Below are 56,693 nucleotides of genomic sequence, written 5' to 3' on the forward strand. Positions count from 1 at the left end.
GATCCCGTTGACGGTGGAAACCATCTGGATCAGCTTACTGCTGACGTCGGCGATCTGCCGGCGCGATGAGACCTGTTGGCCAAAGCCCAAAGCTGCTTCCCGACATAGGACGTTATCGCTGCGCAGGATCGCTTCGCCGACGACAGATCCCGATCCCATCACGAGGTTGAAGACGCCGGCCGGAAGGCCGGCTCTGGCAAGGATGTCAGCCAGCGCATGCGCGGAGCCCGGCACCAGTTCGGCCGGTTTGAGGACGATGCAGTTGCCGTAGGCGAGGGCAGGCGCGATCTTCCAGGCAGGAATCGCGATCGGAAAGTTCCAGGGCGTGATCAGCCCGACGACGCCGACAGGCTCCCGGGTAATGTCGACCTCGACGCCGGGACGCATCGAGGCCAACCTGTCGCCTGCCAGGCGCAGGCACTCACCGGCAAAGAAGTGGAAGATCTGCCCGGCCCGCACGACCTCACCGATGCCGTCCGCCAGCACCTTGCCCTCCTCGCGGGAAAGCAGCATCCCGAGTTCGTCCTTGCGAGCGAGGATCTCGTCGCCAATACCCTTCAGGATATCGTGCCGGAGCTGGATCGATGAGCGCGACCAGGCCGGGAAGGCTGTCGCAGCTGCGTCGATGGCGTCCTGCACGTCGGCATGAGTGGCCTGCGCGTAATGGGCGACGATGTCATTGGTGTTCGACGGATTGATGTTGGCGATCGCTTCACTTGCGTGACGCCACTCTCCGCCGATGTAGTTCGGTTGGATCATTGCAGGGACTCGTGTGGCGGCGCGCCGGCACACGAATGCCGGCGTTGCGCGAGGGGAAGGCAATCGCCAAGGATCAATCGTTGATGATGGCGCGCAGGAAGCGCCGGGTGCGTTCCTCGGCCGGATTCTCGAAGAAGGCGCGGGCAGGGGCCTCCTCGACGATCTGTCCGGCGTCGAGCAGCATGGCCCGGCTGGCGACGCTCTTGGCGAACCCGATCTCGTGGGTCACCATGACCATGGTCATGTTGTGCTCCTGGTGCACCTTGCGGATGACCTGGAGAACCTCTTCGCGCATCTCGGGATCGAGCGCCGATGTCGGCTCGTCGAACAGCATCAGGGTGGGGTTCATCGCCAGTGCCCGGGCGATCGCCACGCGTTGACGCTGCCCACCGGAGAGCTGGAACGGATAGACACTCGCCTTCTCCGCCATGCCGACCTGTTCGAGCAGCTTTCTGCCCTGTTCTGTTGCCATGCGGGGCGGCGTCCCGAGGATCTTCATCGGCGCGATGGTGATGTTCTCGAGCGCCGTCATATGCGGGAACAGATTGAAGTTCTGGAAGACGAAGCCCGTCGACAGGCGAATTTTCTGCAACGTATCGGGGTTGGCCGTTTCGACATTGCGCCCGCCCACGGAGATGTCGCCGCGATTGATCGTCTCGAGGCCGTTGATGCAGCGCAGGAGCGTGCTCTTGCCGCAACCGCTGGGGCCGCAGAGCACCAGCACTTCGCCCTGTGCGACGTCGAGCGAAATGCCGTTGAGCACGCTGACGGCGCCATAGGATTTGTGAACGTCGCGAATACGGATGAAGGCCTGAGCCGAGGCTGCCGTCGCGCCCGTCATCAGATCGGTTGCCATTTTTGAAGCCTTTCGAGCATCCGCATGAGCAGGGCGTATCCCCAGATAAGCGCCACATACAGAACGGCTGCGCCAGTATAGAACTCAAGCGGGCGGAAGAATTGGACCGTCAGTTCCTGAGCCCGGAACATCACCTCGGGCACTGCGATCAGTACTGTTACGGTGACGTTCTTGATGACTGTGATGTGGACATTGGTGAGGGACGGCAGGGTCGCAAAGAAAGCCTGAGGCAGCGTGATGTAACGCATCACTTTCCAGCGTGAGAACCCAAGCGATTGTGCAGCCTGGGTTTGCGTGGCCGGGATCGCCTCAAGGCCGCCGCGAAACGCTTCACAGGCAAGCGCAGCCCCGTTCAGGGACAGTGCGATGATCGAGCTCACGGTCGGAGAAAACGAAACCCCTGTCAGGATCGGCATGACATAGTGGATCCAGATCAGCAGGACCACGACCGGAAGCGTGCGGAACAGGTCGACGAAAACCACCGAGGCGCCGCGCAGCAACCAGCGCCGCGACATGCTCATCGCCGCCAGTACGACGCCGAGAATGGTCGTGATGATGATGCTGGGAAAACTCGTCCACCACGCGTGCCAGAGTCCGCCCGCGAGATAGGGCCCGTATTCGGTCAGAACGCCGAATTGAAATGTGTAATTCATGATCTCATTCGACCAGCATTTTCCGGAGCAGAGACGTGACAGGGGGCGGATATGCGACGGGCGTCCGCCCCTTGCCTGGTTCGTCGGCTAGCGCGGCCCGACAGCCAGTTCAGGCGGCAGGTTCCACTTCTCGGCGAGAGTGCGGTACCAGCCCCGCAGCTTCATGGAGCGGACATAGGTGTCGAGGAAGACCAGAAGGTCGAGATCGGCATACCGGACAGCGTGGTTCATGCTGGTCCATTCCGTCTGATCGCTGGCGAACTTGATATTGCGCAGCTCGGTCGGGCGCTCCTGAGCGCGCAACTCATTCGAGACGGAATCGCCGATATAGGCCGTCGACCGCCCTTGCATGACCTCGAGCACCGCCGCTCCCGTATCGGAAAGGGGCGTGACCTTCGCCTTCTTGAAGGTGCGCTGGGCATATTGCTGGGCAGCGGTGCCCGAGACCACGGAGAGGACATTGCCCTCCTTGTCCAGGTCCGCGAAGGTCCGCACCGGGCTATCGGCGCGCACCATGGCGGTGGACGAGAGATAGCCGAAGGCCTCTCCAAACGCGACGGCCGTCGCACGCTCGGGTGTCGCTCCGAGCCCGCTCATGATGACGTCCCATTTGCCGGCCTGGAGCCCGGCCACGAGGCCGCTCCAGGTCGTGTTGACGAGCTCGACCTTGATCCCGGTCATCGCCTCGAGATTGCGAATGTCGTCGACGATGAGGCCTTCGTACTGGCTCGTCTTCGGATTCAGCAGAACGAACTTGTTCCAGGGGGCTACTCCGACGACCAGCTTCTTCTCGGAAATGATCCGATCGAGCGTGGGGCCTGCGGAGGCTCCGGATGCAGACAGCGCGACGACCGCCGCGACAGCGGCCGACGCAAGTGCGTTGGCGATGGTTCTCAGCATGCTCTTCCCCTTTTGTATGGCGCTGTTGAACAGATCGGCTCTCGTGAGGTGATCGACCGCATCAATGGACCGCGTCGCGGGCGAGAATGGTCTCGAAGCCGACGATCGGTGCCGTGGCGTTGGGATCGATGACGACGTCGATGACGAAGGGGCCGTCGGCAGCAACCCCCCCAGCCAGGGCCGCAGCGATCGCCTCCGGGGCCGTAACGCGCTCACCGCGGCACTTCAGGGCCCGACCGACTTCCGAATAGTCGATGTCGAGGAAGTCGCATTCGAGATAGCGGCCCATCACCTTCTGCTCCCAATGCCGCTGGAAGCCGAGGGTGCCGTTGTTGAACACGACGACGAGGATATCGACGCCGTAGCGGGCGGCTGTTTCGAGCTCATTGATGACGTAGCCAAAGGCGCCGTCGCCGGTCACGCAGACGACCTTGAGCGATGGGTCGGCCATCTTGGCGCCGATTGCGGCGGGCAGGCTCCAGCCGATTCCACCGGTTCCACGCGGCGAGAGGATGAAGCGCCCCGAGCCTGGCACATCGATATGGCTCATGGCCCAGCCGGTGATGTAGCTGGCATCCGTAACGATGAGGGTCCGTTCATCGACCTGTGCCGAGATTTCGGCCAGCAGGCGTTCGGGCCGGATCGGTGTCTGCGCCGACTCCGCGACCGGCCGGAACTCGGCCCTCCAGTTCTCCGTCAGCTGGTCGATCCGCGCCCTGGTCTCCGGGTTGGTTCGGGCCAGGCCGCGATCGGCGCAATAGGCCATCAGGTCGCGCAGGGTATCGCGGACATCGCCGACCATGGCGATGTCGGTTGCGAAATTGCGGCCGATCTCGGCCGGGTCGATATCGAGATGGATCAGCTTGGTTTCAGGCTTGGGCAGCGACCAGTCGCTGTAGCAGATCTGGCCGGTGCGCGAGCCGAGCACGAAGACGACGTCGGCCTCGGCGAACAGCGTGTTGGAGATCTGCCCGCGACCATAGCGTCCGCCCGTGGTGGAGCCGAGCGGGCCCGCGGCGAGCGGGTGCGCATCGGCAATGGCTCCGCGCCCGGTCATGGTTGTCGCGACGGGGATGTCGAACAGTTCCGCCAGCATCCGGATTTCCTCTTCGGCGCCGGAGATGATCGATCCGCCGCCCGCGATCAGGAGTGGCCGCTGGGCCGTCGCGAGGAGCTCTGCCGCCTTCTCGATGGATTCGCGGCTCGCCCGGACCCGGTTGGCCGGGAAATGCGTGTAGGGTTGGTCAGCCCAGGTCTGGGCTTCGGCTTCGGCGGCCATGACATCGCCAGGGCAAAGCAGGACCACAGGGCCCGGCCGCCCCGATGTCGCGATCCGGAAGGCCTTGCGCACTGCGTCGGCCGCCTGCTCCGGTGCATCGATGCGCGTCACGTCCTTCACATAGGGCGCAAGAGCAACCGCATGATCGAGCGCGCTGCTGGCGTTCTTGTTCTTGAGCCGCAGCGGGTGGTCCTGGACGAGCGCGATCACCGGCACGGAGGAGCGCTGCGCCTCCAGCAGGCCCGTGATCAGATTGGTCGCGCCCGGCCCGAAGGTGGCGGCGCACACGCCTGGCCGGCCGGTTACCTGGGCATAGCCATGCGCCATGATGGCCGCATGCTTCTCGTCGCGCACCGTGACGATCCGCGTGAATGCGCGGTCGACGGCGTGGAACACATGGATCGGATCCTCCATGCCGAACAGGCAGGTCACCCCGTAGCTCTTCAGGGTTTCGTAAAGTAGCGCGCCGCCGGTGCCCCGCATGGGTGTCTCCTCTTGACAGTCGGAAAAAGTGTTGCTTATTACGCAACATGTTGATTATTTATCGTACGCAGGACATCTGCGCGGCGTCAAGCCGCCAAGCGAGCGCTCATGAAGTCGATTGAAAAGGCCGTTAGTGCGCTGCAATTGCTCGTCAATTCGGGAGGCGAGCTGCGGGTTGGCGAAACCAGCCGCCACTTGAAAGTCACGCGCAGCAGCGCCTCGCGCCTGCTGGCTTCGCTAGCGAGCGGGGGGCTGATCGAGCAGGATCCCGCGACGCAGCGCTACAGGGCGGGGATCCTGGCTGTGCAGCTGGCTGCCAGCTTTCACCGGAATTTCGATCTGGTGGAACAGGCGCAGAAGGAAATGGAGGAGCTCGCCCGCCAGACCGAGCACACGGTATGGCTGGGCGTGCTCTCCGGCACCGAGGTCGTCGTCCTCAAGACGGCGCGGGGCTCGCAGCCGATCCAGTTCACGGTCGAGCCTGGCCACAGGCTGCCCGCGCATGCCGCCGCGATGGGGAAGGCGCTCCTCGCCGTCAAACCGGATGCCGAGATACGCAGTCTCTTTGCTGCAGCGCTCGATCCGGTGACGAAGCAGACCCTGGTTTCGATCGACGATCTGTTGCGCGAGGTCGCGATGTCGCGATTGCGCGGCTATGCGATCTCAAATCAGGAGCTTTTCGACGGCGTGAAAGCCATCTCCGTTGCTTTCGAGGACCCGCATAAGGGCATGAACATCGCCATCAGCGTTTCCTACCCGTTGTTTGCCTTCGAGGGCGGCGGCGACCAGTCGGTTGTCGATGCGCTGCTCCTGTTCGCCCATCACTTCGGTGCCCGGATCGGGGACAAGCGCTGGACGAAGTAAGGGGGGCTCGGGGCGCCGGCGCGGTCTGCCGGCCGCGGTGAGGCTCTTCGCCAGGGACGGTCTATCGTCGCTTCGGTCGGCTTTCGTTTTCGCGCCCCTGCGTGATCAGCCGCGAGCTTCTCTGGTCGCGCGCGTGAACCCACAGCCAGCTCAATGCCACGCTCACCCGATTGCGGACGCCGATCAGGAAATAGATATGAGCGAGGCCCCATAGCCACCAGGCCAGCGCGCCGCGCAGCTTGAAGAAGCCGAAATCGATCACCGCAAGCCGCTTCCCGATCGTCGCCAGACTGCCCGAATGCTTGTAGCGAAAGGCGGGTAGCACGCCCTCCCCGCGAAGCCTGAGGCGGATTGCCGTTGCGACGTATTTTCCCTGCTGCTTGGCTGCGGGCGCGATGCCGGGAACAGGGCTTCCATCGGGCGCAGCGACGCTTGCCGTGTCGCCAATGACGAAAATCTCGGGTCTGCCCGGTACCGTGAGATCGGCCTCGACCTTGACCCGTCCGGCTCTGTCAGCGGGAGCATCCAGCCAGCCGGCTGCGGGGGAGGCTTGTACGCCGGCAGCCCAGATGATCGTCGCCGCGGCAAGCGTCGTGTCGCCATAGACCACACCCTCGGCCGTGCATTGCGACACTGCCTGGCCGAGGAAGATCTCGACGCCGAGTCCTTCGAGGGCGCGATGGGCATAGGCGGACAGGTCGGGCGCGAAGCCGCCAAGCACGCGCGGAGCCGCTTCGATCAGCACCACGCGCGCCCTGCGGGTATCGATGTTGCGGAAATCTTCGGGAAGGGTGGAGCGCGCCAGTTCGGCGATCGTGCCCGCCAGCTCAACGCCGGTGGGGCCGGCTCCGATGATCACGAAGGTGAGCAGTGCGGCCTGTTTCAGCGCATCCGTTTCCCGTTCTGCCTTCTCGAAGGCGAGGAGAATGCGCCGCCTGATCGTCGTAGCGTCCTCGAGGGTCTTGAGTCCGGGCGCGAAGGGCTCCCAGTCGTCATGCCCGAAATAGGCATGCCGCGCGCCGGTCGCCACGATCAGGCTGTCATAGGCAAGCGTGGATCCGTCATCGAGGATAACGCGCCTGGCCTCGGGGTCGATGTCGTTGACGCCGGCCAGCAGCGTCGTGATTTCCGGGCGCTTGCGCAGGAGATGCCGGATCGGCCAGGCGATTTCCGATGTTGCAAGCGAGGCGGTGGCGACCTGGTATAGAAGCGGCTGAAACAGGTGGTGATTGCGCCGGTCAACGATGGTGATCCGAACAGGCGCACCGGCGAGGCGATGGACCGCCTCGAGCCCGCCGAACCCGGCGCCGATCACGACCACATGATGGCGGTCGGAGAATTCATCTAGCGTCGCCACAGGAGGATACCCGAAATGTCCGGCCAGTTTACTAGGAGTAGGCGGCTTTAGGGCGATGCGATAGGGCGAGACCGGCGCACGCAGCCTCTCAGCGAGCCTCGCGATCCGACACCGGCTCGGATCGAGGCCCGCTGAGTTCAGGTTCCGCAGAAGGTTGCGAGCACACGCTCATGAGCCGCCGGGGGGCGGGCGTAGTCCCCCCGACCTGGCTGCTCGTCATAGGGATTTGCCAGAACCGCCAGCAATTCCTCGAAGGGAGCGAGATCTTGCTGCTCCACGGCCGCCTCGATTGCGGCCTCGACGCGATGGTTGCGTGGGATGAACAGCGGATTGACGGCGCGCATCGCCTTCACCCGCTCCGCGGGCGATATGGCCTCGCGCGCCAGCCGTTGCCGCCACGTGCTCTCCCAGTCGTCGAACTCCGCGGGATTGCCGAACAGGTCGCGGCAAGCGCTCCCTTCGGCAGGGCCCGTTCCATCCGTGCTCAACCGCCGGAACACGAGTGTGAAATCGGCCTGGCCGCGCTGCATCGTGTCGAGCAGGGCCTTGATAAGCACGACATCATCCGCTTCATCGGCGAAGAGCCCAAGCTTGCGGCGGAAACCGTCGATCAATGCGGTCTGGAACAGCTCATCGAAGCGGTCCAGCACCTCCTGCGCGAGCTTGACCGCCTGGTCCTGGTCATCGGCCAGCAGCGGGAGCAGCGCTTCGGCGAACCGCGTCAGGTTCCAACGTGCGACGGGCGGCTGGTTGCCATAGGCGTAACGCCCGCGCTCGTCGATGGCGCTGAACACCGTACCCGAGTCGTAGGCATCCATGAAGGCGCACGGCCCATAATCCAGCGTCTCACCCGCAACCGACATGTTGTCGGTGTTCATCACGCCGTGGATGAACCCGATTTGCATCCAGCGGGCGACAAGCGCCGCCTGCACGGCAATGACAGCCTCCAGCAGGGCCAGATAGGGTGCTGCGCTGGCGCTGACGTCAGGATAGTGCCGGGCGATGACGTGGTCGGCGAGGAGGCGCAGGCCCTCGACATCACTGCGGGCCGCGAAGAACTGGAATGTCCCGATCCTGATATGGCTGGAGGCGACGCGGGTCAGCACAGCTCCGGGGAGCAGCGTCTCGCGCCTGACCGTTTCGCCTGTCGTCACGGCGGCGAGCGCCCGTGTCGTCGGAACGCCCAATGCAGCCATCGCCTCGCTGACGATGTATTCCCGCAGCACCGGCCCCAGTGCGGCCCGCCCATCGCCCCGACGCGAGAACAGTGTCAGCCCTGCACCCTTGAGCTGGATGTCGCGGCGCCTGCCCTCGCGATCGATCACCTCTCCGAGCAGGACGGCGCGTCCGTCGCCGAGCTGCGGGCTGAACCCGCCGAACTGGTGACCTGCATAGGCCGTGGCGATGGGCTCGGCCCCTTCGGCAACACGGTTGCCTACAAGCATCTCGGTGCCGTCGGGCCCCGCCAGCCAGACCGGATCGAGACCGAGCTGCTCGGCGAGCGCCGTGTTCAACCGCAGCAGACGCGGCGAACGGACCGCGCTGGGGGTTACCCGCGCGAAGAAGCGCTCGGGGAAGCGGACGTAGGAATTGTCGAAGGGGATGGCGGTCATGGGACGTAGATAAGCCTTGGCAGCAACACGGCAACTCCGGCCCTGGTCCTTACCCTCGCGGGTGAGGCTAAATGCGCCTGATCGGAGCGCCGAGCTGGATGAAATCCTTCTCTCGACAGGTCAGGATGAGGATCTGCAGGGAACCGGCAGCTTTGTTCAAGACGAGGTGCATCCGGTCGAGACGCTCTTCGTCGGTGTTCACCAGTGCGTCGTCGAGGATGACGATCGATGGCTGGCCAAAGCCTCGCAGGATGTCCGCCAGTGCCAGGCGCGTGATCACCGCTGTCTGCTCTCTGGCGCCCATGCTGAGCTGTCTGAAGGGCTCTTCGACACCAGCGCGGACGAAGTGCTCGATCTCGAGCGTGTCCTCGTTGAGCACGATCTGGCTGTCGGGATGGAGCAGGCGCAGATACGGAGCAACCCGTTCGCGTACCGGGCCGAGCCAGCGGTCCTTGGACTCGCGCTGCGCTTCCGCCAATGTCTCGTAGAGAAGCCGGGCGCCATCGGCCTGAGCCTTGGTCGTCGCGAGCTGCCTTTGCCTGAGCGCGATCTGGCCTTCGATCTCGGAGAGCTGCTCGCCCAATCCATCACGACCAAGCGCCCGAAGTTCGATCTCGAGATCACGAGCCTCGCGGGCCGTCCTCTCAAGATCGGCGCGGATATTCTCAGCTGCGTTCCCGGCCCTGGAGAGGGCCAGCGAGGCGGCTTCGGGGTTCGCCCGCTCCAGCGCGCGAATGGCGGCCTGCTCAGCCTCCTTGGCCGTCATATGGGCCGATTGGGCGGCATCAAAACTGGCCTGCAGCTCGGCATCCGCGATCTTCGAGCGGGCCTCGATGAGGTCACGCCCCTTCTCGCTGGCGCTCGTGATTGCGGCATTCAGGCGCTCGTTCCAGACCGCTGCGTCAAGCGTGGCCTTCTCATGCTGGGCGCGATGCTGCGCCGCGGCGTCTTCGGCGGCCTTCTCGTCGTGGAGGGCGATGCGTTGGGCCTCGACTGCCCCGGCGCGGCTCTCCTCTGACGCTTCCTTTGCGTCGATCTCCCGCGCAGCGGACTGGGCGGCGAGCGCGCGCTGGTTCTGGGTCTCCTGCCGAAGGACTTCGAGCCCCCTGGGAGCGGTGGCGCTGATCAGCTTCCTTTGCAGCTCTGCTTCGGCGATCGCTTCGCCCTTTTGCAGCACTTGCGATCTTGCCGCCTCGAAGCTGGCGCAGCCGGTCTTGCGCAGCTCGCTTTGGAAGGCGCGTTCGGCTTCACCAAAGGCTCGCGCGAGATCCCCGACGCCGCCCCCTGGATGGACGACCAACTGGCCGAACCCTTCGAGCTCGATCGTCGCGTCTCTTGCGAGGAGCAGGGGCTCACTGAGCAAGATTGCCTTGCCGTCTGACGAGACGTTCTGTTGCGCGTTCGGCTTGAATTCGATCCGGACGCTCGCCGCCTCGAGCCGGGCCCTGGCTTTCGCGAGCTGTTCGCCGGCGCGCTCCAGCGTGTCGACCTCGGGCTTCGTGACGGTGATGGCTGCAGCTGCGGCCAAAGCGGTCATGCGCTTGCCGTCAGCTTCTTCGGCACTCTTGAGATCTAGCTCCAAGCGGGCGAGGAGATGCAGCGCGCGGCCGTGGTCAATGGCCCGCTGGACCGCGGCGAGCGCTTCGTCCGCAACGCTCCGCGCAGCCCGCGCTTGTGCGAGCCTCGCAGAGGTCGTGGCGGTCGCTCGCTCGAGCCGGCTTACGACGCTCTTGGCATCCTCGGCATCGTGAGTGGCCTGGGCCAGCGACGCCCGTGCGGCATCCGACGATTTCACGAGCGCCTGCCGCGCGGCGAGCCGTTCTGTGGCTGCCTCGGTCTCAGCCTTGCAGCGTGTGGCGTCACGGCCGGCGTTAACAACGATCGTCTCTAGCATCTCGGCCTGTACCATCGCCTCCTGCGCAGAGGCGAGGGCGGACAAGGCTTTCTCGAGAGAGGCGTCGTTGTGATAGCGCGCGACAATCTCGCGCTTCCTTGCGAGGTCGCCGACCTTGCTGTCATGGGCCGCGAGGCGAGAGGACATCTCTTCGCGACGAGCGGAGAGGGCTTCGACATCGTCGAGCAGCGCCTTGTAGTCACCGCGCGGCTTGTAGCGTTTGTCCCAGTAGGTGCTGCGCCGCGCCTCGGCTGCTGCAATCAGGGCTCTTCCGCGTTCTCCGCCGATGACCTGGCCGACTTCGGATTCAAGTGCTGAGGAAAGCGAGTCCCGGCCGGCGCCGACACCAAGCGCCTGATGTGAGAGCCCTTGCTCGACCCAGAGAAGCCCGAATATGCCCTGGTGATCCTGCGGCTTGGAACCACCGCGGCCAGGCGGGGTAAACCCGAACAACTCCGCCAGGCGATCATCGGCTGCGTCGCCGATATGACGCTCGTTGGCTCCGATCAGCTCGGCCTCGGGCTTCTGGCAAAAGGCCTTGCGAAGCGACCAGGCCTGCCCATCGAGCTCGAAGTCGACTTTGACCTGGGGACGGACATTCTGGTTGTAGGGCAGCATCGCCTGCGCGGCTTCGCCTCCGACGCGGTGACGCTCGAAGAAGGCGGCTCGCAGTGCTGCGAGAATGGTCGACTTGCCAGCTTCGTTGTCACCCGAGATGACGTTGAGGCCATTCTGGAGATCGTCGATGACGACGGATCGGAGCTTCCGGAAATCCTCGATCTCCAGGCGGCGAAGGAACATGGCTCAAGCGCCCTTGGAGAAATGGTCGAGATACATCATGCGAAGCGCCATGCGCGCAGCGCCGGCCTCCGGATCACCGTCATTGGTTGCCTTCGCGCGCAGTCGCTCGACCGCGGCACGAACGAAACCGGATTTGTCGAGCGCATCGAGATCATCGGAGGTTGGCTCATCGACCAACGCGCTGTCATCGATCTCGAGATGGTGAAGGCGGGCCTCCCAGGAGCGAAGCTCGCTTTCGAGGCGCCGGCGCTCGGCAAAGCTGACACTGCCTGCCAGCGAGAGCGAGACCACCTGATGGCGATGGCTCGCGGCGAGATCACTGAGCGTTTCGATGGCGCGATCGCATGTGCCATCGATGAGTTCGACCGCGACCTTGTTCCAGCGAAAGTGCCCGACAGCGACGGTCTCGACGATCTCCGATGCTCGCGGTCCGGGGATGTCGACGATGTAGACCGACCCGGCGTCATTGGCCTTGTGGCGGTCAGGTTCAGGCGTCCCGGAATAATAGGTCCGCTGGGCGATCTTCAAAGCCCCATGCCAGTCGCCGAGTGCCAGATAGCAAAGGTTGGCGGTCTCTGATCGATCCTCGGGGATTTCGTTCGACGATTCCGCGGCGCCCGGCAGTCGATTGGCAACGCTGCCATGGGCCAGGCCAATGCGGCATGCGCCGTCCCCGGATGGCGCATCGACGAACCAGGTGGTCTGGTCGAGCGCCTCTCGTCGGCGGCGCAACGGGGCGGGCAGAACGACAGCCCGACCGCTCCAGAGATCGAGCGGTTCCGGCTTGTCGGCGATGATGACATTCGCCGCCGGGCCCATGGCCTGGATCCGTGTCCAGACACTGTGGGCCAAGGCCGCGTCATGGTTTCCGGGCAGGAATATCCATTGTCCCTTGAAGGCGGCGAGGGCTTCGAGCGTGCGCACGATGGTCCGGTCCGAGACCGAGTTGCTGTCGAAGGCATCGCCTGCAACCAGCACGGCGTCGACCTGTCGCTCATGCGCCAGGCTGGCAATCGTCTCGACGGTCTTGATCCGCTGTGATCGCAGTTCCGCCCCGGGATCGCCGACAATGTTGGAGAACGGCTTACCGATCTGCCAGTCGGCGGTATGAAGAAAGCGAAATGCCACTGCGTCCCCCAGCCAAGGCGCCACCATCGTCGCTGGGCGTGAAAATGCAAGCTTTGGCTGCCGATTTCTGGGGGACGGGTGGTTTCCGCCGCCGAGAATGCCGAGTGCTCGATGCTCGCAATGGTCTGCCGCCGAAGAGCCTAGCGCAGGAGCTTGACGAGTTCCTGCGCAGCGGCGGTCGACGAAGCGGGGTTCTGGCCGGTGATCAGGCGGCCATCGACGATCGCGAAGCTCTGCCAGTCGGCTGCTCTTTCATAGCGTCCCCCGAGGCGCTTCAGTTCATCCTCGACGAGGAATGGCACGACGTTGGCGAGCTGGACGGCCTCCTCCTCGGAGTTGGTGAAGCCCGTGACGCGCTTGCCCTTGACGATCGGCTGCCCCTGCGAGGTTACCCGGTGCAGTACGCCCGGCGCGTGACAGACGGCGGCTACGGGCTTGCCGGCATTGTAGAACGCCTCGATCAGCGCAATCGAAGCCGGATCCTCGGCAAGGTCCCATAACGGGCCATGACCACCGGGATAGAAGACGGCGTCGTAGCTGTCTGCCGTCACGTCGCTGAGCTTGACGGTGTTTGCCAGGACCCGCTGCGCAGCCGGATCCTTCTTGAACCGCGTCATTGCGTCGGCCTGGTTGCCGGGCTCATCGCTCTTGGGGTCGATCGGTGGCTGGCCGCCTTTCGGCGAGGCAAGTGTGATCTCGGCGCCAGCGTCCTTGAAGACGTAGTAGGGCGCCGCGAATTCCTCGAGCCAGAAGCCGGTCAGCTTGCCGGTATCGCCAAGCTGATCATGTGACGTCAGCACCATCAGGATCTTCATCTTCGCAACTCCCTCGGTTGAACAACTCGCGATTGAACGGGCTCAGACGGATGACCACCTGAGCGCGGGGCCTGAAGGCGAAGCCGGAACGCCTGCGGGCTCGTCCGCCAGCCGATACGCGATGAGGATCATGGCCGGGAGCGAGAGTCTCGCTCTCAACCCGACGTCGTCCGATCATAGCACGGATGGCCGGGATGGCTTCGGGCGCCGGGCTAGCCTGATGCGCGTGCATTGCGCCGGATGGCCTGTGGCGGCTGGCCATAGCTTCTCAGGAAGGCACGCCGCATCCGCTCCCGGTCGGCGAAACCGGTTTGCTCGGCGATGGCCTCGACGGGGTGGCCGGTCTGCTCCATCAACAGGCGTGCGGCTTCGACCCGCAGGTTCTCGACCGCCTTGGCCGGCGACTGGCCGGTCTCCGCGCGGAAGGCGCGGCTGAACTGGCGGGGGCTGAGCCTGGCGGCGTCAGCGAGATCCTCGACGCTCAAGCGCGACTGGAGATTGCTCCTGGCATAGTCGAGTGCCGACTGAACGCGGTCCGACTTGGCGTCCATGTCGAGCAAGGCGGAATGCTGCGACTGGCCTCCCGCGCGCCGGTGATAGACAACCAGTTTTCGTGCCGTCATGCGTGCAACTTCGGGGCCGAGGTCCTTCTCGATCATGCCGAGGGCGAGATCGATGCCGGCGCTTGCGCCAGCTGATGTCCAGATCGGACCATCGACGATGAAGATACGGTCGGGATCGACCTTGATCCGGGGATAGCGCGCGGCGAGATCCCGGGCGCTTCCCCAATGGGTTGTCGCCTGGCGTCCGTCGAGCAGGCCGGCCTGAGCCAGAACGAAGGCTCCGGTGCAGATCGAAGCGACCCGGCGTGCCTTGGTCGCCGCCCGGCGCACGAAATCGATCATCGCAGCCGACACCTCCGATCCCGCCAGATCGCCACCGAAGATCATCGTGTCATAGGGCGTATCGTCGAAGGGCTCGGTCTGCAGCATCAGGCCGAGTGAGCTCTTCACCGCTCCTCCGCTCTGCGACATCACCCGGACGTCATAGAAGGGGGTGGTGGGGACCGAGAGATTGGCGAACTCGAAAGCCGAGAGCGCAGCGAAACTCATCAGCTGGAAGCCTGGCGAAACGACGAAACCGATCCGATGCATGGCACGCTCCGATCAGGTCCTTGATGTCCTGAAAGGTGGTATATTTGACATTTGAGACATGGGCAAGCAGGCCTAGATTTCCTCGCCATGGAGCCCCGCCAGGGGCAATGGAGATGAAACAATGAGCCAGGGATTCAAGGGTTTCGCACTGGTGACCGGCGCCTCGTCCGGTATTGGCGCGATCTACGCCGAGCGTCTCGCACGACGTGGCCACGATCTCATTCTCGTGGCGCGCAATGCCGAACGGCTGCGCAAGCTGGCCGACAGGATTGCAGCCGAGACGGGCCGCAAGGTCGAGGTCATCGCTGCCGATCTCGGCAAGCGCGACGATCTCGCCAGGGTCGAGGCGGAACTGCGGGGCAATCGGCGGATCACCACGCTGGTCAATAATGCCGGTGTCGGTGCGACGGCTCCGCTCCTGCAGTCGGACATCGACAAGATGAGCGACATGATTGCTCTGAACGTCAACGCCTTGATGCGCCTGACTTACGCCGCGGTGCCCGGATTCGTCGAACGCGGCGGCGGAACGATCATCAATATCGCTTCGATCGTCGCTGTCGCGCCGGAGCGCCTGAACGGCGTCTACGGTGGCTCCAAGGCCTTCGTCCTGGCCTTCAGCCAGTCCTTGAAGCATGAACTGTCGGACAAGGGCGTGCGGGTTCACGTCGTGCTGCCGGGAGCGACGGCCACCGACTTCTGGGAGATCGCCGGAAAGCCGGTCGAGCACCTGCCGAGCGAGATCGTGATGACGGCTGCGGCGATGGTCGACGCGGCCTTGGCCGGCCTGGACCTGGGTGAGTTCGTGACCGTGCCGTCCCTGCCGGATGTGGCTGACTGGAATGCCTTTGAGGCAGGACGGCAGGCGCTGCTGCCCAATCTTTCCCGCACCGAACCTGCTGCTCGCTATGGCGTCCGGCCCGAAGCGGCGTAAGCTCCCCGGCGGGCGGTCGGTCGAAGTGCGAAACATGTTTCAATCGCCTGGATCTCCGTCATTTCAGGCGATTGGAGGTGTGTCGCAACTCTCACTCATCTGAATGGAAGGAGTTCGACATGAGCGATACTCAACTGCGCAGCGAGACTGCAAACCGGAGCCTCGGAGCCCTGGGGGCCGACCTGAAGCTTGAGGTCGTCAGCATCCCCGTTGCTGATGTCGATCGCGCCAAGCGCTTCTACGGTGGCTTGGGTTGGCGACTTGATGCCGACATTGCAGGCGACAATTTCCGGGTTATCCAGGTCACGCCTCCAGGCTCGCCCGCTTCTGTCATCTTCGGCAAGGGCAACACCGTGGCCCCCTATCTCATCGTCTCCGACATCGTGGCGGCGCGCGCTGCACTCGCCGCTCGCGGAGCCGAGGTTGGCGAGATCTACCATTACGGCGAGCAGGGAGACCGTCGCAGCGGGCCCGAGCCGACACGGCGCAGCTACGCGTCGTGGCTCTCGTTCAAGGACCCGGACGGCAATGAATGGCTGCTGCAGGAGGTCACCCAGCGTCTGCCCGGACGGGTCGAGGCGGGTGATACACGCTTCGCCTCATCCAGGGAGCTCGCGGCCGCGCTCCGGCGTGCGGCGGCCGCGCATGGCGAACACGAGAAGCGAAACGGCGGCCAGCATGATGAGAACTGGCCGGACTGGTATGCCGAGTACATCGTGCAGGAGCAGGCCGGCAAATCGCTGCCGACATAGGGTTTTGCTACGACCCCATCGGCCGCTCCTTGGGCCGGCGCTGCTCACAGGTCTGGTTGAAGCGAGCGGCCAGCGCGTGGCTCGCATCGCTTTCCCCTGACGGTTGAGCCGCGGCGCGCCCGTCAGGATCAGGGGTCCGCGTCCGGATTGGCGATGGCCCGCCGCGGTCACCTGTCGGCGGGCCGTTCGCGAGTGCGGAGGGTCATGCCGCGTAGGCGGCGGCTGCGCACCTTGCAAAGCCCAGCGCCGGATCGATGAAGTTCGCCGGCGGCGGCGAGCCCCAGAGATTGATCCAGCGGTCGGAAAGCGACGGTGAAATCGTCCAGCTGCGCGGTTCGTAGAGCAGGTCATTGTCGATGCGGTCCATCCCCACCGACATTTCGACGACGCAGCCATTGGGGTCGACGTAATACTGGAAGACGTTGCCACCGGCGCCGTGGCGCCCCGGCCCCCACAGCAGCGAGCGGTTCTTGAGGACAAGCCCGTCAGCGATGCCGGCGAGGTCCTCGAGGGCGTGGAAGTCGAAGGCGTAGTGATGGAGATCGCCATCGCCGGGGCAAAGCGCTACGGTGTGGTGATAGCCGTCGGCGGCCCGAAACCAGCGGAATTCGTCGCCGCCGGTGCGATCCGAGAGCTCCATGCCGAGCAGCTTGACCAACAGGTCACTGAAGGCGAGCCGGTCGGGAACCTTGAGATTGACGTGCTCGATGCGTTTGGCACGCGCCCCAGGCCCGATATGGCGCTGTGCCTGATCGCGTGCGATGGGCGTGTGGACCTCGAAGATCGGCCCCCATGGCGTCGCGAACCGTATGGCGCGCTCGATGCCGTCATGAAGCGGCCTGTCGTCCAGGATCTCCAGGCCTTCCGAGCGCACCCGCCGCCCGATCTCGTCGACCGCTGCGGCGTCGGATGCTTCGAGCCCGATCGCCAATGTGGCGCGGCTGCCGCCTCGCGTCAGCGCGACCTCCCAGCGCCGTTCATTCGAAGACAGGAACACTGTGTCGCCGCGCCGGCCCGTCACCTTGAGACCCACGAGTTCGGCGAGGTCCTGCGCGGACCCGTCCGGATCGGGCGTCGTGAAGGCGACGAAGCCCATCTGACGAATGAGGTGGCTCATGCTGCTACTCCTGAGACTGTATGTTGCCGGGTCGGGTGTGGAGAGTGTTGTCAGGCGTCAGCGCGCGTTGACGCTGAAGCCACCATCGATGTTCAGCTTGGCGCCGTTGATGTAGCGGGCACGATCGGACGCGATGAAGAGTGCCAGGTCGGCAACCTCGTCGACCTCGGCCCAACGCTCCATGAAGATGCCGCGCTCGCGGCAGAAATCGGCGAGGAACTGCTCGCGGGTCTTGCCTTGCTGCTTGGCCAGGCCGTCCGCCCATTCCTCCCGGAATTCGGTGCCGACCAATCCCGGCACGATGGCATTGACCGTGATGCGCTCGTTCCAGAGATCCTGGGCGAGATAGCCGGTCGTGTGGATCAGCGCGGAATTGTTCAAGCCGTGCAGCATGGCAGGGCGCCAGACCGCGATCCCCGATGAGCCGGTGATGTTGATGACGCGCCCGGTACCATCGCGAGCCATCATCGGCAGAAATTCGCGAATGACGCGCAGCGCGCCAAGCGTCTTGACCTCGATGAGCTCCCGCCACTCGTCATCGTTCCAGAGCACCTGCCTGTCGTTGCGCGTGACAGGAGCCCCTGCATTGTTGATCAGGATGTTGAGGGTCGAGAACCCGGGGACGGCTCGAAGCGTCTGCGCAGCGGATGCGACTGAATCCGCCTGGGTGATATCAGCCGAGACGGTGGTCACGGTCACCGACGTTTCCTTGCGGATCTCGTCGGCGGCTTCCTCCAGAGCCTCTCGTCCGCGCGCCAGCAGCGCCACGTTGACGCCTTCTCGCGCCAGCGCTCGTGCAATGCCCTTGCCAATGCCTTTACTGGCTCCGCACACCAAAGCGGTTCGCCCAGAAAGTCCCAGTTCCATGAGATGTTTCCTTGACTTGATGTCGTGAAGCTCTGCGGCGCATTCAGCCGTGCAGGTAGGCCTTGATGAGACTGTCGTCGGCGAGGACGCCCTGCCATTCGCCGCGCCTGATCTCCTGCGCGACCTTGCCGACGGAGAGCACATAGGCCCGGTCCGTCATTTCGGCGGCGATCGTGATGCTCTGTTCTACCAGCAGGATCGCCATGCCCTGGCTCCGCAGGTTGTTCAGGACGCCAAGGATCTCCTTGACGATCTTCGGGGCGAGCCCCGTCGTGAGTTCGTCGAGGATCAGGAGGTCTGGCTGCAGGAGAAGCGCGCGGGCAATGGCGACCATTTGCTGCTGCCCGCCCGAGAGCAGCCCGACTGACGAGTGATAGCGCTGCTGCACGGCAGGAAAGAGCGTCAGCACCTCCTCGAGGCTGAAGCGCGGGCTACCTCCGGAGGCCTTTCGGCCGGCGCTTTCAGCGAGGCGCAGATTGTCGCGAACGGTCAACTCGACGAAGAGATTTCTGTTTTCGAGCACAACCGCGATGCCGCGCTCGGCCCGGCGGTGCGGCGGCAGGTCGGTTAACTCGACGCCATCCTTGAGAACCCGACCAGCCATCGGTCTCACCAGACCGCACAAGGTTCGCACCAGCGTCGTCTTGCCGGCGCCMKTSGGGCCGACGATCGCGACAGCCTCGTTCCGGCTGACCGACATCTCGATTCCATGCAGCACGGGCAGGGCGCCGTAACCAGCCTGGAGTGATTGGATCTGCAGCATGGCTCAGCCTCCCAGATAGGCTTCGCGCACGCGGGGATCGGCCTGGATCGCAGCCATGGGCCCGGATGCGATGATCTCGCCGAAATAGAGAGCGTGCACGGTGTCGGCGATCGTCATCAGGCCCATGTCGTGGCTGACCAGCAGGATGGTCATGCCCTCGCTGTTGAGCATCGCGATCCAGCTGCGCAATTGCCCGATCTCCTCGGTGTTGAGGCCCGAGGAGGGCTCGTCGAGCAGCAGCAGTCGCGGCGCCCCGACATAGGCGCGGGCAAGCTCGACGACGCGGCGCTGGCCGGCTGGCAGGCGTCCGGTCTGCGCATCCAGGAATTTGCCGAGCGCGAACTTGCGACAGGCCTCTTCGGCGGTATTGCGTAGCCGATCGAACTCGCGTCGCGCTGTGGGCGTGCGCAGCATGCTCGCCAGAATGCCGCTGCGGCCGTCCTTGTGCAGACCCACCATCACATTTTCCAGCACCGACATGCGCTCGAATACTTTCGGCGTCTGGAAGGTACGCATCAGACCATGACGGGTGCGCGCCTGGATGCTGTCGGCAGCCATATCGCGCCCGGATAGCAGGACCCGCCCGGCCTTGGGGCGCAGGAATCCGGAGACGATATTGAAGCAGGTGCTCTTTCCCGACCCGTTCGGCCCGATCAGCCCGACGATCTGGCCCTGCGGGACCGCGAAATTGACATCGGACAGCACCTTGAAGCCGCCGAAACTATGGGCGATGCCCGATAATTCCAGGGTCGCTTGCAGGTCGATCGGCCGCGAGGGGAGGCGTTTCAGGTCGGCGACAGCAGTCATCACGCCATCCTCCGTTTCACGAGTTGCGCGAGGCGATCTGCGCCTCCGATCAGCCCGTCGGGCAAGAGGGTGACGACCAGCACCAGCGCCAGCCCGAACAGAACCTGGTGAATGTCGCCGAGACCGCTGAGCAGCTCGGGGATGAATGTGACGAACAGCGCGCCGGCGATGATCCCCCAGACCGATGTCGAGCCGGCGACGACCGGAATCAGGAGGAATGCGATCGAGCGTTCGACCGTGAAGCTCTGCACGCTGATATAGGAGACGTAGTGCGCGAAGAGCGATCCGGCGAGCGAGCCGAGCATGGCGCAGATGACGAACATCGCAGTCTTGAGACGGTGCATGTCGACGCCGAGGACCTCAGCGGCCGGGGCGGCATCGCGCATGGCGCGCATGCCAAGGCCCGGACGCCCGCGGACGAGGTTGTCGGCGAGGAGCAGCACGAGGATCGCGATTGGCCAGACGAGGTAGTAGACCCGCTCGGGCGTATCGAAGGCGAAGCCGACGATGCTGAGCTTGGGAATGCCGCCAATGCCGAGCGTGCCGCCGGTCAGCCAGTCCCATTCGAAGAACAGGACATTGCCGATGAGGCTGAGGGCAAGCGTGGCCAGGGCGAGAAAGAAGCCGGTCAGGCGCAGGACCGGCCAGCCCACGGCGAGGGCAATCAAGGCGCTTGCCACCATGCCGGCCAGGAACCCGGCCAGGGTCGGCAAGCCGAGCTGAACCGTGAGATAGGCCGAGCTGTATGCGCCGATGCCGTAGAACAGCGCCTGGGCCAGATTGACGATGCCGCATTGACCGAGCAGCAGTCCGACACCGAGCCCGCCGATGGTGAACAGGCCGGCGAACACGAAGAGATCGATCAGGTGCCGCGACAGCAGGAGCGGCGCGAGGGCCCAGGCCAGGGCAAGCAGGAGAAGCAGGAGAGGTCGGCGCAGGTTATCCATGGCGCTAGCCTCCGATCCGCCCGACACGGCCGAGCAGGCCGTTCGGCATGACGATCATGATGACGATCATCATCGCGAGCGCGATCACGTCCTTGTAGCCGGAGGGAAAGCCGACGACGGCGAGGGATTCGAGCAGCCCAAGCGTGACGCCGCCCAGCACCGCTCCGAGCGGGTTGCTCAGTCCTCCAAGGATGGCGGCTGCGAAGCCCTTGAGGGTCAGGGCGATGCCCATGTGGTAGTTCACCGCAACCAGGGGAGCGACAAGGATGCCCGCGATCGCGCCGACGGTGCCGCCGAGCAGGAAGGTCAGAGAGCGCATCCGGCGAACATTGATGCCGTTCGTGGCGGCGCCGTCGGGATCCATGGACGCCGCCATCATCGACAGCCCGAGCAGCGTCCTGCCGTAGAAGAGGCGCAGACCGACGACCACGATGATCGCCGTACCGATCAGCCAGAGAGCCTGGATCTGCAGGAAGGCATCGAGGATCTCGATGACGCCTTCTTCGCCCCAGCTCGGCAGGAGATAGGAGTTGCGGCCTGCGAGATAGAGCACTGCGGCAGACAGCGTGACCGCCAGGCCGATGGTGAGCAGCAAGAAGCTTTCCTCGCCCGCGCGCTGGCGCATCATCGGCTGCACGAACAGGCGATCAATGATGACACCGACGGCCGCACCGGAGATGACGCCCAGAAGGATCGACAAGCCATAGGGCAGGCCGACGGGCTCCAGTGCGAAGACGGTGACCATCGCGCCGATCACGGCGAATTCGCCCTGCATCGCGTTGATGATCTGGGTGCCCTTGAAGATCACGGCGAGGCCTATGCCGATCAGCGCATAGACGAAGCCGTTGGTGATCCCGGACAGGATCGCCTGCATGACGAGACTGGCTGACATGATGAGAGGTCCGGTAGGGAAGGCAGGCGCTCGGCACCTGCTCCTCCACGGTCACTTGGCGGCGGAGTAGTCGAGGCGCGTGAACTTGCCCTTGACCAGCTTCGAGTAGTTGAAGCTGGCGAGCGTCAGCCCGCCCATATCCGGGGCAGAAAAGTCGAATTTCGCCATGACGCCCTGGTAGGGACGGCGCATTGCGCTGCAGAGGGCTTCGTTCGTGGCATCGGGCCCGGCTGTCTTGAGCGCCTGCGCCAGCGACATCACGGCATCCCAGCCCGCGGCCTCGAAATGCTTCGGCAGCCGGCCGTGTTCCTTCTGGAACAGGTCCACGAACTCGCGCTGATGTGGCAGCGGGTCTTCGGCGATCAGGAACTCGGCGTGGATGATGTTGTCGGCCGCATCGCCCATGGCCTTGACGTAGTCATAGGTCGCGGTGCCGTGGACGGAGATGATCGGCGCCGTGAGCCTCACCTGCCGCGCATTGCGGAAGGGCATCGGAGACGTTGATATGACGATGACGGCATCCGGCGCGCTCGCCCTCACCTTGGCGGCCTGCGTCGTCAGATCGGTGGCAGCGATCTCGAATTTCTCGACCTGGGACCAGGTGACGCCGAACTCTCCGGCGAGGTCCTTCATGCTGTTCCAGACGACCTGACCGTAGCCGGAATCATGCAGGACGCCGACCTTGCTCGCCTTCATGTCGCGGACATAGGAGAGCAGCGCACGTGCGTTCAACTCCTGTGACGGCGTGATGTGGAACACGCAGGTCCGGTCGCGTTCGACGGCAGGTCCCAGCCCTGAAAAGGCGATCTGGGTCAGCTTCAGCGGCGCCGTGATGCCGCCGACTGCGACGGTCTGGGCGATGCCGGAGGTGCCGATCAGCGCCTTGATCTTGTGAGAGTGCACCAGCGCGTTGACCTTGCTGACGGCGACATCCGGGCTCGACGCGTCGTCCTCGATCAGAATCTCGATCGGCTGACCGTTCACGCCGCCGCGTGCGTTCAAGGTCTTCTGAGCAAGCAGAATGCCTTCCCGCTCAGGGAGGCCGACACCGGCAATGGCGCCCGTGGCTGAGATCACGGCGCCGATCCTGATCGGCGCTCCGCTGGCGGCCGTCTGGGCAAGAGCAGGCATTGGGGACAGCGACAACAGCGCGGTCGGCGCGAGTGCGATGAGCGAACGATAGGCTTGCAGAGCCATGGCTGATTTCTCCCTCCGGATTGGGCGCTGGCCGCGCTCCTTGATTGAGGGGGAGGCTACGAGATTTTCATGTCATGTCAAATATTTTCGAAAATAAAAGATATCATGCGATATTCCGGGGCTTATGTTACAACCCGCGGCACGATGTCGATGTCCAGGATGTGGAGGCAATCTTGAATCTGGTCCGCCCAACCCAGCGCGAGCTCGCTCGTCAGGCGAATGAAGAGCCGAAGGGGCGTACGCGGATGTCGGGCATCTACGAGTTGCTGCGGCGCGACATTCTGGAGTGCCGACTGAAGCCGGGCATGCGCCTCCGTTTCGAGGAGTTGCGGACGCTCTATGAGATCGGCCTCAGCCCGTTGCGCGAAGCTCTTATGAAGCTGGCATCCGATGGGCTGGTGGTTCTGGAGGAGCACAAGGGCTTCCGTGTCGCTCCGGTCTCGCGGTCCGATCTTCTCGATATCACCTACATGCGCAAGGAATTCGATGCCATGGGGGTGAGATTGTCGATCGAGAAGGGGGATGATGCCTGGGAAGCCAACATTCTCGCCTCCCTGCATGAGCTTAGCAAAAAGCCCAAGCTCGGACCGGACGGGCTTGTCGATGCGGAATGGGAGAGGCGCCACCGGGCCTTTCACCTGACCTTGGTCTCGGCCTGCGGCTCCCCGTGGCTGCTTCATTTTCGCGAGCAATTATACGACCAGGCCGATCGCTATCGGCGCTTGTCGGTGCAGTACTTGCGTGAGCCTCGCGACCATCTCGCCGAGCATCGAGAGATTGCGGACGCAGCGCTCGCCCGCGATTCGGATGCCGCTGTTTTCCTCGTTCGTCGCCACCTGGATCGGACCGTGCAGATCCTTCTCGCGGCAGACGGGGTGCTGTCGGTCGACCTGTAGACATTATCGACAGATAGAAAGATATTCGAAAATCTGTTGACGCCCGGATTTTGGCTGCTACCGTCTCGACATCCAATCAAGGAGATGGCGATGCGGTACGTGAGTTATGTCTCGGGTCAGCAGGCGGGTTTGGCCGTCCGTGATGGCGCTGAGCTTTTCGATCTCGGTTCCGTCGATCTCGGCAAGGTCCTTGCGGATGGACCCGGTGCCGTTGCCGCGCTGGCCCGCGCGCCGCGGGGCAAGCGACTGGACCAGGCCACCCTTCGCTTTCTCCCGCCGGTTGCCCGACCGCCCAAGATCGTTTGCGTCGGGTTGAACTATGTCGATCACGCGGCCGAGAGCCCCTACAAGGACGTCCCGAGCTATCCGGCCGTCTTCCCGCGCTTTGCGTCGAGCCTTATCGGCCATGGCGAAGCCATCGTCCGCCCAGCGGTATCGGCCCAGCTTGATTTCGAGGGCGAGCTCGTGGCCGTGATCGGGCGAGGCGGCCGGCATATCTCGCGTGAAGCGGCGCTCGACCACGTCGCGGGTTATTCGATCTTCAACGACGGCTCGATCAGGGACTACCAGTTCAAGTCACCGCAATGGACGGTCGGCAAGAACTTCGACGATACCGGCGCGTTTGGCCCCGAATTCGTCACGGCCGACGAGTTGCCGCCGGGCGGCAAGGGCTTGAAGATCGAGACGCGCCTCAATGGCGTGGTGGTCCAGTCCGCGAATACCAGCGATCTGGTTTTCCCGCTTGCCGACCTGATCTTCTATCTCAGCGAGGCGATCACGCTGGAGCCTGGCGACCTGATCATTACCGGAACGCCGGCTGGGGTCGGATTTGCCCGCAAGCCGCCGCTCTTCATGAAGGATGGCGACATTTGCGAGGTCGAGATCGAAGGGCTCGGCGTGCTCCGGAATCCGGTGCGCGACGAGGTCGCTGTGGCGAGCGCAGCCTAGCCGCGCCGCCGCGTCGCACTGAACCCAAGCAAGAACAAGAATAGCCCAAAAGAAATGGACTGAACGAGGGAGTTTACGCTCATGACGCCGCTGGTTACCCGCCAGAGCTACATGGCCTTGAATGTCGAGGATCTGGATGCATGCGTAAGGGATGCAGAAAGCGTCCTTGGGTTGCGCATCGTCGACTACCATGACGGGCGCGCCGTGTTGACGGCGACAGGCCGTCGCGCGGAGTTGATGTTGCATCAGGCTTCCGGCAACGCAGCGCGGACGGTGGGCCTCGAGGCACTGGATGGCGATGCCGTCGAGGCCGCGGCCTCGCGCGCCTCAGCGGTTGGACTTGCGGTCTTGTCCCGCGAGCCGTCGCTGCCATGCATCGAGCGCTCGGTCACCTTCACGACCAGCGATGGCCATGTCTTCGAAGTTCATACTCCGATGCCGGCGGACCAGCCACGGCGCTACGCCGGGGCCGGGATTCACCCGCGCGGCATTTGTCACGTCAATCTGACGTCTCCCGATCCCTGGCGGATCTACGGTGAATTGCACGAGACCCTTGGTCTCAAGATTTCGGAGCGCACCTCGGGATGTGAACTGGTCTGGCTTCGCGCTGCCGACGGACGGCATCACACGGTCGGGATCGTCAAGGGGGCTCGACCGGGCATCCATCATTACGCCTGGGAATTTGCCCAGTTCACCGATTTCATGCGGCTCGGCGACGTGCTCGACGCATTGGACCGCGTTGTAGTCTGGGGGCCCGGGCGTCACGGCGCGGGCGACAATCTCTTCGCCTATTATCTCGATCCGGCAGGTTTCATGGTGGAGTGTTCGTCGGAGATGGAAGTCATCGCGAACGATACCGGGTATGAGCCGAAGGTTGCCGATATCGATGCGGACCTGACCAATATCAAGGTCGTGAACCGTTGGGGCGCGCCGCCGCCGCGCCCATGGATCCAGCACCACACCGATTTCGCTGTCTTCGACGGGCACGGTTCCGCGCGCGGCTGAATCGTCCGGCGCTACTGCGGAGGTCAAGTCCGCAGCAGCGGCTCTCGGGAACATCCTGAGATGGGAGAGAGATGTGCTGCTTTCCGGAAAAGTCATCGTCGTCACCGGAGCGGAATCCGGCATCGGCCGGGCCATAGCAGAGGCCTGTGCAGAGCAGGGGGCGAGCCTCATCGTAGCGGGGCTCGACAAGAGCAAACTCGCGGACGTGGCGGCAGCGCTTGGGAGCGCGGGGCGTGATGCTCTGGCTGTCGCAACCGATATCAGAGAGGCGGTGGCCGTCAGCCGATTGTTTTCTGCGGCGGTCGAGCGCTTCGGGCGCATCGATGCTGCCGTGGCGAATGCCGGCATCATCGGCGCGCGAAAACCGGCTGCGGAACTCACGCTGGAGGACTGGCAGCAGGTTCTCGACGTCAATCTCACCGGAACCTTCCTGACGGTTCTGGAGGCCGCACGCGTGATGGTGAGGCAAGGCGGGGGCGGGTCCATCATTGCGACCGGATCGTCGACCGCCCTGCGGCCGGTGTCTGGCCTCTTGCCCTATGTTGCGAGCAAGGGCGGCGTTCACGCGCTGATGCAAGGCCTCGCGCTGGAACTGGCGCCGCACCGGATCCGGGTCAACACGCTCGTCCCGGGCACGACGGCGACGGATGCCACGCGTGCCATGCCCGGCTATCTCGATCAGGTGGCGAAGAGCCTGCCGATGGGCGAGGTCGTCGATGTGCAGGAACTCGGGCGCTATGTCGCCTTTGCCCTGAGCGATCAGCTTCCACATCTGACCGGAGCGCATCTCAAGATCGATGCCGGCCGGACGATCTGAAGGCCCGGACTCTGAGAATCCAAGTCTCTGAAGATCCAGACCGGCATTGCCCGAAACCATTCGAGGATACGTTCATGACCGACCCGACGATCCGCGCAATCGAGCAACTGGAGAAGCGGCGCTATGACGCCATGCTGCAGGCGGATCTCACCGTGCTTGGTGACATGCTCTCCGACAGCCTCGCCTATACGCATTCCAACGCAGCGCGCGACGACAAGGAAAGCTACCTGCAGAAGGTCGGCGCGAAGTTCTTCGACTATCACGCGATTTCCAACGAGGATCAGGAGATCAAGGTCTTTGGGGATGTCGCATTGGTGACCGGCGTCATGAAGGCGGAGGTCACGGTCAACGGCACCGCGAAATCTCTGAACAATCGCTACCTTGCCGTATGGCTCCGAGAAGCTGGAGAATGGCGCTTCGTGGCCTATGCACCGACGCCGGTTTCGTAGCTGGCGCTGGCCGTGTGGCTGAAACGGTGCCGAAGCCCTTTCGCTAAGGGGTGATGGTTCGCTATCATCGAACAATGGCTTGGCGTTTCGACGATGTGCTGACCTTCCTCAAGGTGGTGGAAGCCGGGGGAATTACGGCTGCGGCGAGTGAGCTGAAGCTGTCGAAATCCGTGGTCAGCAAACGCATCAGCGATCTCGAAGAGGCGCTCGGCGTCGCGCTCCTCCACCGCTCGACCCGCAGCGTCACGCCGACCGAACAGGGTTCCTTGTTCCACGACCATATGCGCGACGCGCTGCGCAGCATCGATGAAGCCGTGGAGGTGGTGACCGACCGTACGGGCCCGCTGAAGGGGCGCTTGCGGGTGACGGCACCGATGAGCTTTGCGACATTGCATCTTGGTCCGATGCTGGCTGATTTCGCGCGGCTCCACCCTGGCGTCGAATTCGCGATCGACCTTGACGATCGCATGCTGGATCTGGTTGCGGGCGGTTATGACCTCGCGATCCGCATCGGGCGGTTGCCGGATTCCTCACTTATCGCGCGAAAGCTGTGCCAGAGCCGGCGCATCGTCTGCTGCAGCCCCGCATATGCCCGGGAGACGGCGCTGCCGAGGTCCATCGACGAGATCTCGGCTCATAACTGCATCGACTACGCCAATGCCCATGCCAGCCGGCTCTGGCAGTTCCTCCCCATCGCTCCGGACATGCGCCCGCGCACAGTGGTGACACGCAGCCATCTCGTCAACAATAATGGCGAGGTCATGCGCGATCTGGCGATTGCTGGCCTCGGCCTTGCGGTCCTGCCCCTGTTCATTGCGGCCGATGCTGTTCGCGCGGGGCGGCTGATCCATGTCCTGCCCGATGACGAGCCGCTGCCGGATACGATCTACGCAGTCTATCCGCCGACGCGCCATCTGTCGCACCGCGTCCGGACACTTGTGGACTACCTGAGCAAGCGGCTGGCGAACGGTGTGCCCTGGACGATCCCAAGCGATCAGGGCTCGGCCAGCTGACGCCCTTAGATCATCGGACCGGATATCGTATCCGGTTCGATGATCTAACCCTTTGTGTTTGCATCGGCTTTCCCGAAGACCGCAATCCACTTTTCGGGCCGATGCTTTAGAATTCCCGGCCGAGCCAGCGATCGAGTGACAGCCGGCCACCGCCATGCACCGACATCAGGGCGAAGGTCCCGAGCCAGACCACGGTCAGGTGATAGCCGGTGCCGCGCGGGATCATGACCATCACGAGGATCACCACGAGCTGGATGAACAGCATGAAAGCGAGCGGTCTGGTGAGAAGGCCGATCGCGATGGCGAGACCTCCGAGCAATTCCAGACCGCTGGTGAAATATGCGAGCGGCACGGCCGGCTCCAGACCGAGCCGTTGAAACAGTTCGATGTCGCGGGTCATGCCGTCACCGAACAGCTTGGTCCAGCCGAATGTCGCCATGATCAGCCCGGACGTGGCGCGCATTGCCGCATAGGCCAGAGGTTCCAGAGCGGCGTAGAGGGGCGCCAATTTCGGGATGATAGCGCGCTGCTTATCCAGGTTTTCAGCCATGACGGGGATCCAGATTGCGGAACGTGGGTGATCGATCGGTCGAGTGGGGCGACGCATCGGCGATGCGGCGCAGCGGCCTGTTGCGTTCGGGGCGAGGAAGAGCGGAAGCGGCGCCGGGACGCGTCTTCGCCGGCCGTGTGAGCTGGAACGCAGCAAACGCGGCTAAGGCATCGTCCCGAGCTCTTCACGCGATGCGGTTCAGGAAGCAGGCGATCTCGGTGCGTTCAACATTGGCGGCGCCATGGTCCTGGAAGTGCCGGATATGGTCCCCTTCGTTGTGATGCTTGTCCCGGGCTTCGGTGCTCGCCCAGTGTTCAACGAAGACGAAGCGGCGCGGATCATTCTGGTCGACGAAGAGATCGTACCGCAGACTGCCTTCTTCCCGGCGTGAGGGCTCGACGACATTGGTCAGGTCGCGGCGTAGGTCCGCCTCCTTGCCGTCCTTCGCGTAGAGAGAAACAACGATGAAGAGCTCGCCCATTCTGCCGATCCTCCACGGTGGGCAGGTCAAATCAGAGAAGCGCCCTGCGGCTCCCGCCGGCGGGCCGTTGCCCTGATCGATCCCAGGTTCTCATCCGGATCGATGCAGCACGCTCCCGACGACAGGAGCCGGAACCTGCGTCATTCGAGCCCGAGTGAGACACTCCAGCCTGGATCACGTCACGGCGCCGGCGGCTTTGTCCCGACTTACTCGGTCCGATCGTAGGAGAACTGGATGCCGGCCGTGCCGCCGGTCTCGATGAACAGGTTGATGAAGGCTGGAACGGTCTCCTTGCGGGCCCAATCGCGCTGCAATTCGCAGAAGAGCTGCGGCACGCTGATCATCTTGCCGCCCGCCTGCTCGATCCGCCGCAAGCCCGCCTCATGCGCCGCAACCGAAGTGCCGCCGACAGCATCGGCGATGACATAGACCTCGTAGCCGGAGACGAGTGCGTCGATCGCCGGGAAGGTCAGGCAGGCCTCGGTCCAGAGCGCCGTCATGATCAGTTTCTTGCGCCCGGTCGCTTCGATCGCCTGGCGGAATTCGACATCCTCCCAGGAATTGATTGTGGTGCGATCGATGGTTGGAATGCCCTTCAGGGCCTTCTGGACCTGCGGGATCGGCGGCTTGTTGAGGCCGGTCTTCACATTCACCGTCGAGTGGACGATCGGCAGCCCATAAGCGACGGCCGCCTTCGCGGCACCGACGATGTTGTTGATCATCAACTGTCGGTCCATCGAGGCGATCGAGTTCACCTGAACCGGCTGATAGTCGATGATGATGAAGGCCGAATTCTGCGGCGTCAGCAGGTGATCCTTGCGCGGGTCGCGAATGGCTTCGCTTGTCATGACGTCATCCTCGCTGTTGCTTTGGCACGCTGACCGGTGCCTTGACGGTGGCGCAGCCGCGCCGGGCGCCCGCGACATCGTCGCCTCAGGGTCCGAACGGGCAGGTCAGCCTAGCACCGCGATTCAGCCCCGGAAGCGTACCGCTCCCGAACTCTGTGTTCTTTCTGGTCGAACAATGGTGCTGTGCATGACCTCGCCATCCCCCACGGTGAGGCTCATAATCGCTGCCCGGAAACTCAGGGCCGATGATACAGCGGCGATCGATCCCGATTCCGCTTGGTCCGTGCGCAAGGGAGACGCCGATGAGCTGGCTACCGACGGAAGACCCCATCACGGGCGATCGAAAATCCTGCGATGCACTCGAACTTGTCGTCGTTCCGCGCGTGCGCGACCTCGGCGGCTTCAATGTCCGGCGTGCGCTGCCACATGGAAGGCGCCAGATGGTCGGCCCTTTCATCTTCTTCGATCATTTCGGGCCGGTGCAGTTCATCGCCGGTCATGGCATGGATGTCAGGCCTCACCCTCATATCGGCCTCGCAACAGTGTCCTACCTGTTCGATGGACGCATCATGCACCGGGACAGCGAAGGCAATGTGCAGGAGATCAGCCCGGGCGCCATGAATCTGATGACGGCGGGACGGGGCATTTCCCATTCCGAGCGCACGCCTGAAACCGATCGCGACGGGACCCACACGATGCTCGGGCTGCAAAGCTGGATTGCGCTTCCTGTCGCGCAGGAGGAGATCGCTCCCTCCTTCCAACATTATGGCGCGACGGATCTGCCGACCATCCAGGACCAGGGCGTGAAGGCGCGGATCATCGCCGGTTCCGCCTTCGGCAAGGCGGCGCCCGTCAGCATGGCCTCTGAGTGGTTCTATGTCGAAGTATCGCTTGGCGCAGGCATGAGCGTTCCGCTCGACGCCGATCATGAGGAGCGTGCGATCTATGTCGTCAGCGGCGAGATCGATATCGCGGGCGACCTGTTCGAAGGCCCGCGCCTGTTGATCTTCAAGCCGGGCGACCGGATCACGGTCCGCGCGACCCAGCCGACGACAATGATGTTCCTGAGTGGCGCTGCGCTCGAAGGTCCCCGTTACATCTGGTGGAACTTCGTGTCATCGAGCAAGGAGCGCATCGAGCAGGCCAAGGAAGATTGGAAGCAGGGGCGTTTCGGGCATGTGCCCGATGAGAGCGAATTCATTCCTCTTCCGGAATAGCCAGGCAGTTCGCAGCGGGCGCGCGGGCGGTTCCCAGCCTGCTTTCAGCCGTCGATGATATCGTCATATTCGGGATGCCTGCTGGCCCAACCCGCCATGAAGGAGCAGCGGAGGACGATCTTTCGCCCACTGGCACGGATGAGATCGAAGGTCCCCTTCGCCAGCCTGGAGCCGATGCCCTGACCTGAAAGCTCCTGCGGTACTTCCGTGTGGGTCAGCACGACACGGTTTGCGTCGAGCCGATAATAGGCCAGGGCCAAGCCTCCATCGACCGCCAGTTCGAAGCGGTTCAGGTCCGGGCGGTCGATGACGATGCCATCCATGGCTTTCTTCCCTCCTTGTCGGTTCACGCAAGTTCGAGGCTGCTCCCTTCCCGGTCACCGGGAACGGAGCAATCCGAACAGGCTGCGGATTTGACGATGTCCGCCTCCCATTGCCAAGGCGAGGAGAAGCCCCCCGAACAGGCCGGCATTCTGGAGAAAGATCACGCTCTGGGGCAGGGGGATCGGGCCCGTATCATTCCAGGGGGCATGAGCAACCACGGTCGCCATCGCGGTAAATCCCGCGAGCAGTCCCGCACCGATCCAACTCGTCCGTGGCCAGACCAGCAGGGCTGATCCGCCCAGCTGCGTCACGATGACGGCGGCCGCCATGAGGGTCGGTAGCGGCAATCCATTATGGGCCATTTCCTGTACTGCGCCGCCAAAGTCGAACAGCTTGCTGAGACCGCTGAAGACGAAGCCTCCGGCCAGCAGCATGCGGGCGAGCAGATATCCGGAATGATGTGTCTCGACCTCGGGCGAAGCCCGGTCGCTGGACGAAGTCGGCACTCGAATAGACATGGGTGTTCTCTCCCTGGGGGATTACAAGAGCTTTCCGGGCAGCATGGTCTTGCGGAAGCCAAATGCGATCAGGATCGATGCGAGCATCAGGATGCCGAGCAGCAGGAACGCGTCGCGATAGGCCAGGACGAAGGCTTCCCGTTGCAGCGTGCGGGCGATGAGGGCGGTAGCTGCCCGCGTCGCTTCGATCTCGGGCAGGCGCGACGAGAACATCTGCGACAGCGTCTCGATCCGCTGCGTGGCCTGGATGCTTGCGGTCGTGACATGCTGGCCGAGCAGGTTCGAATGCACCTGTTCCTGAACCCGGACGAAGGTGCCAACGGCGGCCACGCCAACCGCCGAGCCGACCGTGCGCAGGATGTGAACAAGCGATGCGATCCAGGGAATTTCGCGCAGCGAGATGTCTTCGGTGATCAGGACCATGATCGGAATGGCCAGGAATGGCGCGGCGCTCGACTGCACGACAAGGGGAACGAGAACCTGGCTCGCGTTCCACTGGCTGGTCAGGCCTGCCATCATCAGGAGGCCGACGCCCTGCAGCGCGGCGCCGAAGACAAGCAGGCGGCGCGGATCGACCCTGTAGCAGAGGCTGGCGACGAGCGGCATAAGGAGCAGCTGCGGCAAGGCGGAGGCCAGGAACACGCTGCCGCTCTCGAGCGCCCTGTAGCCCTGCACCCGGGCGAAATATTGCGGCAGCACGAGAGCTGATGACATCACCGCGATGCGCGTCAGGAACATCATGAACAGGCCGAGCCCGGTGTTGCGCCGCCAGAGCAGGCGGGGATCGACCAGCGGATCGTGATGCAGGAGCGCGTGGACCAGGGCGCCGCCGAGGAGAAGCGTGGCCGAGGCCGCCAGTCCGGTAATAAGCCCCGAGGCGAACCAGTCGAGGCGGTTTCCCTGATCAAGCGCAGTGACAAGAGCCGCCAGCCCGAGTGAAAGCGCGATCAGGCTGAAACCGTCAGGCCTTCGAAAGCGCATGTACTTGATCGGATCGCGGGTCAGGCCATAGGACCCGGCGAACAGCGTCAATGTTCCCGGCAGCACGTTCAGCCAGAACAGGTACTGCCAGGTGAAGTGGTCCATCACCCAAGCTTCGATCGACACCGAGAGGCTCGGTGTGAAGGCTGAGATCAACGCATAGAAGGAGAGGCCATACAGGCGCATGGGCTGAGGCAGATGACGCATCGTCACCGCATAGGCCATCGGGATCAGGACGCCGGCACTGAGCCCGCGCAAGGCCTGGAACATCAGCAGGACAGTGAGTGACGGGCTGAACGGCGCGGCCAACGAGAAAAGCGTGAAGAGCAGGGAACCGAGGAGCACGCCGCGGGCCGGGGACAGGATCCCGCGTAGCCAGACCGCGGCTGGGATAGCGGCAACCTCCGCCGTAATGTAGGCGGTCGTGATCCAGGAGCCTTCATCGGCTCCGATCCCGAGCGCGCCCCGAATGTCGGCGAGGCCGATTTCAGTCAAGCGCGCATTCACGAGTGCGGTGAACGTGCCGAGCAAGACCGCCGCGACACCGACCAGTGCGCGCAGGCTCGGTGCGGCCGCGATTGGACGCGCAGGGGCTGCGGGATGGATTGCGGTCGCCATGATCGAGCCTCCCGAGGTTGCGGGTTCAGCGTTGAGCCTGTTCCGGCGCCAACCGGTCGGTGTGGATCGTCGTGACGACCGACATTCCGGGACGCAGCAGCCCCTCCAGTTCCGGAGTGGAGTCGAGCGCGATCCGAACTCCGATACGCTGGGCGACCTTGGTGAAATTGCCGGTTGCGTTATCCGCCGGCAGCAAGCTGAACTCCGCGCCGCTGGCGGGCGACAGACGCTCGACGCGGCCGGTCAGGGCGCGGCCAGGGAAGGCATCGATCGTCACGCTGACGGCTTGGCCTGGCCGGACCTGCGAAAGCTGGGTTTCCTTGTAATTGGCCACGACATGCACCCGTGGCAGCGGCACGATCGAGATGAGCTGCGACCCTGTGCGGACATATTGCCCTTCGCGGACCGAACTCGCGTTGGTGATGCCGTCGATCGGGGCAGAGATCCGCGTGTAGCCGAGATCGACGCGCGCAAGGTCGAGAGCCGCGCGCCGGCTTTGCAGTTCGGCTCGAGCCTGCTGATCCTGGGTTCCAAGCACCGCGAGCTGTTGCCGCTGAACTGCGATTTCAGCCCGCTTCTCCAATAGTCGCGCATCGAAGCGCTTCGTATCGGCTACGGCGAGTTCGAGCCGCTGTGCCGTCGTCCAGCCGTCGCGTGTCAACGCCTCCTGCCGACCGCGTTCCTGAACGGCACGGTCGCGATCAGCCAGGATGGCCGCGATGCCGGCTTCTGTCTGAGCGATGACATAATGCTGCAGCTCGGTCCGGCTTTCGGTATTGCGCAAGGCGGCATCGGCTGCTGCGACGCCGGCTTCTGCCTGTCTGACGCGCGCCGCGTGTTCCGTGTCTTCGATCTCGAACAGTGCGTCACCCGCCTTTACCGGCTGAAAGTCCGCGACCACGACCCGGGTGACCCGGCCCCCGGTTTGCACGCTGACCGGAACGGTGTCGGCTCGAAGATAAGCGTTGTCGGTCGTCTGGTCGGTAAGCCCCGCGATCCAGTGTCCCCATCCCAGCGGGATGACGATGGCAAGCCCGACGCCTCCCACCAGCACGGAGGTGCGGGCGAGGTTGATCAGCGCGCGGCGCGGCTTTCTCTTGTGCTGTGCCGGTTGTTCGCTTGTCTTTGCGGCGGGGCCTTCTGCCGGGCGAAGGCGGGCGACTGCAGCGCTCATGTCGATGTTCCTCACCGGCCAATCTGATCTGCCGGGTGCGGCCCGAATATGGGATCTCAGGGCTTATGATTGAAATGAAACTATGCCATTTGAAGAATGAGTGCTGCTCATATGGCTTCCCCTCGATGAGAGCGGGGCACCTCGTGAGACGAAGGGAGCTGCGGAGCGCTTCGGCTGCCGGCTGTGGTCGCAAGGCAGGCGGCCAGGCTGTCTGGCGAAGGGACGAAGATGAAACCTGCCATTCACAAGCTGCGTGCCGAGGCGGTTTCCCCTGGCGAGCTCGGTTCCGGGGGCAGCTGGCGGTCCGGTCGCGAAGGAGCGCGAGCAAGAGCTCCCCGGTTCTCAATTGGATAAAGCTCGGCCAATGAGCATCCTTCACAAGCTTGATTTGAATCTCATCCGCGTCTTCGATGCGGTCATGGAAGAGCGAGGCGCCTCCCGCGCCGCTGCTCGCCTGGGTTTGACCCAATCAGCCGTCAGTCATTCCCTGAACAAGCTGCGGCGGATCCTCGACGACGAATTGTTCGTACGCGGCCCCGGCAGAATGCACCCGACGCCGCGCGCTGAAGAGTTGGCACAGCCGATCAAGAGCGCACTTCGTCAGATCGAGGCGGCGTTTCACGGGCCTGTATTCGAACCGGGCTCATCTGAGACGCGCTTCGTCATTGCTACATCCGACTATGTCATCGGCGCCCTGATGCCGCCCGTTCTTTCAAAACTGGGACGGATCGGGCCTGGCCTGCGGTTCTGGCTGCGCCCGTTCAATGATCTCAACCTCGTGGAAGAACTCGATCGCGGAACCCTGCATCTCGTCATTGGAGCGTTCGGGCGCGTCCCGTCCCGCCTTGTCATGGAGCCTCTTTTCACAGGACCGAATGTCTGGGTCATGCGGAGAGGGCATCCTGCTGCGACCGGCACCTTTGGTGTGGAGGAACTGGCGGAATTCCCGCATCTCGACATTCTCATCGCCGGCCAAGGCGCAATGACTGCGGGCGGAACAATCGACCAGGAGGGCCTCGAACGGGCCTATGTCAGCAGCAATCCGCTCCAGCTCGAAGCGCTGATGGCGGAGCGTGGCCTGACACGCAAGGTCGGGGCGGTTGTGTCTCATATTCTCACGGTGCCCCCGATTATCGCTGCCACCGACATGATTGCGTTCGTCCCCAAGCAATTGGCGGAGCAGAATCCGGGGCTTGAATTCCGTGATCCGCCCTATCCAAGCCCGGCGCTTCAGATCTCGATGCTGTCCCACCGCACGATGGGAGCACACCCATCGGTTGCCTGGTTGCGGCAGGAATTGGTCCGGGAGCTTGCGAGCCTGTCGGGCTAGGCGTGCTCCGAACGCAATGATCCTGCGGGCCATGCGTGCGTTCGGGGCCTGTGCCGGGCGGCACAGGGGCAGGGGGCAGTCCTCTCCAAGACCGGCGGCCAATCTCCTCGGAAGGGTGAGTTCATTGCCGCGATGGCCCGGGCACAACATGCAGTGTCGTCCCTAGACGTCACTTCCACCCCGTTTCAATTCCCAGGTCAGTATCGCCAGTGCGAGCCGTTCGAGCTCGAGGTCCGTCATCGGATTATGGGCGGCTGCGGCGTGGATCTCACCGGCACGCGCACAAGCACGCAGGTAATCGGCCTCCGAATTCAGCACGATTGGGCGCCGGCCAGGGAACTCGGGAGCGCGGTTTCGGCGGCGCTCTGGTCGTTCGTCACGCATTCCTGATCATCGCGTTTTTGACCGCCATCGATCGCCATCCTCGAATGCCATCATGGTGCGGCGAGAGGTTAGGCTCATCGCTGCCGATGACAACCCTGCGTTGCGATCGTTGGATGGTTTCGTTAATCAAGCACTAACCGCTGGGAATGGCACCATGAACAGCCGCGGCCGTTCGACCTTGACCTTCGCCAGCAAAGCGGGAGCCGCCACGCTTCAGTCGCGCAGTCCCGACGCGATCGGGTTGGCGAACGAGGCGATCGCCGGCAGCAGGCTGAGAACGGTGCCGACGACGAACAGCAGGGCGATCTGCAGGAATTCAGGCTTGTCCAGTGCGATCGTGAGGCGAAGGCCGGTCTGCGCCTCGATCAGGCCTGACAGGACGCCGGCAGCAGCACCACCGAGCAACAGCCCGGCGATACAGCCGAGCGCCATCAGCAGGGCCATGCCGAGCCAGATCACGAGCAGGACGTAGAGCCGGGATGCGCCCATGGCACGCAATACGGCGTAGCGCCGCCGCCGCAGCCCGGTCACCGCAATCAGCAGCAGAAGGATCGAGGCCAGCACCAGCGTCGCATTCAGCGTGGAAGCGAAGACAAGCACACCACGCGCGTCGCCGAGCGAGCGATAGATCCCGACCAGGACTTCGGCGGGAAAGAACGCCATCGTCCCGCCCTGGCGATACTGGCTGCGCAGGGCATAGGCCCCGGCCACGCTGCGCGGCTTGACGACGATCGCGGGCACGCCGGGCACAGGCACGCCATCGAAGGGCGGCCCGATCGTCTCGGTGCCTGCGGCGTGTCCATTGCCGAGCCCGTGAACCTCCCAGACGCTCTCGATCGGTACCAGGATCGCGCGGTCCCAGGGCGATCCGAGCGGCGGCAGGCGGCCGACGATGGTGTAGTCGTGGCCGGCATGGCGGTGTCCGGCCTCGTCCTCATCCTCCTCGCCCGCTTTATGAGTCTGGCCGGCAACACCATGCGACGGCGTGATGCTCTCGCCGAGCCGATAGTCGACATCGGCGCCGATCAAGGCTTCGCGTTCCCTGGCGAAGAGGCGCCCCTCGCTCGGTGTGACGCGGCCCCAGCGCGTGGCAAAGGCCGCGGTCGTGCCGATGATCGGATAGCCACGTGTGACGTCGCCGAAGGCGATCGGCGCGAAGGCGGCGACACGCTCGTCCCGGGCCAGCGACTGCAGGACGCTTCCCTCCATCAGCGGGATCGCGTCGAGCTGCAGATAGACCGTCGACATCAGCAACTGGGTCTGGCTGCCGGGCGCACCGATGAGGAGGGCGAAGTCATCCGCCGCGGCGGCCGAACTCTGCCGCAGCGCCCGCTCCTGCGCGCCGATCGCCACGCCGACTGCAACCGCCAGCGCTATCAGGACGACAATCGCGGCCGCCGTCCAACGCAGGGCGCGAAGATCGGCGAGGATCATTGCGAAGGGGTTCATGCGGCCTGCTTCGCAATCGGAGACGCGGCCTTGATGTCGAGCCGATGCTTCATCCGCGCCAGGAGCGCGGCATCATGCGTGGCGCAAATCAAGGTGGCGCCGGCCTCAACGGCCGCATCGACCAGCAAGGCGCCCACCTCATCGGCATGGGCCGCATCCAGACTGGCCGTGGGTTCGTCGGCGAGGATCATGGCAGGCTGCCGGCAGACCGCGCGGGCAATCGCAACCCGCTGCTGCTCGCCACGTGAAAGTACTCCTGTCCGGCGGCGCAGATCAGTGAGACCCATGCGCGCGGCGACGGTCTTGGCATGCTCCCGCTCGGCCGGGCCAACCCTCCAGGATGAGAAGGTCGTGGGCAGCGTGATGTTGCCAAGGATGTCGAGTTCCGGGATCAGGTGGAAATCCTGGAAGACGGAGCCGAGCGTCGAGAGACGCCAGCGGTCGCGATTGCCGGGCGACAGGGAGGAGATCTCCGTCTCGCCCCATGAGACCCTGCCTGTGCTCGGCACGATCAGCCCGGCAATCAGGTGCAGAAGCGAGGTCTTGCCGGAGCCTGAGGGGCCGCGCAAACCGATATGAGCGCCGGAAGGCACTGTGAGTTCGGGAACGTCCAGCACGCGGAAAGGGCGCCCGTCGCCGCCGCGATGGTCGAGTGTCACGTTTGAAAGCCGCAATGTCCGAGCGGCGGATCGCTCAGGCGAGTGTGAAGCGGGCATCGACGAGTCTGATCTGGCTGACGAAGCCGGTTTCCTGATCCGTGGCCGAGCCTATCTCCAGCCGACCCGACACGACGACCTTGCGACCGGCGCTGACCATTGGCGTGATCTCCTTCATGAAGACGACGACGATGTCGACTGGCCAGTCGGCATCCGATTGGCAGAACGGGCAGATCGCCAGCGGCTCGCGCGTGAGCACGAAGAAGTGGCTTTCCGGCTTCAGCGGAGGCGCCATGTAGCCGGTCAGGCGTACCTCTTGTCCGCGCAGGGCCGTGACGCGGTCCGAAAACTGGAAGCCGAGCACGCCGAAGGATCTGTAGAGGCCGTCGAAGGCGATCGTGGCCGGCTCCGCCGCTCGGACATCCCTGCAAAGCAGGGCCACCGCGAGACCCGTGAGGGTCACGCGGCGGGTGGTCAGCATCTCATGGCGTTGCCGTTGCATCGCTCGTCCCTGTCGGCGGATGGCCGGCCTACTTGCCGCCTTACTTACTTGCCGCCCAGCGCCAGTGCTTCCGCCATGACGCGGAAGACATAGGTGTTGGGCTTATGGCCGCGGAACTTCTCGGCGCCCGGGCCCATCGCAGTCAGGATCACGTCGTCGGCGGAGTGGACGCCGCTATTGGCGTCGAAGGGCAGGTTGCCTGTCCGGCGCGCGGCCAGCGGGCCGGTGCAGTCCTTCTCGTTCGCGATATTGGTCTTGCCATCCGGGCCCTTGACCGCCGGCACGCGTTCGCCGGTCATGTCCGGGCGGCCGGTGTCGCAGGTGTCGGGATAGCTGCCATAGACCACTGCGAGGCGGCGCGAGGTGTCGACCTTGGTGGGGTAGCCGTCCACGTCGAGCGGGCCGTAGTTCGGCGGCACGGAGTCGGCGTAGACGCCGAGCTTGTCGCGCAGGAGCTGGCCCGGACGGTCGTCGTCATAGGTGCCGATGATCGAGATCGGATGGGCGTGATCGGGCACCACGATGATCAGGGTGTCGTTGCGGTCGCCGGCGAAGTCCTTCGCCACCTTCACCGCGTTGTCGAGCATGATCGTATCGAACACCGAACGCTCCCAGTCGAGCGAATGGCTGTACTTGTCGATGCGGGCCGACTCGACCATCAGGAAGAAACCGTCCTCGTTGCCCTTGAGCATGTCGAGCGCAGCCTTGGTTTGCTCTACCACGTCCGGCTGGTCGGGGAACTTCGAAACCGTGCCCTTCTTGGTCAGCCGCAGATCGAACGCGCCGTCGATGTTACCGGTGTTGTAGAGGCCGAGCAGCTTTTTCGAGCCGGCCGCGACAGCCGCGTTCATTTCCGTCTTGGTGGTCGCGAGCGTGTAGCCCGCCTCCTTGAACTTGGCGATGAAGTCGAGCTCATCGGTCCGCTTCGAACCGTGGGTCGCCTTGGACAGGAAGTTCGGGGAGCCGCCGCCCATGATCACGTCGGGCTGCACATCGTGGAACATCTTGACGATGTCGTTGAAATCCGAGCGGCGGCGGGTGTGGGCCACCATCGAAGCCGGGGTCGCGTCCTCGATTTCCGAGTTGGTGACGACGCCGATCGCCATCTTGCCGCGACGCTTGATCACCTCGGCGATGGTCTCGACCTTGGGATGGTCGAGCGTCAGGGCGTTCTTGGCGCAGTAGACGCCGAGTGCGTTGACGCAGGATTTATGGCCGGTGGTGTAGGCATGGGCGGCATTGGCGCTGTCGGTCACGATCGAGTCCGTGCCCGAGGTCGAGATCAGCGCCATGTTGGACATGTCGTCCATGGCGAGCTCGCCATTGTAGCGACCTTCGTCCCAGCCCTTGGAGAGAATGCGGGCCGCGGTGCGGTTGGCGACCGACATGCCGTCACCGATGAAGAGGATGACGTTCTTGGCGCGGCGCGGCTGGGTGGTGGCGAAGACCTCCCATTTGACCGTCGCCTTGTTGGTTCCCTGCTTCGCCTCGACGGTATAATTGCCCGCCGGAAGCGTCGCGCCACGCAGCCACAGCGCCGAATGCTTCTGGCCTTCCTCGTTCTGCATGAAGGTCGTGGCCTTGCCGAAGATTTCGGCGGCCGGCTTGCCGTTGATCGTGACCGCGACATCGGCCGAGGTCGGCGCGTTCGGGAACTCGACCTTGAAGTCGAAGCGCGAGCCCTCGAGGATTTCGGCACGGTTGATGGGATAGATCGTCTGCGCGGCGACAGGGGCCGCAGCGAAGGCGCTGCCAATTGCTACCGCATGCCAAAGCGTTCTCAGTTGCATCCCCAACCTCCGATAATCCGTGATCCCTTGGATGGGGTGAGCTAGTTGCAGCCGCACATGACAGGATGGCGACAGCCCTGCATGTTGTTGAATACCATCCGACCACGCCTGCCCCAACATCAACAGGGCATCCAGGGACGGCCTGCCCGACCGATGCGCGGTTGCACCATTCCGAAGACGGGCGACCTCGACGCCCGCGTCCCGGGCATGAGCGACGCGAGGGCGCGTCCCGAGCCGCCAGCGCGTGCCCCGATGGCCGGCCCGTGTGAGATTGCCAGGGGCCGATCGTGGCTCGACCTCAGGAGGCGCTGCGGTTTCGCCTAGCAGGCGAAGGACAACCTGGCGCCGCCGGATGCTTCGATGGACTGTCCGGTTACCCAGCGGAATTCGTCCGAGAGCACGGCTGCGATCACGGCGCCCACATCGCTGGCCTCTCCGAGACGCCCCAACCCCGTCTTCTCGACGATGGACTGAATGATCTCCGGATAGCGATCGAACGCATCGTCGCCGATCCGGGTCCTGGTGGCGCCCGGCGCAACGGCGTTCACGCGGATGCCGCGGCGGCCGAACTCCTTGGCCATGTAGCGGGTGAGTACGGTCAGGCCGCCCTTCATCGATGCATAGGCGGAATAGCCCGGCTCCATGCCGCTCTGCAGGGTCGAATTGCTCGTCACATTGACGATGGCACCGCCGTCAGCAAGCACTGGAAGCAGAGCCTGGGTCAGAAAATAGGGTCCCTTGAACAGCACCCGCATGAAGGAGTCGAAGAGCTCCTCGCTGGTGTCCTCGAACAGGGCCATCTGTCCGAAGCCCGCATTGTTGACGAGGTAGTCGAAGGAGCCTGCGTTCCATTCGCGCTGCAGCATTGCCGTTGCCTCATCCCGGAACGCCGCGAAGCTGTCGCTGCGCCCGACATCCAGGTGCAAGGGAACCGCCTTGGCGCCCCTTTGCCTCGCTGCCTCGACCACATCGCGCACGCGATCCTGGCGCTGCTGACGCCGACCGCGCGTCGTGTCGCGGTCGGTGTCAGTCGGCGTTCCGGCGCAACGGCCGGTTTGGCACGCCGCAGGGATCGAAGCTCTTCCTTCCCAGGTGAGGGATCGGCTCAGGCCTTGATCGTCGTCGACTCCTGGCTGGTCCGGCCGAACAGGTCCCGCGCCCCGACGCGATAATGCCCCTCTGATTGGGTCGCATGCAGGTAAACGCTCGACAGCAACCCGACCGGGTTGATGACCTGCCACGGCCCGTTTTCCGTCGCGCTCCAGAGCACGTCGAAGAGCTGCGCGCCGCCATGCGCCGCCGGCTCCCAGAACAGCACCGTGTTGCTGCGGCCGTTGAGGCCGCCGAAACGGCGCCTTCAGCCCTGTCGGCGCCTGAGGCACCTCGCCATCGCGCCGCACCAGGGCGACGAGCGCGGCCGAAGGCAGGGGCATGTCGAGCGGCAGCGTGCAGCTCGTCTGTGCCCCGCCAATCTGGAGATGCTCGATCGTCAGAGCTGGCTCCTGGGCGAGTCGCATCGCCTCCAACTCGACCGGGTTCGCCGGCCGCAACGCGCAGCAACGGATCATCATCGAGTCCGATGTGATGCTCCGCGCCACGACGCCGTCTGACTGCTAGAGGCAAGTTCCTCGCACGAGTCACCGTCATTTTTGCCGGTGCTGGCGTTCTCGCACGGGGCGCACGGATCAGGGCGAGGCCTGACGCTGCTGAAATGCAGCCGCTTGCAGGTATTCAGCCTTCCGACTCTGTCCGTGCTCGGGGAAGGCCAATCTCGCCATGCGGCCCATGCGCCGAGCAAGTGCGCCTCATCGGTTTGCGAAGGGGAAGAGCGTGAGCAAGCCATTGCAGTCGAATACGAATCTCATACAATTCTAGCGTGTGGCTATTTCCGGCTGCGCCGGTCATGCCAAGAGCCGTCTTACCCTACGGAAATGTCGATGGATCCCGATCAGGCGGCCAACAGGGCCGAGGACGCGCTTCTTGAGCTCGCACTTGAAAGTTGGCGTTTCCAGAAGCTCTTCGGGCGAGCGTTGTCCAAGCTGGACCCACTGGAAGCAACACGGTTCACGAACCAGCATCGATATTTCCTCGGAAAGGTCGAAAGCTGCCTGGGAGCATCGGGAATGCGCCTGGTGAACCTCGAAGGCCAGCAATTCGACACCGGGACCGCCGCCACGCCCCTCAATATTGCCGATTTTGGACCAGACGACACCTTGGTCGTCGCGGAAACGATCGATCCGATCGTGATGAATTCTGCCGGCCTGCTGCGCATGGGCACGGTCATGCTCAAGAAGGTTGGAAGATGAGCCACTACGTCGGCATTGATCTGGGCACCACCAACAGCGCAATCTGCTCCTATGACGGGGAGACCGTCCAGCTCTACAAGAGCCCCGAGCAGAACGACGTGACGCCGTCGGCGATCGCGATCGACCGGCGCGGCAACCGCTATATCGGGCAGCGGGCCTACGAGAACGCACCGCGAAATCCGGACAGCACTGCCATGCTGTTCAAGCGGCACATAGGTACCTCGACGCCAATCCGCTTGCCCTCCGTGGGCATTACCATGACACCCGAGGAATGCTCTTCCGAGATCCTTCGCACGCTGTTTGGCTATCTGCCGGAGCAGATCCGCAACGACGAGACCGTGGCCACCGTGATCACCGTGCCGGCGGCGTTCAACCAGATGCAGAAGGACGCCACGATCGAGGCTGCGCGCGCGGCGGGGCTCGGCAAGGTGGCCCTGATGCAGGAGCCCGTTGCGGCGGTGATGAGCGTCATGCGCAGTCGCCAGGGCGATGGGATCTTCCTGATCTACGACCTTGGCGGGGGAACCCTGGACATCGCCATCGCCCAGAGCATTGGCGGCCGCGTGAGCCTTCTCGGCCAGGGCGGCATCCAGATGTGCGGAGGACGGGATTTCGATCGCATGATCGTCGACAACCTCGTCATGCCCTGGCTTCAGCAGACCTTTGCGTTGCCCGAGGGGTTCTCGTCCCTGCCCGAATACAAGCTGCTGCGTCGTGTCGCGGAGCGGGCGGTGGAGAAGGCGAAGATCGAGCTTTCCAGCCGGGACAATGCGGTGATCGGGGCACAAGAGACGGAATGCGGATGCAAGGACCTGGCGGGTACCGAGATCTATCTCGACGTCAACATCACCCGGGATCAGCTGGGTGGGCTGATCGAGGGCAAGGTCAAGGAATCCGTCCAGGCGGCGCGTGACACGATCGAGCACGCAGGTCTCACTCCACACGACATCGAACGTATCGTCTTCGTCGGCGGTCCGACCCAATACAAGCCGCTGCGCGAGCGCGTCGCGTTCGAGCTTGGCATCGCGCCGTCAACGGACGTGAATCCGATGACGGCGGTTGCCACTGGCGCCGCCATCTTCGCCGAGGCCATCGACTGGAGCGCGCATAGCCGGGGCCGCAAGAGTTCCAGGGGGAGCGTGAGCGTCGGGTCGACACTGGACCTGACGGTGAATTACGCCGCACGAACTCCGGATCAGAAAGCGAAGATCGCGCTGAAGCTCGGATCACCCGCGGCCCCGGGCTCGTCCTTTCAGGTCGACAGTCTCGACACCGGGTGGTCTTCGGGCCGCGCCGAGATCAAGAACGGCACTGTCATCGAGGTGCCCCTTTCGAAGCGGGGCGAGAATACTTTCAAGATGTTCGTCTTCGATCCTGCCGGAGGGCCACTCTCCTTGGCGCAGGATCGCATCGTCATCACGCAGACGGCCGCTACCATCGACGCCATCCCTGCCTCCCACTCGATCGGCGTCGAGGTCCTGGATACCGTTGGCGACATCGCCAGGCTTCATTACCTGGGGAAGGCCGGAGACCAGCTGCCGGCTCGTGGTGTCCAGCCATTCAAGGCTGCCGAGGCACTTCGCGCGGGAGCCTCCGGGTCATTGAAATTCAAGCTCTGGGAGGGGGATATCGATCATCCCGTCTCGGACAATACGTTCATCGGCCTGTTCGAGATTACCGGCAATGACTTCGTCGATGGCGTCATCCCTGCGGGGGCGCCGCTCATCCTCACCTACGAGATCGGCGATGGAGGGAACATCGACCTGAAAGTCGAGATTCCGGCGATCGGTGGGTCGTTCCAGAGCGACAAGAACTTCTATTCCCGCGCTTCCGGAATGATCGACTACAGCAGTGCCGCGAGGCGCATCCTGGACGAGGCGTCGCAAGCGGCCGAACAGCTTGCGGAGGTCTCTGCCAAGGTCGACGACCCGGCGCTCTCCGAAGCGCGCGAGAGGCTGGAGCTGGCGGCTTCGATCAGTGAACAGGAGAGCGATCCCGAAGTCGCCAAGCAGGCCTCCGACAACGTCCAGAGGGCGAAGAGCCTGCTGGCCTCCGCTCGAAAGGCGAATTTCCGCGTCATTCGCCGCATGGAGTTGGATCAGGTCGTTGCGTTCTTCCACGACATGAGGGCCTTGGCAAAGCCGGCGGAGGTCAGCTCCTTCGAGGCCTTGCAGGCAGCCACGGAGCGTCTGATCGGTACGCCCGGCCATGGGTTCGAGGCCAATCTCCAGGAACTCCGCCGCAAGATCGGCACGATCCTTCGCCGCCAGGACTGGTTCATCGTGGACCGCTTCAAGGACTACGCCTCCGCGCCCCATCTCTTCACCGATCCGAAGATGTTCGAGCATCTCGTTGCCGAGGGGGAGCGCGCCATTGCGGCAGGCGATATCGAGGGATTACGGGCGGCGTTTCACGGCCTCGGTGGCATCCGGATCGTTTCCGCGGAGGCCGACGATCTGATCGCGATGACCAATATCGTGACCGCCTGACATGTCCACGGATCCCTGGCTTCCGATCGGTTTCCAAATCGCGCGCGGCGTAGGCGCTGGCCGCGTGATGCATTCCGGGCCGGGCTGGCAGATCGTCAAGGCGGATGGCGGCGGTCTTGTGCTGCTGATACGCGGCACGCTGCTTCACAGGTGGTTTCAGGATCGGCTGCTCGACGAGGCCGAGGTGTTGAAGGTCACGTTCGGCGAGAATCGGATGGGCGCGATCCTGAGCGAGCGATCGTTCGCGCTCGCGCCCCTGGATCGATGTGCTTCGCCGCGGGACAAGGTGGAGGCACTGTCCTTTGCCGCCGCTATGCGGCAGACGCGCGCTCGCTACCGCGATGGCTCGTTGGAGCGCGCGCTCTATGTGGAGAAGCTGTCGCGGATACTCCCGACCCATGCCGAAGATGCCCTCGCGGGCGACGCGCTCGTTCTGGGTTCGTGGCTGACCGGCGGCTTGCGCGTCTCGGTCGATCCCATGTCCAATGTGCAAAACCTGCTCTCTTGGATGTCGGTCGATCAACTCGCCGATGTGATCCGCGCAGCAGGATTGGAGCCCACCGGCGCCATGTTGATCCCGCGTGCGGAGGCTGAAGCCGCTGAATTCGCCCGAACCGCGGCTGCGAAGGCGAGCGATGGCCGCCTCCGCCTGCCGGGAAGGACGGCGCTCGAGGATTTCTTCAACGACCACGTCGTCGACATCGTCCAAAATCGGTCGCATTACACTGCGCTCGGCATCGGCAACCCCGGCGCGATCGTCCTGGAGGGCCCGCCAGGTTGCGGGAAGACCGTGGCTGTCGAGCGACTGATCGCCCATCTTGGCTGGCCCCATTTCGCCGTGGATGCGAGCAGCGTGGCCAGCCCATACATCCACGAGACCAGCCGGAAGGTGGGGCAGTTGTTCGAGGCCGCGATTGCCGCGGCTCCATCCCTGGTGGTCATCGACGAAATGGATGCGCTCCTGTCCGAGCGCGACGCGGGCGGCGGGCAACATAGGGTAGAAGAGATCGCCGAATTCCTGAGAGCGATCCCGGAAGCGATCAAGGCGGGCGTGCTGATTGTCGGGATGACCAACCGCGTCGACATGATCGATCCGGCGATCCTCCGTCGAGGACGCTTCGACCATGTCGTGAAGGTCGACCACGCTGATCAGACCGAGATGCTCGATTTGTTGCGGGCTCTTCTGGACGGCGTGCCGCTGGCGGATGGCGTGATTCTCGAAACCTATGCAATGCGCCTCGCCGGGCGGCCTCTCTCTGACACCGCCTTCGTCGTCCGTGAAGCTGCGCGACTTGCGGCTCGCGCCCGTATGAGCACCATCGACGATGCATCCTTCTCGAAGGCCGTTGATGCGCTCCCGCAAAGCGGGGCGCCCAAGCCACGCGTCGGCTTTGTCTAGGAGGGGGCGGTGAGTGACATCGACGAAAAGGTGCCTCGAGGGTTCGCGGGATTGACGGCGCTTGCCTCCACGATCTCCGCCGCGCCGACGATCGCGTTGCCGCCAGCTTCCAGCGCGCGCCCCTCTGATCCCGAGGCCCGCTCTCATCAGGGGCGTCGTTCGACTGGTCCTGGATTCTGGACCGGAAGCCGGAAGACGTGGGCGCTCGTCATAGCCGGCATCTGTGTCCTGGCATACCTAAGTGCAAGACCGCAGTCATCGAGCTATGTGCCTCCCTATACGGGTGGTTCGACAACGTCGGCCCTTCCACGAGCAACGCCGCTCCGTAGTTCAGAGTCGATGAAGATCCCGTCTGTCGGTCAGGGTTTGACGTTCTCAGTCGCAGAGATAAGGTATTGCCTTGCGGAGGTGATCAGGCTTGATCATATTGAAGCGATTTCTGACCTAAAGCGCGAGGTGCATATTCGGAATTTGAACTTGCGGATCAATGACTATAATTCTCGTTGTACACGCTATCGCCATCGCGCGTCCGATATGACAATTGCCAAGTCGGACGTTGAAGCGATGCGCGCCGCACTACGATCTGAAGCCGCTGAGCAGATGCTTGCCTGGCGCTGATCAGTTGAAGATCTCGGAAATCCTGTCCGTGCCTGTCTTGAAGAAGGTGCGGATAAGATGTTCCAAGACAGGTACGTTATCGTCGCACCTTCTTGTCGGCTCGCGAGCCCAGGACGAAATGCCCGTCCTCGGTCCAGATGTTGACTTGATGCCAGTCGAGCGCGACGGGCTCATTCGAGCCGAGTATTTTGTGACGTATCAATGTGACGCTGTCATCGCGCACGATGGCCTCACCGAAGCGCAGTGCCTCCCCAGACTGCAGCCTCCTGGCCGTTTCAAGTAGCAGTCGGAGGCCGACGGTCCGCCATATGCGATCGACGAGGTTCGCGTAGATATCGGCTTTGCGCGTGTTGATCGTGAAGGCCGATCGACCATCGCCCAGCATGATCGTATAGGCCGTGCCGGCCGGGAGTCCGCTGGCACCACCCCATCGCAGGCGCGTCACTGCTTCGAGGGTGATGTGATTGTTCTGCCAGGAGACGCCCGTGGACGAGATACTGACCTTGTCCTTGAACAGGGCTCCAATTCCGGCGCTATAGATGAGCCAGCGTTCGAACTCGGCACGGTCGGCTTCCGACTGCTTCTTTTCTTCCTCGGCCTCTTTGAGATAGGCGAGGTCCTGCGTTACTCGGTCGGTGACCGTGTCCAGAAGTCCGAAATGATCGTTCAGGAAGGCGGCGATGCGGGCGGGCGTGTCGACGAAGCCGTACTTATTGTGCAGTGCGATCGCGAGTTCGCGGATCGCGATGGCCAGGTTGTGGGTCGCCAGGTGGTCGATCCCGTTCGCCCTCGCCACGAGCTGGGCTGGCCCGACGATCTCGTTGAAGTTCGCGGCGACCTTCTTGATCTCGTCGATCACGGGGATGACGTGGGCTTCCCCATGGACTGCCACGGCATTGCCACGTGTCACGAGCCTCTCGACGGTTGAGGACTCGGCTTCGATGAACCCCCGCAGTCCAAACTCGTAGGACGCGACAATCTCCTGAATGAAGGCCGGGGCGTGCTCGCTGCCGTCCTTCGTGCCCTTCTGAACCACCATGTCCATGACCTTCACGAGGGTCCGACTCGGGAGCCGATCCAGAACGTCGTTGATGGCCTTTCGGTAATCCCGCTTTCGGGCCTCGAATTCCTCCAGGATGGCCCCCTCGTCGCGGACGGGAGGGAACCCGGCGACCGAGCGATCCTCGTTGATATCCCGCAATACGCCAGCCAGGTCGACGTCCTCCACCGCCAAGGCGAGACGATAGAAGATCGCGGCGGCTTCCTGTGGCGTCCTCGCCTCGGGCTTTGCCTGCGCAGATGCCGACAACAGGTTGGCGCGGGCAAGAGGAGGCAATTCCACCGTCGCTTCTAGCCCCGTCATGCTCGAGAGACCCTCGACGGCGGCAGTGGCCTTTCGCGGAGCGACGCCCGGAAGCCACCCCATTTCCGCAGCTAGCCGCGTCCGGATGTTCAACAGGGTGGATTGGGCCTTCTGGCCCTCGTCGCCATCGGCTACCAGAGCAACTTCATCGGCCAGTTCGATAAGGCGGCTTCGGTTGTCTCTCGTCGTCGCGCCCAAGATGGCGAATGGGTTTTTCTGGAGCGATGTCTTCGGCGACACGAGTTCCTCTGTGATGGTCATTGACCTAGGGGCTCCGAAGAGGCGCCAAGTACTGCGCCGACGATTGCAGCCAGGCTAGCGATTCGACCCGGCACATCCAGCGTATCCCGCAAGGTGGCCGTTGCACCATAGTCTCGCGTATGGCGGCTTTGCCGCGTTTCCTGCGATAGCCGATCTTCACGATGGCGCTTCTGATGCCCGGCCTGATCGCCACCCGCAGCCCATCCTACAATGATCGCAAGGGCTCAGTTGCGTCCAAGGGGAGGGGTCCGTTGCTCCGGAGCGCAGAGAGGGGCCTCTACCTTGGGCGACTGATGAACCTGACCAGCAGCGTTGCTTCACTGCCTTTGATTGTCGCATTCCGGCTCGCCTATGCGGGTAGGGCGCGCTGCCGGAGGGCCGTGCTCGTCCTCCGTGTCAGGCCGCACTCTCTTTGCTGCGCATGTCCTGTTCGCGCGCCAGAACACGCTGCACCGCGAGGAATGGGCACCTTGATGAGCCGTCTGAAGGTGGACGGCAGCGTGCGGCTGCCTCATCATCACCGGAAGGCGCGAACGGTGCAGGCGTCCCAACCTCTAAGTAGAGTCTTGCCTTCCCGTTGTGTCTTGCCGTCCGAGAGGCTGCACGTTTCCCGCAGCAGCTTCGTCGGTGGCCGGTCTCGGCCAGGTCGGCGGATGATTGAGGACCAGGGTTGTGCGATTTGCAGCATGGACAGCGGGTTTTCTCGTCGTTGCCGCTATTGCCGCCACGATCCATTTCTGGTCACCCCACGCGACCGTGCGGGTGACGACGGGAGCGCTTGGCACCGACGCGCAGCGTCTCGTTGGCGCCCTCATCACGGAGACGACCAGGGATCATCCCCGGATCAGACTTCAGCCGCTGCCGGTCAAAGATCTGGCTGCGAGCTCGAAGGCGATCGAAGCTGACGAGGCGGATCTCGCCGTGATCCGCAGCGACGTCTCGCCACCGACCAACGGACAGACGATTGCGATTCTCCGTCGCGATGTCGTCGCCTTCGTTCTGCCGCCGAAATCGCCCGTCGACAGTATCGGCAAGCTTTCCGGCAAGACGATCGCAATTCCGCAGGGGCGTCTGCAGGAGGTCAACGCCGCGCTACTCGATGTCATCCTGGGCTATTACAATGTCGCGCCTCATGATGTGAAGCGGGTCTTTCTCGCGCCTGACGACATGATTGCCGCGGTTCACCAACGGCATATCGCGGCGATCCTTGCCGTCGGGCCGGTTGGGCCGGGAGAGGTTATTGGCGCAGTAAACGCCATGGCGAAGGGTACCGCAGGGACACCGACGATCCTGGCGTTCTCCGACGCCGATGCCTTCAATCGACGCTTTCCGGCCTTCGAATCCTACGATGTTCCCGAAGGCGCGTTCAGATCGCACCCCGCGACCCCCGACGACACCGTGACGACACTCGCAGTGACCTACCGACTTGTCGCGCCCGACACGATGCTCAATCTCGTCGCAGGGGCGATAGGCCGGACCCTCTTCGTCTCCAAAACCAAGCTGATGGCGCTCACGCCCCTGGCGAGCCAGATCGAGGCCCCCGACCCGGATGACAAGAACCCGATCCTGCCCATCCATCCCGGCGTCGCCAACTATCTCAGCAACGGTGAACAGAGCTTCTTCGACGAGTTCCAAGGCTATTTCTATCTTGCCGCGGCTCTCCTCAGCGTCCTGGGTTCGCTGACGACGATCATCCTGGGGCGTGTGAAGATGTCCCGGATGCGCCAGGAGCAGAAGCGGATCGGGCAGTTCATTCAGATTGCGGACCAAGCGCGGGAGGCCGATGCCGAAGGGCTTGAGGCCCTGGACCGTTCCCTTCATCAACTGGTCGATGAAGCCGTCGCGTCCGGGGGGCGTTCAGGCGAGGATGCGACGATGGCCCTTGCCGTCAATCACGCCCGCTACTCCATCACGGCGCGCCGGGCGTCTCTGAGTCCCCAAAGCGGGAAGGCGTTAGCTCTCAAGGCGATGCCTTCGTAGGCGCGCTCGTGTCAGGTTCTACGCGGCGGGAGCCTGGTCGCCGGGGTCTCGTCGCGCGCATGCGCATGGCCTATCGCCGTGCCTGATGAAGAGATCGTGGCCATGTCCAGCGCGTGTTCGATGCACAGGTGGGCGTGGAGCGCACAACGGCCGGAGGTTGCCCGCCGTTGTCATCGCTTCGTCCGCGGCGCGCTTCATCCAATCGAGGCCGCGACGCTCAAGCCTCTTGGTCACCGCGCAGCTGATGCGTCACGCCCCGACAGCGTCACTGACGCACTTCTTAGTGAAGCTCGACTTCGCGGCGCCCGACAGTTTTCGTTCGGCGGCAGTCACGTCGCACGCTTTAGCAGCGTCGCTTTCGCATTTTTTCATGAAGCTCGTCAGTGCAGCATCGGCAAGCTTCTTGTCGGCGGCGGAAGCCTTGCAAGTATCCCTCCAGCGTGCGGCAGGTTTCGACAGCATCAAGACAGACATGTAAGAGGAGAGGGCTGGCCGAGTGCCGGAACTCGGCGAAGGTCGTTCCAGATGGCCAATGCATGTTCCGCCGGTATCGATACCGGATTCGCCGCGCTGGTGAGGTTGCCCCCCCCAATTTTTTATCCAGCGCTGAGTTCGTTTATGGCGGTTGTGGATACCGTTCTGGCTGGTGAAGCGCTATGCGACAAGCACAGCACCAGAGCCCATCACGACCGCGCAGCGGATGAGCCGTAGGTGTGGATGAGTCGGCGTTCGTGGCGGACCACGAGCGCTTTGGAAGTGCCTTGGCCAGAAATTCAGGCGCTCCCTGACGCTGTCTGCTTCCGGACCGCGTCGCAACGGCGGCACCTTTATGGCTCGCCCGTTTCAGATCCTGCCTGCTCAGGCCGTTCAGCCGTCCGCGAAAACCAAAAATGAACGACTGGGGGACCTCGGGAGCGCTCGGTTCTTCAAATGAAAGGCGCCCGGCCGGGACCGGGCGCCCTATCGCTGATTGCGGAACTCGACCTACTACAATCGCGGCAACACTATGCCCCGATTTTCAGCAGTATCAGTACTCTGCGTGCTACGAGCAGCCAGTTGTACTACCGCAGGTGTTGCACTTCAGGCAGGTGCCGTTGCGGACCAGCGTGAAGTTGCCGCATTCGCCGCAGGAATCGCCGACATAGCCCTTCATGATCGCTTCGGCGCGACGCTCCGAGGCTGTCGGCTGGCCGGCGGGAGCCGCGAAGCCGAGCTTGGCCAGTTCAGCTTCGCCCACGGCCTCTTCTTCGGCGTCCGGCTTCAGCGCAGTCGCGCCTGCGGTGGCGAAGGAGGTGACGTTGCTGCTGCTGCGGGCGACGGTCTCGTGGACGATTCCGCCCTGGATGGCGAGCAGGTTGATCGGCTTGCCACGGCGGAAGCCAGTCGAGGCCAGCGGGGTCGAGGTGATCGGACCGATTGCATCCGGCGCCTTGTCCTGGCCGACGCCGCCGCCGATCACGTCATGGCCGATCTCGCTCGGGTCGACATGGGCGAGGTCGTTGCGCGAGAGATAGCTGATCGCCAGCTCGCGGAAGACGTAGTCGAGGATCGAGGTGGCGTTCTTGATCGACTGGTTGCCCTGCACGAAGCCCGAGGGCTCGAAGCGCGTGAAGGTGAAGGCCTCGACATATTCCTCCAGCGGCACGCCGTATTGCAGGCCGAGCGAGACCGCGATCGCAAAGTTGTTCATCATCGCCCGGAAGGCCGCGCCCTCCTTGTGCATGTCGATGAAGATCTCGCCGAGGCGTCCGTCCGAGTATTCGCCGGTGTGCAGGTAGACCTTGTGCCCGCCGACGACGGCTTTCTGGATATAGCCGGTGCGACGGTCCGGCATCTTCTCGCGTTCGCGCTTGCGTTCGATCCGTTCGACGATGCGCTCGACGATCTTCTCGGCGACATGGGTGGCGCGTGCCGCCATCGGCTGCTGGTGCAGCAACTCGACGGCGTCGTCGGCGTCGTCATCCTCGTCCGAGATCAGGGCCGAGTTCAGCGGCTGCGACAGCTTCGAACCGTCGCGGTAGAGGGCGTTCGCCTTCAGGGCCAGCTTCCAGGAGAGCAGATAGGCGCTCTTGCAGTCCTCGACGGTGGCGTCGTTCGGCATGTTGATGGTCTTCGAGATCGCGCCCGAGATGAAGGGCTGCGCCGCCGCCATCATGCGGATGTGGCTCTCGACGGAGAGATAGCGCTTGCCGATGCGTCCGCACGGGTTCGCACAGTCGAAGACGTTGTAATGCTCAAGCTTGAGGTGCGGCGCGCCTTCCAGCGTCATCGCTCCGCAGACGTGGACATTCGCGGCCTCAATCTCGGCCTTCGAGAAGCCGAGGAAGGGCAGGAGCTCGAACGACATGTCATTCAGCTTCTCGGCCGGGACCTTGAGCTCATTGACGAGGAAGTCCTCGCCCAGCGTCCACTTGTTGAAGACGAACTTGATGTCGAAAGCGGCCTTCAGGTCCTTCTCGACCGCGTCGATCTTGGCCTGGGGGAAGCCCTTGGCCCGGAGCGAGCCGTGATTGATGCCAGGAGCCTGGGCTAGCGAGCCATGGCCGACGGCATAGGCCTCGATCTCGGCGATCTCGGCCTCGCGGTAGCCGAGCGAGCGCAGCGCGTCGGGAACGGCGCGGTTGATGATCTTGAAGTAGCCGCCGCCGGCCAGCTTCTTGAACTTCACCAGCGCGAAATCGGGCTCGATGCCGGTGGTGTCGCAATCCATGACGAGGCCGATCGTGCCGGTCGGCGCGATCACCGTCGTCTGAGCATTGCGATAGCCATACATCTTGCCGAGCGAGAGGGCCTCGTCCCAGACGGCGCGGGCGCGTTCCGACATGGTGGCGCTCGAGCCGCCGAGACGGGCGAGCGTGCCATGGTCGAGCGGCACCGGCGTAACCTGCAGGCCTTCATAGCCCGAGGCCTGCCCATGAGCGGCGGTGCGGTGGTTGCGAATGACGCGCAGCATGTGGCTGGCGTTCTTCTTGTATCCGGGGAAGGGGCCAAGCTCGCCCGCCATTTCGGCCGAGGTCGCATAGGAGACGCCGGTCATGATCGCGGTGAGGGCGCCGGCAAGCGCGCGGCCTTCCTCGGAATCATAGCCGAGGCCCATGGTCATCAGCAGGCCGCCGATATTGGCATAACCCAGGCCGAGTGTGCGGAACTCATAGGACAGCTCGGCGATCTCGCGGCTCGGGAACTGCGCCATCGTCACCGAGATCTCGAGTACGACGGTCCAGAGCCGGCAGAGATGCTCATAGGCGGCGACGTCGAAGCTCTTGGTCTCGCGGTCGTAGAACTGCAGCAGGTTGGCGGAGGCCAGGTTGCAGGCGGTATCGTCGAGGAACATGTACTCCGAGCACGGGTTCGAGGCGCGGATGCGTCCCGAGGCCGGGCAGGTGTGCCAGTCGTTCATCGTGGTGTTGAAGTGCAGGCCGGGATCGGCGCTCGCCCAGGCGGCATAGCCGATCTTCTCCCAGAGATCGCGGGCCTTCAGCGTCTTCAGGACCTTGCCGGTGGTGCGGGCGGTGAGGTTCCAGTCCGCATCCGCTTCCACTGCGCGCAGGAAGTCGTCGGTCAGCGAGACCGAGTTGTTCGAGTTCTGGCCGGAGACAGTCAGATAGGCTTCCGAATCCCAGTCGGTGTCGTAGATGTCGAACTGGATGTCGGTATAGCCCTGGCGGGCGAACTGGATGACGCGCTTGATATAGTTGTCCGGCACCATCGCCTTGCGGGCGAGCTTGACCTCGCGCTTCAGGGCCGGGTTCTTCTCGGGGTCGAAGCAGGAATCGCCGTCGCCTTCGCAGTTCACGCAGGCCTTCATCACGGCCTTCATGTGCTTCTGGACGATCTTCGAGCCGGTGACGAGCGCAGCGACCTTCTGCTCCTCGCGGACCTTCCAGTCGATATAGGTCTCGATATCGGGGTGGTCGACATCGACCACGACCATCTTGGCGGCACGGCGCGTCGTTCCGCCCGACTTGATGGCCCCGGCGGCGCGATCGCCGATCTTGAGGAAGGACATCAGCCCGGAGGAACGGCCACCGCCGGCGAGCTTCTCGCCTTCGCCGCGCAGCATCGAGAAGTTCGAGCCGGTGCCGGAGCCGTATTTGAACAGGCGCGCCTCGCGCACCCAGAGGTCCATGATGCCGCCTTCGTTGACGAGATCGTCGGCCACGCCCTGGATGAAGCAGGCATGCGGCTGCGGATGCTCGTAGCTCGACTTCGACTTCACCAGCTTGCCGGTCTTGAAGTCGACGTAGAAATGGCCCTGGCCGGGGCCATCGATGCCATAGGCCCAGTGCAGGCCGGTATTGAACCATTGCGGCGAGTTCGGCGCGACGCGCTGGGTGGCGAGCATGAAGCGCAGCTCGTCATGGAAGGCGGCGGCATCCTCTTCCGAGGAGAAATAGCCGCCCTTCCAGCCCCAATAGGTCCAGCAGCCGGCGAGGCGGTCAAAGACCTGCTTGGAGGAAATCTCGGAGACGTAGCGCTCGCTCTCGGGGAGTTCGGCAAGCTTGGCCTCGTCGGGAACCGAGCGCCAGAGGAAGGAGGGAACCTCGTTCTCCTCGACGCGCTTCAGCGCTGCGGGCACGCCCGCCTTGCGGAAGTACTTCTGCGCGAGCACATCGCTCGCCACCTGGGACCAGGCGTCGGGAACCTCGATGCCTTCGAGGCGGAAGACGATCGAGCCGTCAGGGTTGCGGATCTCGCTGACAGCCGAACGGAAGGGAATCGCGGCGTAGGGCGACTGTCCGGTGGTGGTGTAGCGGCGCTCGATGCGCATGATCTTGGTCCCCAATGCATGCCGCGGGCGAAAATGCCCCGCGCGGCCGGTTGATCACCGGCTCCTGATGTCAGCCCAACTCGGTTTGATGCCCCTGGATTCCGCGGCGGTGTTTCCCGCCGTCGGCACTCCGGACGCCACCAGACAGACCGCACGCCACCGTTCGCCGCTGCCAGGGATGGCATGCCACGCGGTGATCACCTCGACCCGTCCGGGAACTCTCTCGCGGGTGTCGAAGGCGTCTCCGCCAGCCGTCACGCGACTGACAAAAACTAGTCCCGACTGGGGTGGTCCGTCAAGGATTAGTGCGCCGCAAACCCTGTGGACACGACATCTTGTGTGTATCTGTGTGTTCTGGGGATAAGTTTCAAGCTGCCAGCTAAGCACCCGGAATCACGGGCGGAATCGGTGCGCTTGAGCGAAGGGTGGACGATCCCGCGGGCGGCGGAAAGCATAAAATTCGCGGCAGTCATAGTTGACCATAGGTGAATGGGCCAGCCGCGCCTGACCATCGCAAGCGCCATCTACACAGCCTGCGCCAAGTGTCTGGAGACAGGAGATCTTCGCGTTTCGAACCGTGCCTGGGGCGTGTTCGCAAGGTGGCCGAATCATGGCGGCCTGCATTCCGGAAACGCGCGCTCCCGACGAATCTGCCGTGAATCTTCCTGCGGGCTGGACAGGGCGGGATGCTCTCGCCATAAGTCGCGCGACGCGGACCACGGCGGAC

Annotated in this window: 51 protein-coding genes; 17 read left to right on the forward strand and 34 right to left on the reverse strand. The window is 63.9% G+C overall.

The window, feature by feature from the left end:
• From AC1DW9_RS17660 to AC1DW9_RS17680, 5 genes are all read right to left on the reverse strand, one after another.
• A partial coding sequence (locus AC1DW9_RS17660) for an aldehyde dehydrogenase family protein (protein WP_476855141.1) occupies positions 1-759 on the reverse strand: 759 nt, incomplete at its 3' end.
• A gap of 73 nt (positions 760-832) precedes the next feature.
• Entirely contained in the window at positions 833-1,600 is a 768-nt protein-coding gene (locus tag AC1DW9_RS17665) for an amino acid ABC transporter ATP-binding protein (RefSeq protein ID WP_441508072.1), read from the reverse strand.
• Complete coding sequence (locus tag AC1DW9_RS17670) at positions 1,600-2,268, reverse strand: amino acid ABC transporter permease (RefSeq protein WP_043235261.1); 669 nt, start codon at positions 2,266-2,268, stop codon at positions 1,600-1,602. The genes AC1DW9_RS17665 and AC1DW9_RS17670 overlap by 1 nt, the downstream gene beginning before the upstream one ends.
• Before the next feature lie 87 nt (positions 2,269-2,355).
• On the reverse strand, positions 2,356-3,168 hold the full coding sequence (locus AC1DW9_RS17675; RefSeq protein ID WP_113511165.1) for a transporter substrate-binding domain-containing protein: 813 nt from the start codon (positions 3,166-3,168) through the stop codon (positions 2,356-2,358).
• A gap of 61 nt (positions 3,169-3,229) precedes the next feature.
• The gene (locus AC1DW9_RS17680; RefSeq protein WP_441508038.1) at positions 3,230-4,930 is read right to left on the reverse strand and encodes a thiamine pyrophosphate-binding protein; all 1,701 of its coding nucleotides are present in this window, start codon (positions 4,928-4,930) and stop codon (positions 3,230-3,232) included.
• A gap of 108 nt (positions 4,931-5,038) precedes the next feature.
• On the opposite strand from AC1DW9_RS17680, the gene AC1DW9_RS17685 reads away from it, so the two are divergent.
• Positions 5,039-5,794, forward strand: coding sequence for an IclR family transcriptional regulator (locus tag AC1DW9_RS17685; RefSeq protein WP_441508039.1), 756 nt, complete (start codon positions 5,039-5,041; stop codon positions 5,792-5,794).
• 61 nt (positions 5,795-5,855) lie between these two features.
• Here the strand turns inward: AC1DW9_RS17685 and AC1DW9_RS17690 are convergent, their stop codons facing one another.
• The 6 genes from AC1DW9_RS17690 to AC1DW9_RS17715 all read right to left on the reverse strand — a co-directional run bounded on the left by AC1DW9_RS17690 (position 5,856) and on the right by AC1DW9_RS17715 (position 14,556).
• Positions 5,856-7,151, reverse strand: coding sequence for an NAD(P)/FAD-dependent oxidoreductase (locus AC1DW9_RS17690; RefSeq protein ID WP_441508040.1), 1,296 nt, complete (start codon positions 7,149-7,151; stop codon positions 5,856-5,858).
• 137 nt (positions 7,152-7,288) lie between these two features.
• Positions 7,289-8,764 carry a protein adenylyltransferase SelO gene (locus tag AC1DW9_RS17695; RefSeq protein ID WP_476775445.1) on the reverse strand — a complete coding sequence of 492 codons (1,476 nt, stop codon included), beginning with the start codon at positions 8,762-8,764 and terminating at the stop codon, positions 7,289-7,291.
• Between the two features lie 67 nt (positions 8,765-8,831).
• Complete coding sequence (locus AC1DW9_RS17700) at positions 8,832-11,459, reverse strand: AAA family ATPase (protein ID WP_476855142.1); 2,628 nt, start codon at positions 11,457-11,459, stop codon at positions 8,832-8,834.
• A 3-nt stretch (positions 11,460-11,462) separates the two neighbouring features.
• Positions 11,463-12,587, reverse strand: a complete 1,125-nt coding sequence (locus tag AC1DW9_RS17705) for a metallophosphoesterase family protein (RefSeq protein WP_441508043.1) — start codon at positions 12,585-12,587, stop codon at positions 11,463-11,465.
• A 140-nt stretch (positions 12,588-12,727) separates the two neighbouring features.
• Positions 12,728-13,402 (reverse strand): type 1 glutamine amidotransferase domain-containing protein, encoded by a 675-nt coding sequence (locus tag AC1DW9_RS17710; protein ID WP_441508044.1) that lies wholly within the window; start codon positions 13,400-13,402, stop codon positions 12,728-12,730.
• 212 nt (positions 13,403-13,614) lie between these two features.
• Positions 13,615-14,556, reverse strand: a complete 942-nt coding sequence (locus AC1DW9_RS17715) for a GlxA family transcriptional regulator (protein ID WP_441508045.1) — start codon at positions 14,554-14,556, stop codon at positions 13,615-13,617.
• 121 nt (positions 14,557-14,677) lie between these two features.
• Here AC1DW9_RS17715 and AC1DW9_RS17720 point away from each other — a divergent pair, with 121 nt between their 5' ends.
• Complete coding sequence (locus AC1DW9_RS17720) at positions 14,678-15,487, forward strand: SDR family NAD(P)-dependent oxidoreductase (RefSeq protein WP_441508046.1); 810 nt, start codon at positions 14,678-14,680, stop codon at positions 15,485-15,487.
• Between the two features lie 119 nt (positions 15,488-15,606).
• The gene (locus AC1DW9_RS17725) at positions 15,607-16,239 is read left to right on the forward strand and encodes a VOC family protein (RefSeq protein ID WP_441508047.1); all 633 of its coding nucleotides are present in this window, start codon (positions 15,607-15,609) and stop codon (positions 16,237-16,239) included.
• 202 nt (positions 16,240-16,441) lie between these two features.
• On the opposite strand, the gene AC1DW9_RS17730 is transcribed toward AC1DW9_RS17725, so the two are convergent.
• Genes AC1DW9_RS17730 through AC1DW9_RS17760 form a run of 7 tightly spaced genes read right to left on the reverse strand, consistent with a single transcriptional unit; the run spans position 16,442 to position 22,829 of the window.
• On the reverse strand, positions 16,442-17,356 hold the full coding sequence (locus AC1DW9_RS17730) for a VOC family protein (protein ID WP_441508048.1): 915 nt from the start codon (positions 17,354-17,356) through the stop codon (positions 16,442-16,444).
• A gap of 57 nt (positions 17,357-17,413) precedes the next feature.
• Positions 17,414-18,223: an SDR family NAD(P)-dependent oxidoreductase gene (locus AC1DW9_RS17735; RefSeq protein WP_441489947.1), complete on the reverse strand. Its 810-nt coding sequence runs from the start codon at positions 18,221-18,223 to the stop codon at positions 17,414-17,416.
• 43 nt (positions 18,224-18,266) lie between these two features.
• Positions 18,267-18,986: an ABC transporter ATP-binding protein gene (locus AC1DW9_RS17740; protein ID WP_476855143.1), complete on the reverse strand. Its 720-nt coding sequence runs from the start codon at positions 18,984-18,986 to the stop codon at positions 18,267-18,269.
• Positions 18,987-18,989: 3 nt separating this feature from the next.
• Positions 18,990-19,793, reverse strand: a complete 804-nt coding sequence (locus tag AC1DW9_RS17745; protein ID WP_441508050.1) for an ABC transporter ATP-binding protein — start codon at positions 19,791-19,793, stop codon at positions 18,990-18,992.
• Entirely contained in the window at positions 19,793-20,740 is a 948-nt protein-coding gene (locus AC1DW9_RS17750) for a branched-chain amino acid ABC transporter permease (RefSeq protein ID WP_441508051.1), read from the reverse strand. The genes AC1DW9_RS17745 and AC1DW9_RS17750 overlap by 1 nt, the downstream gene beginning before the upstream one ends.
• A 4-nt stretch (positions 20,741-20,744) precedes the next feature.
• Complete coding sequence (locus AC1DW9_RS17755; protein ID WP_441508052.1) at positions 20,745-21,632, reverse strand: branched-chain amino acid ABC transporter permease; 888 nt, start codon at positions 21,630-21,632, stop codon at positions 20,745-20,747.
• Positions 21,633-21,683: 51 nt separating this feature from the next.
• Positions 21,684-22,829, reverse strand: a complete 1,146-nt coding sequence (locus AC1DW9_RS17760) for an ABC transporter substrate-binding protein (protein ID WP_441508053.1) — start codon at positions 22,827-22,829, stop codon at positions 21,684-21,686.
• A 74-nt stretch (positions 22,830-22,903) separates the two neighbouring features.
• Between AC1DW9_RS17760 and AC1DW9_RS17765 the strand changes: the two genes are divergently transcribed.
• From AC1DW9_RS17765 to AC1DW9_RS17790, 6 genes are all read left to right on the forward strand, one after another.
• The gene (locus AC1DW9_RS17765; protein WP_476769016.1) at positions 22,904-23,725 is read left to right on the forward strand and encodes an FCD domain-containing protein; all 822 of its coding nucleotides are present in this window, start codon (positions 22,904-22,906) and stop codon (positions 23,723-23,725) included.
• 90 nt (positions 23,726-23,815) lie between these two features.
• The gene (locus AC1DW9_RS17770) at positions 23,816-24,673 is read left to right on the forward strand and encodes a fumarylacetoacetate hydrolase family protein (RefSeq protein ID WP_441508055.1); all 858 of its coding nucleotides are present in this window, start codon (positions 23,816-23,818) and stop codon (positions 24,671-24,673) included.
• An 81-nt stretch (positions 24,674-24,754) separates the two neighbouring features.
• Positions 24,755-25,678, forward strand: coding sequence for a VOC family protein (locus AC1DW9_RS17775; RefSeq protein ID WP_441508056.1), 924 nt, complete (start codon positions 24,755-24,757; stop codon positions 25,676-25,678).
• Positions 25,679-25,751: 73 nt separating this feature from the next.
• Positions 25,752-26,495 carry an SDR family NAD(P)-dependent oxidoreductase gene (locus AC1DW9_RS17780; RefSeq protein ID WP_441508057.1) on the forward strand — a complete coding sequence of 248 codons (744 nt, stop codon included), beginning with the start codon at positions 25,752-25,754 and terminating at the stop codon, positions 26,493-26,495.
• A gap of 74 nt (positions 26,496-26,569) precedes the next feature.
• Complete coding sequence (locus AC1DW9_RS17785) at positions 26,570-26,944, forward strand: nuclear transport factor 2 family protein (RefSeq protein ID WP_441508058.1); 375 nt, start codon at positions 26,570-26,572, stop codon at positions 26,942-26,944.
• A gap of 74 nt (positions 26,945-27,018) precedes the next feature.
• Positions 27,019-27,957 carry a LysR family transcriptional regulator gene (locus tag AC1DW9_RS17790; protein ID WP_476775441.1) on the forward strand — a complete coding sequence of 313 codons (939 nt, stop codon included), beginning with the start codon at positions 27,019-27,021 and terminating at the stop codon, positions 27,955-27,957.
• Between the two features lie 106 nt (positions 27,958-28,063).
• Here the strand turns inward: AC1DW9_RS17790 and AC1DW9_RS17795 are convergent, their stop codons facing one another.
• The 3 genes from AC1DW9_RS17795 to AC1DW9_RS17805 form a co-directional block, all read right to left on the reverse strand.
• Complete coding sequence (locus AC1DW9_RS17795; RefSeq protein ID WP_441508060.1) at positions 28,064-28,507, reverse strand: DoxX family protein; 444 nt, start codon at positions 28,505-28,507, stop codon at positions 28,064-28,066.
• Between the two features lie 184 nt (positions 28,508-28,691).
• Positions 28,692-28,988: a putative quinol monooxygenase gene (locus tag AC1DW9_RS17800; protein ID WP_441489960.1), complete on the reverse strand. Its 297-nt coding sequence runs from the start codon at positions 28,986-28,988 to the stop codon at positions 28,692-28,694.
• A 206-nt stretch (positions 28,989-29,194) separates the two neighbouring features.
• Positions 29,195-29,836, reverse strand: coding sequence for a hydrolase (locus AC1DW9_RS17805; RefSeq protein WP_476775440.1), 642 nt, complete (start codon positions 29,834-29,836; stop codon positions 29,195-29,197).
• 302 nt (positions 29,837-30,138) lie between these two features.
• On the opposite strand from AC1DW9_RS17805, the gene AC1DW9_RS17810 reads away from it, so the two are divergent.
• Positions 30,139-31,053 carry a pirin family protein gene (locus tag AC1DW9_RS17810; protein WP_476775439.1) on the forward strand — a complete coding sequence of 305 codons (915 nt, stop codon included), beginning with the start codon at positions 30,139-30,141 and terminating at the stop codon, positions 31,051-31,053.
• Between the two features lie 44 nt (positions 31,054-31,097).
• On the opposite strand, the gene AC1DW9_RS17815 is transcribed toward AC1DW9_RS17810, so the two are convergent.
• Genes AC1DW9_RS17815 through AC1DW9_RS17830 form a run of 4 tightly spaced genes read right to left on the reverse strand, consistent with a single transcriptional unit; the run spans position 31,098 to position 34,668 of the window.
• Entirely contained in the window at positions 31,098-31,376 is a 279-nt protein-coding gene (locus tag AC1DW9_RS17815; protein ID WP_441508063.1) for a GNAT family N-acetyltransferase, read from the reverse strand.
• A 54-nt stretch (positions 31,377-31,430) separates the two neighbouring features.
• Complete coding sequence (locus AC1DW9_RS17820; RefSeq protein ID WP_441508064.1) at positions 31,431-31,895, reverse strand: DoxX family protein; 465 nt, start codon at positions 31,893-31,895, stop codon at positions 31,431-31,433.
• A 21-nt stretch (positions 31,896-31,916) separates the two neighbouring features.
• Positions 31,917-33,494: a DHA2 family efflux MFS transporter permease subunit gene (locus AC1DW9_RS17825; RefSeq protein WP_441508065.1), complete on the reverse strand. Its 1,578-nt coding sequence runs from the start codon at positions 33,492-33,494 to the stop codon at positions 31,917-31,919.
• Between the two features lie 25 nt (positions 33,495-33,519).
• Positions 33,520-34,668 (reverse strand): HlyD family secretion protein, encoded by a 1,149-nt coding sequence (locus AC1DW9_RS17830; protein ID WP_441508066.1) that lies wholly within the window; start codon positions 34,666-34,668, stop codon positions 33,520-33,522.
• A gap of 364 nt (positions 34,669-35,032) precedes the next feature.
• On the opposite strand from AC1DW9_RS17830, the gene AC1DW9_RS17835 reads away from it, so the two are divergent.
• Positions 35,033-35,998: a LysR family transcriptional regulator gene (locus tag AC1DW9_RS17835; RefSeq protein WP_476775438.1), complete on the forward strand. Its 966-nt coding sequence runs from the start codon at positions 35,033-35,035 to the stop codon at positions 35,996-35,998.
• Positions 35,999-36,160: 162 nt separating this feature from the next.
• Here AC1DW9_RS17835 and AC1DW9_RS17840 read toward each other — a convergent pair whose 3' ends face one another.
• The 7 genes from AC1DW9_RS17840 to AC1DW9_RS17870 form a co-directional block, all read right to left on the reverse strand.
• Entirely contained in the window at positions 36,161-36,316 is a 156-nt protein-coding gene (locus AC1DW9_RS17840) for a hypothetical protein (RefSeq protein ID WP_441489968.1), read from the reverse strand.
• Positions 36,317-36,595: 279 nt separating this feature from the next.
• Positions 36,596-37,831: an FtsX-like permease family protein gene (locus AC1DW9_RS17845; RefSeq protein WP_441508068.1), complete on the reverse strand. Its 1,236-nt coding sequence runs from the start codon at positions 37,829-37,831 to the stop codon at positions 36,596-36,598.
• Entirely contained in the window at positions 37,828-38,490 is a 663-nt protein-coding gene (locus AC1DW9_RS17850; RefSeq protein WP_441508069.1) for an ABC transporter ATP-binding protein, read from the reverse strand. Before AC1DW9_RS17850 ends, AC1DW9_RS17845 begins: the two co-directional genes overlap by 4 nt.
• 34 nt (positions 38,491-38,524) lie before the next feature.
• Positions 38,525-38,989, reverse strand: a complete 465-nt coding sequence (locus AC1DW9_RS17855; RefSeq protein WP_441508070.1) for a hypothetical protein — start codon at positions 38,987-38,989, stop codon at positions 38,525-38,527.
• Between the two features lie 44 nt (positions 38,990-39,033).
• Positions 39,034-40,779, reverse strand: a complete 1,746-nt coding sequence (locus AC1DW9_RS17860; protein WP_441508071.1) for an alkaline phosphatase — start codon at positions 40,777-40,779, stop codon at positions 39,034-39,036.
• Positions 40,780-41,099: 320 nt separating this feature from the next.
• Positions 41,100-41,963, reverse strand: coding sequence for an SDR family NAD(P)-dependent oxidoreductase (locus tag AC1DW9_RS17865; protein WP_476769026.1), 864 nt, complete (start codon positions 41,961-41,963; stop codon positions 41,100-41,102).
• Positions 41,885-42,097 (reverse strand): hypothetical protein, encoded by a 213-nt coding sequence (locus AC1DW9_RS17870; RefSeq protein WP_441505602.1) that lies wholly within the window; start codon positions 42,095-42,097, stop codon positions 41,885-41,887. The genes AC1DW9_RS17865 and AC1DW9_RS17870 overlap by 79 nt, the downstream gene beginning before the upstream one ends.
• Before the next feature lie 619 nt (positions 42,098-42,716).
• Between AC1DW9_RS17870 and AC1DW9_RS17875 the strand changes: the two genes are divergently transcribed.
• From AC1DW9_RS17875 to AC1DW9_RS17890, 4 genes are all read left to right on the forward strand, one after another.
• Complete coding sequence (locus AC1DW9_RS17875; RefSeq protein ID WP_441505377.1) at positions 42,717-43,085, forward strand: hypothetical protein; 369 nt, start codon at positions 42,717-42,719, stop codon at positions 43,083-43,085.
• Positions 43,082-45,574: an Hsp70 family protein gene (locus AC1DW9_RS17880; RefSeq protein ID WP_476775437.1), complete on the forward strand. Its 2,493-nt coding sequence runs from the start codon at positions 43,082-43,084 to the stop codon at positions 45,572-45,574. Before AC1DW9_RS17875 ends, AC1DW9_RS17880 begins: the two co-directional genes overlap by 4 nt.
• 214 nt (positions 45,575-45,788) lie before the next feature.
• Positions 45,789-46,973 (forward strand): ATP-binding protein, encoded by a 1,185-nt coding sequence (locus AC1DW9_RS17885; RefSeq protein WP_476775436.1) that lies wholly within the window; start codon positions 45,789-45,791, stop codon positions 46,971-46,973.
• Positions 46,974-46,982: 9 nt separating this feature from the next.
• Positions 46,983-47,591 carry a hypothetical protein gene (locus AC1DW9_RS17890; protein ID WP_476769024.1) on the forward strand — a complete coding sequence of 203 codons (609 nt, stop codon included), beginning with the start codon at positions 46,983-46,985 and terminating at the stop codon, positions 47,589-47,591.
• A 76-nt stretch (positions 47,592-47,667) separates the two neighbouring features.
• Here AC1DW9_RS17890 and AC1DW9_RS17895 read toward each other — a convergent pair whose 3' ends face one another.
• A complete protein-coding gene (locus tag AC1DW9_RS17895; RefSeq protein ID WP_476775435.1) occupies positions 47,668-49,215 on the reverse strand; it encodes a hypothetical protein in 1,548 nt (515 codons plus the stop codon).
• Between the two features lie 672 nt (positions 49,216-49,887).
• Here AC1DW9_RS17895 and AC1DW9_RS17900 point away from each other — a divergent pair.
• Together AC1DW9_RS17900 and AC1DW9_RS17905 are read left to right on the forward strand one after the other, a co-directional pair.
• On the forward strand, positions 49,888-51,195 hold the full coding sequence (locus tag AC1DW9_RS17900) for a TAXI family TRAP transporter solute-binding subunit (RefSeq protein ID WP_441489980.1): 1,308 nt from the start codon (positions 49,888-49,890) through the stop codon (positions 51,193-51,195).
• Positions 51,196-51,421: 226 nt separating this feature from the next.
• On the forward strand, positions 51,422-51,673 hold the full coding sequence (locus tag AC1DW9_RS17905; RefSeq protein WP_441505381.1) for a hypothetical protein: 252 nt from the start codon (positions 51,422-51,424) through the stop codon (positions 51,671-51,673).
• A 564-nt stretch (positions 51,674-52,237) separates the two neighbouring features.
• Here the strand turns inward: AC1DW9_RS17905 and AC1DW9_RS17910 are convergent.
• On the reverse strand, positions 52,238-55,966 hold the full coding sequence (locus AC1DW9_RS17910; RefSeq protein WP_441505382.1) for a vitamin B12-dependent ribonucleotide reductase: 3,729 nt from the start codon (positions 55,964-55,966) through the stop codon (positions 52,238-52,240).
• Between the last annotated feature and the right edge of the window lie 727 nt (positions 55,967-56,693).

This window comes from Allobosea sp. P4_E12 (assembly GCF_056401655.1).

Excerpts from the sequence above, each read along its gene's own strand:
- AC1DW9_RS17820 (WP_441508064.1), bottom strand. The coding sequence starts at position 31,895 with ATGTCTATTCGAGTGCCGACTTCGTCCAGCGACCGGGCTTCGCCCGAG.
- AC1DW9_RS17830 (WP_441508066.1), bottom strand. The coding sequence starts at position 34,668 with ATGAGCGCTGCAGTCGCCCGCCTTCGCCCGGCAGAAGGCCCCGCCGCA.
- AC1DW9_RS17775 (WP_441508056.1), top strand. The coding sequence starts at position 24,755 with ATGACGCCGCTGGTTACCCGCCAGAGCTACATGGCCTTGAATGTCGAG.
- AC1DW9_RS17885 (WP_476775436.1), top strand. The coding sequence starts at position 45,789 with ATGGGCGCGATCCTGAGCGAGCGATCGTTCGCGCTCGCGCCCCTGGAT.
- AC1DW9_RS17730 (WP_441508048.1), bottom strand. The coding sequence starts at position 17,356 with ATGAGCCACCTCATTCGTCAGATGGGCTTCGTCGCCTTCACGACGCCC.
- AC1DW9_RS17745 (WP_441508050.1), bottom strand. The coding sequence starts at position 19,793 with ATGACTGCTGTCGCCGACCTGAAACGCCTCCCCTCGCGGCCGATCGAC.
- AC1DW9_RS17815 (WP_441508063.1), bottom strand. The coding sequence starts at position 31,376 with ATGGATGGCATCGTCATCGACCGCCCGGACCTGAACCGCTTCGAACTG.
- AC1DW9_RS17710 (WP_441508044.1), bottom strand. The coding sequence starts at position 13,402 with ATGAAGATCCTGATGGTGCTGACGTCACATGATCAGCTTGGCGATACC.
- AC1DW9_RS17810 (WP_476775439.1), top strand. The coding sequence starts at position 30,139 with ATGAGCTGGCTACCGACGGAAGACCCCATCACGGGCGATCGAAAATCC.
- AC1DW9_RS17725 (WP_441508047.1), top strand. The coding sequence starts at position 15,607 with ATGAGCGATACTCAACTGCGCAGCGAGACTGCAAACCGGAGCCTCGGA.
- AC1DW9_RS17770 (WP_441508055.1), top strand. The coding sequence starts at position 23,816 with ATGCGGTACGTGAGTTATGTCTCGGGTCAGCAGGCGGGTTTGGCCGTC.
- AC1DW9_RS17675 (WP_113511165.1), bottom strand. The coding sequence starts at position 3,168 with ATGCTGAGAACCATCGCCAACGCACTTGCGTCGGCCGCTGTCGCGGCG.
- AC1DW9_RS17765 (WP_476769016.1), top strand. The coding sequence starts at position 22,904 with ATGTCAAATATTTTCGAAAATAAAAGATATCATGCGATATTCCGGGGC.
- AC1DW9_RS17735 (WP_441489947.1), bottom strand. The coding sequence starts at position 18,223 with ATGGAACTGGGACTTTCTGGGCGAACCGCTTTGGTGTGCGGAGCCAGT.
- AC1DW9_RS17875 (WP_441505377.1), top strand. The coding sequence starts at position 42,717 with ATGGATCCCGATCAGGCGGCCAACAGGGCCGAGGACGCGCTTCTTGAG.
- AC1DW9_RS17835 (WP_476775438.1), top strand. The coding sequence starts at position 35,033 with ATGAGCATCCTTCACAAGCTTGATTTGAATCTCATCCGCGTCTTCGAT.
- AC1DW9_RS17760 (WP_441508053.1), bottom strand. The coding sequence starts at position 22,829 with ATGGCTCTGCAAGCCTATCGTTCGCTCATCGCACTCGCGCCGACCGCG.
- AC1DW9_RS17855 (WP_441508070.1), bottom strand. The coding sequence starts at position 38,989 with ATGCAACGGCAACGCCATGAGATGCTGACCACCCGCCGCGTGACCCTC.
- AC1DW9_RS17845 (WP_441508068.1), bottom strand. The coding sequence starts at position 37,831 with ATGAACCCCTTCGCAATGATCCTCGCCGATCTTCGCGCCCTGCGTTGG.
- AC1DW9_RS17680 (WP_441508038.1), bottom strand. The coding sequence starts at position 4,930 with ATGCGGGGCACCGGCGGCGCGCTACTTTACGAAACCCTGAAGAGCTAC.
- AC1DW9_RS17880 (WP_476775437.1), top strand. The coding sequence starts at position 43,082 with ATGAGCCACTACGTCGGCATTGATCTGGGCACCACCAACAGCGCAATC.
- AC1DW9_RS17750 (WP_441508051.1), bottom strand. The coding sequence starts at position 20,740 with ATGGATAACCTGCGCCGACCTCTCCTGCTTCTCCTGCTTGCCCTGGCC.
- AC1DW9_RS17805 (WP_476775440.1), bottom strand. The coding sequence starts at position 29,836 with ATGACAAGCGAAGCCATTCGCGACCCGCGCAAGGATCACCTGCTGACG.
- AC1DW9_RS17910 (WP_441505382.1), bottom strand. The coding sequence starts at position 55,966 with ATGCGCATCGAGCGCCGCTACACCACCACCGGACAGTCGCCCTACGCC.
- AC1DW9_RS17665 (WP_441508072.1), bottom strand. The coding sequence starts at position 1,600 with ATGACGGGCGCGACGGCAGCCTCGGCTCAGGCCTTCATCCGTATTCGC.
- AC1DW9_RS17720 (WP_441508046.1), top strand. The coding sequence starts at position 14,678 with ATGAGCCAGGGATTCAAGGGTTTCGCACTGGTGACCGGCGCCTCGTCC.
- AC1DW9_RS17860 (WP_441508071.1), bottom strand. The coding sequence starts at position 40,779 with ATGCAACTGAGAACGCTTTGGCATGCGGTAGCAATTGGCAGCGCCTTC.
- AC1DW9_RS17670 (WP_043235261.1), bottom strand. The coding sequence starts at position 2,268 with ATGAATTACACATTTCAATTCGGCGTTCTGACCGAATACGGGCCCTAT.
- AC1DW9_RS17790 (WP_476775441.1), top strand. The coding sequence starts at position 27,019 with ATGGCTTGGCGTTTCGACGATGTGCTGACCTTCCTCAAGGTGGTGGAA.
- AC1DW9_RS17715 (WP_441508045.1), bottom strand. The coding sequence starts at position 14,556 with ATGCATCGGATCGGTTTCGTCGTTTCGCCAGGCTTCCAGCTGATGAGT.
- AC1DW9_RS17795 (WP_441508060.1), bottom strand. The coding sequence starts at position 28,507 with ATGGCTGAAAACCTGGATAAGCAGCGCGCTATCATCCCGAAATTGGCG.
- AC1DW9_RS17755 (WP_441508052.1), bottom strand. The coding sequence starts at position 21,632 with ATGTCAGCCAGTCTCGTCATGCAGGCGATCCTGTCCGGGATCACCAAC.
- AC1DW9_RS17695 (WP_476775445.1), bottom strand. The coding sequence starts at position 8,764 with ATGACCGCCATCCCCTTCGACAATTCCTACGTCCGCTTCCCCGAGCGC.
- AC1DW9_RS17700 (WP_476855142.1), bottom strand. The coding sequence starts at position 11,459 with ATGTTCCTTCGCCGCCTGGAGATCGAGGATTTCCGGAAGCTCCGATCC.
- AC1DW9_RS17685 (WP_441508039.1), top strand. The coding sequence starts at position 5,039 with ATGAAGTCGATTGAAAAGGCCGTTAGTGCGCTGCAATTGCTCGTCAAT.
- AC1DW9_RS17825 (WP_441508065.1), bottom strand. The coding sequence starts at position 33,494 with ATGGCGACCGCAATCCATCCCGCAGCCCCTGCGCGTCCAATCGCGGCC.
- AC1DW9_RS17785 (WP_441508058.1), top strand. The coding sequence starts at position 26,570 with ATGACCGACCCGACGATCCGCGCAATCGAGCAACTGGAGAAGCGGCGC.
- AC1DW9_RS17895 (WP_476775435.1), bottom strand. The coding sequence starts at position 49,215 with ATGACCATCACAGAGGAACTCGTGTCGCCGAAGACATCGCTCCAGAAA.
- AC1DW9_RS17800 (WP_441489960.1), bottom strand. The coding sequence starts at position 28,988 with ATGGGCGAGCTCTTCATCGTTGTTTCTCTCTACGCGAAGGACGGCAAG.